Origin of the sequence: Pseudomonas sp. PSKL.D1 (assembly GCF_028898945.1) — a bacterium.
GTDB lineage: Bacteria > Pseudomonadota > Gammaproteobacteria > Pseudomonadales > Pseudomonadaceae > Aquipseudomonas.
The window spans coordinates 2,724,089-2,775,931 of the sequence record NZ_CP118607.1; the positions used below are offsets into that span (position 1 = coordinate 2,724,089).

The 51,843-nt window shown below is 61.1% G+C and carries 72 protein-coding genes (2 of these 72 only partly in view); 29 read left to right on the forward strand and 43 right to left on the reverse strand.

Annotated elements, in window-relative coordinates:
• The 3 genes in view from cobN to PVV54_RS12065 are tightly spaced (at most 35 nt apart) and all read left to right on the forward strand, a layout consistent with a single transcriptional unit that may run on beyond the window.
• Positions 1–3,334 carry the 3' portion of a cobaltochelatase subunit CobN gene (gene cobN, locus PVV54_RS12055; protein ID WP_274910153.1) on the forward strand. Its footprint begins 428 nt before the window's first position, so the window shows 3,334 of its 3,762 coding nt (coding positions 429–3,762); its start codon lies off the left edge, out of view; the stop codon is at positions 3,332–3,334.
• A gap of 1 nt (position 3,335) precedes the next feature.
• Positions 3,336–4,337: an ATP-binding protein gene (locus tag PVV54_RS12060; protein WP_274910154.1), complete on the forward strand. Its 1,002-nt coding sequence runs from the start codon at positions 3,336–3,338 to the stop codon at positions 4,335–4,337.
• 35 nt (positions 4,338–4,372) lie between these two features.
• Positions 4,373–5,005: a vWA domain-containing protein gene (locus tag PVV54_RS12065; RefSeq protein WP_274910155.1), complete on the forward strand. Its 633-nt coding sequence runs from the start codon at positions 4,373–4,375 to the stop codon at positions 5,003–5,005.
• A 106-nt stretch (positions 5,006–5,111) separates the two neighbouring features.
• Here the strand turns inward: PVV54_RS12065 and PVV54_RS12070 are convergent, their stop codons facing one another.
• Together PVV54_RS12070 and PVV54_RS12075 are read right to left on the reverse strand one after the other, a co-directional pair.
• Positions 5,112–5,378: a hypothetical protein gene (locus tag PVV54_RS12070; protein ID WP_054886513.1), complete on the reverse strand. Its 267-nt coding sequence runs from the start codon at positions 5,376–5,378 to the stop codon at positions 5,112–5,114.
• 88 nt (positions 5,379–5,466) lie between these two features.
• Positions 5,467–5,727: a hypothetical protein gene (locus tag PVV54_RS12075; RefSeq protein WP_274910156.1), complete on the reverse strand. Its 261-nt coding sequence runs from the start codon at positions 5,725–5,727 to the stop codon at positions 5,467–5,469.
• Between PVV54_RS12075 and PVV54_RS12080 the strand changes: the two genes are divergently transcribed.
• Positions 5,722–7,047, forward strand: coding sequence for a sigma-54 dependent transcriptional regulator (locus tag PVV54_RS12080; protein WP_274910157.1), 1,326 nt, complete (start codon positions 5,722–5,724; stop codon positions 7,045–7,047). The two genes, PVV54_RS12075 and PVV54_RS12080, sit on opposite strands and share 6 nt — an antisense overlap.
• 33 nt (positions 7,048–7,080) lie before the next feature.
• On the opposite strand, the gene PVV54_RS12085 is transcribed toward PVV54_RS12080, so the two are convergent.
• The 10 genes from PVV54_RS12085 to PVV54_RS12130 all read right to left on the reverse strand — a co-directional run bounded on the left by PVV54_RS12085 (position 7,081) and on the right by PVV54_RS12130 (position 17,950).
• On the reverse strand, positions 7,081–9,282 hold the full coding sequence (locus PVV54_RS12085) for an LTA synthase family protein (protein ID WP_274910158.1): 2,202 nt from the start codon (positions 9,280–9,282) through the stop codon (positions 7,081–7,083).
• A gap of 135 nt (positions 9,283–9,417) precedes the next feature.
• Positions 9,418–10,695 (reverse strand): hypothetical protein, encoded by a 1,278-nt coding sequence (locus PVV54_RS12090; protein ID WP_274910159.1) that lies wholly within the window; start codon positions 10,693–10,695, stop codon positions 9,418–9,420.
• Positions 10,696–10,741: 46 nt separating this feature from the next.
• On the reverse strand, positions 10,742–11,488 hold the full coding sequence (locus PVV54_RS12095) for a hypothetical protein (protein WP_274910160.1): 747 nt from the start codon (positions 11,486–11,488) through the stop codon (positions 10,742–10,744).
• 33 nt (positions 11,489–11,521) lie between these two features.
• Positions 11,522–12,202, reverse strand: coding sequence for a C39 family peptidase (locus PVV54_RS12100; protein WP_274910161.1), 681 nt, complete (start codon positions 12,200–12,202; stop codon positions 11,522–11,524).
• A gap of 76 nt (positions 12,203–12,278) precedes the next feature.
• Entirely contained in the window at positions 12,279–13,763 is a 1,485-nt protein-coding gene (locus PVV54_RS12105) for a heme utilization protein (RefSeq protein WP_274910162.1), read from the reverse strand.
• Between the two features lie 50 nt (positions 13,764–13,813).
• Positions 13,814–14,386 carry an adhesin gene (locus tag PVV54_RS12110; protein ID WP_274910163.1) on the reverse strand — a complete coding sequence of 191 codons (573 nt, stop codon included), beginning with the start codon at positions 14,384–14,386 and terminating at the stop codon, positions 13,814–13,816.
• Between the two features lies 1 nt (position 14,387).
• Positions 14,388–14,825 (reverse strand): hypothetical protein, encoded by a 438-nt coding sequence (locus tag PVV54_RS12115; protein WP_274910164.1) that lies wholly within the window; start codon positions 14,823–14,825, stop codon positions 14,388–14,390.
• A gap of 298 nt (positions 14,826–15,123) precedes the next feature.
• Positions 15,124–15,675, reverse strand: coding sequence for an AAA family ATPase (locus PVV54_RS12120; RefSeq protein WP_274910165.1), 552 nt, complete (start codon positions 15,673–15,675; stop codon positions 15,124–15,126).
• The gene (gene pnuC / locus PVV54_RS12125; RefSeq protein WP_274910166.1) at positions 15,672–16,238 is read right to left on the reverse strand and encodes a nicotinamide riboside transporter PnuC; all 567 of its coding nucleotides are present in this window, start codon (positions 16,236–16,238) and stop codon (positions 15,672–15,674) included. Before pnuC ends, PVV54_RS12120 begins: the two co-directional genes overlap by 4 nt.
• 77 nt (positions 16,239–16,315) lie before the next feature.
• Positions 16,316–17,950 carry a methyl-accepting chemotaxis protein gene (locus PVV54_RS12130; protein ID WP_274910167.1) on the reverse strand — a complete coding sequence of 545 codons (1,635 nt, stop codon included), beginning with the start codon at positions 17,948–17,950 and terminating at the stop codon, positions 16,316–16,318.
• 297 nt (positions 17,951–18,247) lie between these two features.
• Between PVV54_RS12130 and PVV54_RS12135 the strand changes: the two genes are divergently transcribed.
• A complete protein-coding gene (locus tag PVV54_RS12135) occupies positions 18,248–19,078 on the forward strand; it encodes an undecaprenyl-diphosphate phosphatase (RefSeq protein WP_274910168.1) in 831 nt (276 codons plus the stop codon).
• A gap of 1 nt (position 19,079) precedes the next feature.
• Entirely contained in the window at positions 19,080–19,460 is a 381-nt protein-coding gene (locus tag PVV54_RS12140; RefSeq protein WP_274910169.1) for a DUF1294 domain-containing protein, read from the forward strand.
• A gap of 21 nt (positions 19,461–19,481) precedes the next feature.
• Here PVV54_RS12140 and PVV54_RS12145 read toward each other — a convergent pair whose 3' ends face one another.
• Complete coding sequence (locus PVV54_RS12145) at positions 19,482–19,841, reverse strand: MmcQ/YjbR family DNA-binding protein (RefSeq protein WP_274910170.1); 360 nt, start codon at positions 19,839–19,841, stop codon at positions 19,482–19,484.
• Positions 19,834–20,736, reverse strand: coding sequence for a LysR substrate-binding domain-containing protein (locus PVV54_RS12150; protein WP_274910171.1), 903 nt, complete (start codon positions 20,734–20,736; stop codon positions 19,834–19,836). Before PVV54_RS12150 ends, PVV54_RS12145 begins: the two co-directional genes overlap by 8 nt.
• 131 nt (positions 20,737–20,867) lie before the next feature.
• Between PVV54_RS12150 and PVV54_RS12155 the strand changes: the two genes are divergently transcribed.
• Together PVV54_RS12155 and PVV54_RS12160 are read left to right on the forward strand one after the other, a co-directional pair.
• Entirely contained in the window at positions 20,868–21,479 is a 612-nt protein-coding gene (locus PVV54_RS12155; protein WP_274910172.1) for an FMN-dependent NADH-azoreductase, read from the forward strand.
• A gap of 154 nt (positions 21,480–21,633) precedes the next feature.
• Positions 21,634–22,677, forward strand: coding sequence for an alpha/beta hydrolase family protein (locus PVV54_RS12160; protein ID WP_274910173.1), 1,044 nt, complete (start codon positions 21,634–21,636; stop codon positions 22,675–22,677).
• On the opposite strand, the gene PVV54_RS12165 is transcribed toward PVV54_RS12160, so the two are convergent.
• From PVV54_RS12165 to PVV54_RS12220, 12 genes are all read right to left on the reverse strand, one after another.
• Positions 22,639–23,832 (reverse strand): MFS transporter, encoded by a 1,194-nt coding sequence (locus tag PVV54_RS12165; RefSeq protein ID WP_274910174.1) that lies wholly within the window; start codon positions 23,830–23,832, stop codon positions 22,639–22,641. The genes PVV54_RS12160 and PVV54_RS12165 overlap by 39 nt on opposite strands.
• A gap of 202 nt (positions 23,833–24,034) precedes the next feature.
• Positions 24,035–25,621 (reverse strand): ABC-F family ATPase, encoded by a 1,587-nt coding sequence (locus tag PVV54_RS12170; protein ID WP_274910175.1) that lies wholly within the window; start codon positions 25,619–25,621, stop codon positions 24,035–24,037.
• 20 nt (positions 25,622–25,641) lie between these two features.
• The gene (locus tag PVV54_RS12175; protein WP_274910176.1) at positions 25,642–26,835 is read right to left on the reverse strand and encodes a site-specific integrase; all 1,194 of its coding nucleotides are present in this window, start codon (positions 26,833–26,835) and stop codon (positions 25,642–25,644) included.
• A 183-nt stretch (positions 26,836–27,018) separates the two neighbouring features.
• The gene (locus PVV54_RS12180) at positions 27,019–27,195 is read right to left on the reverse strand and encodes a hypothetical protein (protein ID WP_274910177.1); all 177 of its coding nucleotides are present in this window, start codon (positions 27,193–27,195) and stop codon (positions 27,019–27,021) included.
• Between the two features lie 38 nt (positions 27,196–27,233).
• Positions 27,234–27,785: a hypothetical protein gene (locus PVV54_RS12185; protein ID WP_274910178.1), complete on the reverse strand. Its 552-nt coding sequence runs from the start codon at positions 27,783–27,785 to the stop codon at positions 27,234–27,236.
• Positions 27,786–27,847: 62 nt separating this feature from the next.
• Entirely contained in the window at positions 27,848–28,255 is a 408-nt protein-coding gene (locus PVV54_RS12190; RefSeq protein WP_274910179.1) for a hypothetical protein, read from the reverse strand.
• A gap of 46 nt (positions 28,256–28,301) precedes the next feature.
• Positions 28,302–28,529, reverse strand: a complete 228-nt coding sequence (locus PVV54_RS12195) for a hypothetical protein (RefSeq protein ID WP_274910180.1) — start codon at positions 28,527–28,529, stop codon at positions 28,302–28,304.
• A complete protein-coding gene (locus PVV54_RS12200; RefSeq protein WP_274910181.1) occupies positions 28,526–28,945 on the reverse strand; it encodes a phage protein NinX family protein in 420 nt (139 codons plus the stop codon). The genes PVV54_RS12195 and PVV54_RS12200 overlap by 4 nt, the downstream gene beginning before the upstream one ends.
• On the reverse strand, positions 28,942–29,277 hold the full coding sequence (locus PVV54_RS12205; protein WP_274910182.1) for a hypothetical protein: 336 nt from the start codon (positions 29,275–29,277) through the stop codon (positions 28,942–28,944). Before PVV54_RS12205 ends, PVV54_RS12200 begins: the two co-directional genes overlap by 4 nt.
• On the reverse strand, positions 29,274–29,525 hold the full coding sequence (locus tag PVV54_RS12210; RefSeq protein ID WP_024086938.1) for a hypothetical protein: 252 nt from the start codon (positions 29,523–29,525) through the stop codon (positions 29,274–29,276). Before PVV54_RS12210 ends, PVV54_RS12205 begins: the two co-directional genes overlap by 4 nt.
• Entirely contained in the window at positions 29,522–29,962 is a 441-nt protein-coding gene (locus PVV54_RS12215; protein WP_274910183.1) for a hypothetical protein, read from the reverse strand. Before PVV54_RS12215 ends, PVV54_RS12210 begins: the two co-directional genes overlap by 4 nt.
• Complete coding sequence (locus PVV54_RS12220) at positions 29,959–30,288, reverse strand: hypothetical protein (protein ID WP_274910184.1); 330 nt, start codon at positions 30,286–30,288, stop codon at positions 29,959–29,961. The genes PVV54_RS12215 and PVV54_RS12220 overlap by 4 nt, the downstream gene beginning before the upstream one ends.
• 165 nt (positions 30,289–30,453) lie before the next feature.
• Here PVV54_RS12220 and PVV54_RS12225 point away from each other — a divergent pair, with 165 nt between their 5' ends.
• Positions 30,454–30,753, forward strand: a complete 300-nt coding sequence (locus PVV54_RS12225) for a hypothetical protein (protein ID WP_274910185.1) — start codon at positions 30,454–30,456, stop codon at positions 30,751–30,753.
• Positions 30,754–30,809: 56 nt separating this feature from the next.
• On the opposite strand, the gene PVV54_RS12230 is transcribed toward PVV54_RS12225, so the two are convergent.
• From PVV54_RS12230 to PVV54_RS12310, 17 genes are all read right to left on the reverse strand, one after another.
• On the reverse strand, positions 30,810–31,475 hold the full coding sequence (locus PVV54_RS12230) for a hypothetical protein (protein ID WP_274910186.1): 666 nt from the start codon (positions 31,473–31,475) through the stop codon (positions 30,810–30,812).
• 9 nt (positions 31,476–31,484) lie between these two features.
• Positions 31,485–32,480, reverse strand: a complete 996-nt coding sequence (locus PVV54_RS12235) for an RNA-directed DNA polymerase (RefSeq protein ID WP_274910187.1) — start codon at positions 32,478–32,480, stop codon at positions 31,485–31,487.
• Positions 32,481–32,840: 360 nt separating this feature from the next.
• Positions 32,841–33,194, reverse strand: a complete 354-nt coding sequence (locus PVV54_RS12240) for a four helix bundle protein (protein WP_274910188.1) — start codon at positions 33,192–33,194, stop codon at positions 32,841–32,843.
• 52 nt (positions 33,195–33,246) lie between these two features.
• A complete protein-coding gene (locus tag PVV54_RS12245; RefSeq protein WP_274910189.1) occupies positions 33,247–33,822 on the reverse strand; it encodes a DUF1566 domain-containing protein in 576 nt (191 codons plus the stop codon).
• A 116-nt stretch (positions 33,823–33,938) separates the two neighbouring features.
• Positions 33,939–34,415 (reverse strand): hypothetical protein, encoded by a 477-nt coding sequence (locus PVV54_RS12250; protein WP_274910190.1) that lies wholly within the window; start codon positions 34,413–34,415, stop codon positions 33,939–33,941.
• A 71-nt stretch (positions 34,416–34,486) separates the two neighbouring features.
• A complete protein-coding gene (locus PVV54_RS12255) occupies positions 34,487–34,675 on the reverse strand; it encodes a hypothetical protein (RefSeq protein ID WP_274910191.1) in 189 nt (62 codons plus the stop codon).
• Between the two features lie 75 nt (positions 34,676–34,750).
• Positions 34,751–35,269: a hypothetical protein gene (locus PVV54_RS12260; protein WP_274910192.1), complete on the reverse strand. Its 519-nt coding sequence runs from the start codon at positions 35,267–35,269 to the stop codon at positions 34,751–34,753.
• 7 nt (positions 35,270–35,276) lie between these two features.
• Positions 35,277–35,840 carry a siphovirus Gp157 family protein gene (locus PVV54_RS12265; protein WP_274910193.1) on the reverse strand — a complete coding sequence of 188 codons (564 nt, stop codon included), beginning with the start codon at positions 35,838–35,840 and terminating at the stop codon, positions 35,277–35,279.
• On the reverse strand, positions 35,837–36,568 hold the full coding sequence (locus PVV54_RS12270) for a hypothetical protein (RefSeq protein WP_274910194.1): 732 nt from the start codon (positions 36,566–36,568) through the stop codon (positions 35,837–35,839). The genes PVV54_RS12265 and PVV54_RS12270 overlap by 4 nt, the downstream gene beginning before the upstream one ends.
• 286 nt (positions 36,569–36,854) lie before the next feature.
• Entirely contained in the window at positions 36,855–37,049 is a 195-nt protein-coding gene (locus PVV54_RS12275) for a hypothetical protein (RefSeq protein WP_274910195.1), read from the reverse strand.
• Positions 37,046–37,276: a hypothetical protein gene (locus tag PVV54_RS12280; protein WP_274910196.1), complete on the reverse strand. Its 231-nt coding sequence runs from the start codon at positions 37,274–37,276 to the stop codon at positions 37,046–37,048. The genes PVV54_RS12275 and PVV54_RS12280 overlap by 4 nt, the downstream gene beginning before the upstream one ends.
• A 290-nt stretch (positions 37,277–37,566) precedes the next feature.
• Positions 37,567–38,049 carry a DUF1566 domain-containing protein gene (locus PVV54_RS12285; protein WP_274910197.1) on the reverse strand — a complete coding sequence of 161 codons (483 nt, stop codon included), beginning with the start codon at positions 38,047–38,049 and terminating at the stop codon, positions 37,567–37,569.
• A gap of 260 nt (positions 38,050–38,309) precedes the next feature.
• The gene (locus tag PVV54_RS12290; protein ID WP_274910198.1) at positions 38,310–38,795 is read right to left on the reverse strand and encodes a hypothetical protein; all 486 of its coding nucleotides are present in this window, start codon (positions 38,793–38,795) and stop codon (positions 38,310–38,312) included.
• Between the two features lie 306 nt (positions 38,796–39,101).
• On the reverse strand, positions 39,102–39,485 hold the full coding sequence (locus PVV54_RS12295) for a hypothetical protein (protein WP_274910199.1): 384 nt from the start codon (positions 39,483–39,485) through the stop codon (positions 39,102–39,104).
• Positions 39,475–39,768 carry a hypothetical protein gene (locus PVV54_RS12300; protein WP_274910200.1) on the reverse strand — a complete coding sequence of 98 codons (294 nt, stop codon included), beginning with the start codon at positions 39,766–39,768 and terminating at the stop codon, positions 39,475–39,477. Before PVV54_RS12300 ends, PVV54_RS12295 begins: the two co-directional genes overlap by 11 nt.
• A 42-nt stretch (positions 39,769–39,810) precedes the next feature.
• On the reverse strand, positions 39,811–40,050 hold the full coding sequence (locus PVV54_RS12305; RefSeq protein WP_274910201.1) for a hypothetical protein: 240 nt from the start codon (positions 40,048–40,050) through the stop codon (positions 39,811–39,813).
• A 1-nt stretch (position 40,051) separates the two neighbouring features.
• Positions 40,052–40,723: a helix-turn-helix domain-containing protein gene (locus PVV54_RS12310; RefSeq protein ID WP_274910428.1), complete on the reverse strand. Its 672-nt coding sequence runs from the start codon at positions 40,721–40,723 to the stop codon at positions 40,052–40,054.
• Positions 40,724–40,808: 85 nt separating this feature from the next.
• Between PVV54_RS12310 and PVV54_RS12315 the strand changes: the two genes are divergently transcribed.
• The 20 genes from PVV54_RS12315 to PVV54_RS12410 all read left to right on the forward strand — a co-directional run.
• Positions 40,809–41,048, forward strand: coding sequence for a hypothetical protein (locus PVV54_RS12315; RefSeq protein WP_274910202.1), 240 nt, complete (start codon positions 40,809–40,811; stop codon positions 41,046–41,048).
• Between the two features lie 25 nt (positions 41,049–41,073).
• Complete coding sequence (locus tag PVV54_RS12320) at positions 41,074–41,268, forward strand: hypothetical protein (RefSeq protein ID WP_274910203.1); 195 nt, start codon at positions 41,074–41,076, stop codon at positions 41,266–41,268.
• Positions 41,269–41,585: 317 nt separating this feature from the next.
• Positions 41,586–42,446 carry a replication protein gene (locus tag PVV54_RS12325; RefSeq protein WP_274910204.1) on the forward strand — a complete coding sequence of 287 codons (861 nt, stop codon included), beginning with the start codon at positions 41,586–41,588 and terminating at the stop codon, positions 42,444–42,446.
• Positions 42,436–43,230, forward strand: a complete 795-nt coding sequence (locus PVV54_RS12330; protein ID WP_274910205.1) for an ATP-binding protein — start codon at positions 42,436–42,438, stop codon at positions 43,228–43,230. The genes PVV54_RS12325 and PVV54_RS12330 overlap by 11 nt, the downstream gene beginning before the upstream one ends.
• Complete coding sequence (locus tag PVV54_RS12335; RefSeq protein ID WP_274910206.1) at positions 43,230–43,361, forward strand: hypothetical protein; 132 nt, start codon at positions 43,230–43,232, stop codon at positions 43,359–43,361. The genes PVV54_RS12330 and PVV54_RS12335 overlap by 1 nt, the downstream gene beginning before the upstream one ends.
• Positions 43,362–43,527: 166 nt before the next feature.
• A complete protein-coding gene (locus tag PVV54_RS12340) occupies positions 43,528–43,932 on the forward strand; it encodes a recombination protein NinB (RefSeq protein WP_274910207.1) in 405 nt (134 codons plus the stop codon).
• Positions 43,929–44,525: a recombination protein NinG gene (locus tag PVV54_RS12345; RefSeq protein WP_274910208.1), complete on the forward strand. Its 597-nt coding sequence runs from the start codon at positions 43,929–43,931 to the stop codon at positions 44,523–44,525. The genes PVV54_RS12340 and PVV54_RS12345 overlap by 4 nt, the downstream gene beginning before the upstream one ends.
• Positions 44,522–44,668, forward strand: a complete 147-nt coding sequence (locus PVV54_RS12350; RefSeq protein ID WP_274910209.1) for a hypothetical protein — start codon at positions 44,522–44,524, stop codon at positions 44,666–44,668. The genes PVV54_RS12345 and PVV54_RS12350 overlap by 4 nt, the downstream gene beginning before the upstream one ends.
• On the forward strand, positions 44,665–45,336 hold the full coding sequence (locus PVV54_RS12355; protein ID WP_274910210.1) for a hypothetical protein: 672 nt from the start codon (positions 44,665–44,667) through the stop codon (positions 45,334–45,336). Before PVV54_RS12350 ends, PVV54_RS12355 begins: the two co-directional genes overlap by 4 nt.
• A gap of 96 nt (positions 45,337–45,432) precedes the next feature.
• Complete coding sequence (locus PVV54_RS12360; RefSeq protein ID WP_274910211.1) at positions 45,433–45,702, forward strand: hypothetical protein; 270 nt, start codon at positions 45,433–45,435, stop codon at positions 45,700–45,702.
• Positions 45,703–45,711: 9 nt separating this feature from the next.
• Positions 45,712–46,104, forward strand: coding sequence for a putative holin (locus PVV54_RS12365; RefSeq protein WP_274910212.1), 393 nt, complete (start codon positions 45,712–45,714; stop codon positions 46,102–46,104).
• A complete protein-coding gene (locus PVV54_RS12370; protein ID WP_274910213.1) occupies positions 46,101–46,397 on the forward strand; it encodes a phage holin family protein in 297 nt (98 codons plus the stop codon). The genes PVV54_RS12365 and PVV54_RS12370 overlap by 4 nt, the downstream gene beginning before the upstream one ends.
• A 5-nt stretch (positions 46,398–46,402) precedes the next feature.
• On the forward strand, positions 46,403–46,891 hold the full coding sequence (locus PVV54_RS12375) for a hypothetical protein (protein WP_274910214.1): 489 nt from the start codon (positions 46,403–46,405) through the stop codon (positions 46,889–46,891).
• Between the two features lie 41 nt (positions 46,892–46,932).
• Complete coding sequence (locus tag PVV54_RS12380) at positions 46,933–47,340, forward strand: terminase (RefSeq protein ID WP_274910215.1); 408 nt, start codon at positions 46,933–46,935, stop codon at positions 47,338–47,340.
• Positions 47,321–48,793 carry a terminase gene (locus tag PVV54_RS12385; RefSeq protein WP_274910216.1) on the forward strand — a complete coding sequence of 491 codons (1,473 nt, stop codon included), beginning with the start codon at positions 47,321–47,323 and terminating at the stop codon, positions 48,791–48,793. The genes PVV54_RS12380 and PVV54_RS12385 overlap by 20 nt, the downstream gene beginning before the upstream one ends.
• Positions 48,794–48,803: 10 nt before the next feature.
• Complete coding sequence (locus tag PVV54_RS12390) at positions 48,804–49,100, forward strand: hypothetical protein (protein ID WP_274910217.1); 297 nt, start codon at positions 48,804–48,806, stop codon at positions 49,098–49,100.
• Between the two features lie 2 nt (positions 49,101–49,102).
• A complete protein-coding gene (locus PVV54_RS12395) occupies positions 49,103–50,791 on the forward strand; it encodes a portal protein (RefSeq protein WP_274910218.1) in 1,689 nt (562 codons plus the stop codon).
• Positions 50,792–51,097, forward strand: a complete 306-nt coding sequence (locus tag PVV54_RS12400) for a Bbp19 family protein (RefSeq protein WP_274910219.1) — start codon at positions 50,792–50,794, stop codon at positions 51,095–51,097.
• Positions 51,094–51,813: a hypothetical protein gene (locus PVV54_RS12405; protein ID WP_274910220.1), complete on the forward strand. Its 720-nt coding sequence runs from the start codon at positions 51,094–51,096 to the stop codon at positions 51,811–51,813. Before PVV54_RS12400 ends, PVV54_RS12405 begins: the two co-directional genes overlap by 4 nt.
• A gap of 12 nt (positions 51,814–51,825) precedes the next feature.
• Positions 51,826–51,843, forward strand: the beginning of a protein-coding gene (locus tag PVV54_RS12410) for a major capsid protein (protein ID WP_274910221.1). It continues 987 nt past the right edge of the window; 18 of the gene's 1,005 nt are visible here — the first part of the coding sequence; it begins with the start codon at positions 51,826–51,828; its stop codon lies beyond the right edge, outside the window.

A 51,843-nucleotide genomic window follows, 5' to 3' on the forward strand; every position in this document is an offset into this window, starting at 1 on the left:
GGGCGGCAAGGCTAACGCTGTCAGCCTGTTCCATTGCCTGGCCAGCCAGTGGCTTGGCCGTGACTACACCTGGGACGAGCCGCAACCGCTGCCACGCACCACCGTGTATCACCCGGCCAAACCCAGCGCAGTGCTGGAAGATTGGTACGGGCAGTGGCACCCGCAACAGCCGGTGGCGCCGCTGCTGTTTTACCGTTCGCACCTGCAGGCAGCCAACACCGCCTTTATTGACGTGTTCTGCGAGCGTTTGCAGGCGGCCGGGCTGAACCCGCTGCCCATTGCCGTGGCCAGCCTGAAGGAAAGCGCCTGCCTGGAGCAAGTCGAACACTGGCTGGACGAGGTAGGTGCCGAGGTGCTGATCAACACCACCGGCTTTGCCCTGTCGAGCCCGGAGCGCCCCAACTTGCGCCCGTTCCGGCGGGACATTGCGGTGCTGCAGGCCATCTGCGCGCAGGACAACCAGCCCGGCTGGGAAGCCAGCGAGCAGGGCCTGGGCGCGCGGGACCTGGCCATGCACATTGCCCTGCCGGAACTCGACGGCCGCATCATCACCCGGCCGGTGAGCTTCAAGGACATGGCGTGGCGCAGCGAGCGCAGCCAGTCCGATGTGGTCTGCTACCGCGCCCACTCCGAGCGCATGGACTTTGTCGCCGAACTGGCCCGGCGCTGGGTGGAGCTCGCCCGCTTGCCCAACGAGCAAAAACGCGTGGCGCTGGTACTGGCCAACTACCCGACGCGTGATGGCCGCATCGGCAACGGGGTAGGGCTGGACACCCCGGCCGCTGCGCTCAACATCCTCATGGCATTGCGGGACGATGGCTATCCGTTGGGCGACCTGCCCGCCACCGGCACCGCGCTTATCCACCAGCTGCTGGGCGGTGTGACCAACGACCTCGATCACCTCGACCAGCGCCCCTGCGCCCAGAGCCTGAGCCTCGCCGATTACCAGGCGGCCTTTAACCAGTTGCCGGCGGCCAATCGCCAGGCGGTGCTGGAGCGTTGGGGGCCACCCGAGCAAGACCCGATGCACCGCAACGGCCGGCTGATGGTAGCGGGGCTGCGCTATGGCCTGACCTTCGTCGGCATCCAGCCGGCACGCGGCTATCAGGTCGACCCCAGCGCGGTGTACCACGACCCCGACCTGGTACCGCCCCACGGCTACCTGGCCTTCCATTTCTGGCTGCGTCACGCCTTTGCCGCCGATGCGGTGATCCATGTGGGCAAACACGGCAACCTCGAATGGCTGCCCGGCAAAGGGGTGGGCCTGTCGAATGAATGCTGGCCGGACGCCTTGCTGGGCCCGTTGCCGAACATCTACCCGTTCATCGTCAATGATCCGGGCGAGGGAGCCCAGGCCAAGCGTCGCACTCAGGCCGTGATCATCGACCACCTGATGCCGCCGCTGACCCGCGCCGAAACCTACGGCCCCTTGCGCCATCTGGAGCAGTTGGCCGACGAGTTCTACGAGGCGCAGATGCTCGACCCGCGCCGCGCCCGCGAGTTGCAGCGCGACATTCTGGAGTTGGTCAAGGCCAACCACATCGACCGCGAACTGCAACTGGAAGGCCAGCTGGACGACGCGGCCATCTGGCTGCCGCGTCTGGACACCTACCTGTGCGACCTCAAGGAGTCGCAGATTCGCGATGGCCTGCATGTGTTTGGCCAGGCCCCGCAAGGGCGCCTGCGCATCGACACGTTGCTGGCCTTGCTGCGGGTGGACCGTGCGGACGGCAAGGGCGGCAACGCCAGCCTGCTGCGGGCACTGGCCAAGGCATTGACGCCCGGGTTCGACCCGCTTGACTGCGACCTCGGCCAGCCATGGCCTGGCCCGCGCCCAGCCAGGTTGCAGGCAGTGAATGACGCACCGTGGCGCACGTGCGGCGACACCCGTGAGCGTTTGGAACTGCTCGCGCTGCAGGTGATCGAGCAGGCACTGGAAGGCGTCCTGCAGTTGCCCGCCGAGGTTCAATGGCAGCCGGTGCAGGCCGTGGTCGACGCGCTGCTTGAGCATGTGGCGCCGAACCTCGACGCGTGTGGCGCAGCCGAAATGAACGGCCTGTTGGCGGCGTTGGGCGGGCGCTTCGTGCCCGCCGGCCCCAGCGGCGCCCCCAGCCGTGGCCGGCTCGATGTGCTGCCCACAGGCCGCAATTTTTACACGGTCGATGTGCGTAATTTGCCCACCACTACGGCCTGGCGGCTGGGTTTTGCTTCGGCAAACCTGATTCTGGAGCGGCATCTGCAGGACCATGGCGACCACCTGCGCCAGCTTGGCCTGTCGGTGTGGGGCACGGCCACCATGCGTACCGGCGGCGATGACATTGCCCAGGCGATGGCCTTGATGGGCGTGCGGCCTGTCTGGGCAACTGGCAGCCAGCGTGTTGACGATTTCGAGATCTTGCCGTTGAGCCTGCTGGACCGCCCGCGGGTCGACGTGACCCTGCGCGTGTCGGGCTTTTTCCGCGACGCCTTTGGCAACCTGATCCGGCTGTTTGACGCCGCCGTGCAGGCCGTGGCGGCACTGGACGAGCCGGACGATCTCAACCCGCTGGCTGCCCGCGTGCGCAGCGAACGTGCCACATTGCTGGCACAGGGCGTGGCCAGTGACCAGGCGGCGCGCCAGGCAGGCTGGCGGGTGTTCGGCGCCAAACCGGGCGCCTATGGCGCCGGCGTGCAGAACGCCATCGATGGCCGCCTGTGGCACAACCGCGACGACCTGGCCGAGGTGTACCTGAACCACGGCGGCTACGCCTACGGTGCCAGCGATGAAGGCACCCCGGCACGTGCCCAGTTTGCCCGGCGCCTGAGCCAGGTGCAGGCCGTGCTGCAGAACCAGGACAATCACGAGCACGACCTGCTTGACTCCAACGATTACTACCAGTTTCAGGGCGGCATGCTGGCGGCGTCGGAAACCTTGGCCGGCACAGCGGTGGCCAGTTACCACGGCGACCACAGCCAGGCCGACCGGCCACGTATCCGCACCCTGAAGGAAGAGCTTAACCGCGTGATCCGGGCCCGAGCGCTGAACCCCAAATGGATCGACGGGGCGAAACGCCATGGCTACAAAGGTGCGTTCGAACTGGCGGCGACCGTCGACAACCTGTTCGCCTTCGACGCCACCACGCACCTGATCGACGACCATCATTACCAGTCGCTGGCCGACGCTTACGTGCTCGACCCGGCGACCCGCGATTTCATGCGCGAGCACAACCCCGAGGCCCTGCGCGACCTCACCGAGCGCTTGCTGGAGGCCCAGCAGCGCGGGCTGTGGGAAGCGCCTGGCGATTATCGCCAGGCCCTGGAGGAGCAACTGCTCGACGGCGAGGAACAGGCTTGAGATGAGTGAACCCGTGCAATTTCCACTGGCGGCCGTGGTGGGCGCCGACGAGCTCAAGCTCGCCCTGTGCCTGACGGCCATCGACCCGAAAATTGGCGGCGTGCTGATCGAAGGCCCCCGTGGCATGGCCAAAAGTACCTTGGCGCGGGGCTTGGCCGACCTGCTGGGCGAAGGGCCTTTCGTGACGCTGCCGCTTGGCGCCAGTGAAGAGCGCCTGATAGGCACGCTCGACCTTGACGCCGCGCTCGGGCAAGGCAAGGCACAGTTTTCGCCCGGCGTGTTGGCCCAGGCCGATGGCGGCGTACTGTATGTCGACGAGGTCAATCTGTTGCCCGACGCGCTGGTTGACCTGCTGCTGGACGTGGCTGCCAGCGGCACCAACCGCATCGAGCGTGACGGGATTTCACACCGCCACAGCGCCCGTTTCGTGCTGATCGGTACCATGAACCCCGAAGAAGGCGAACTGCGCCCGCAACTGCTCGACCGTTTTGGCCTGAACGTTGTACTTGAAGGTTTGCCAGCACCCGAAGCGCGCCAGCAGATCATTCGCCGGCGGCTGGCGTTCGACACCGACCCGCAGGCCTTTTGCGAACAGTGGGCTGCGGCCCAGGCTGAGCTGCGTGAACGCTGCCAGGCTGGCCGGCAAAGGCTGGCCGGTATCGCGCTGGACGACCAGGCTCTGGCCTGGATCACCGAGCGCTGCTTTGCCGCGGGCGTCGATGGGCTGCGTGCCGACCTGGTCTGGCTGCGCGCAGCCAGGGCACATTGCGCCTGGCGCGGCGGGCAGGCGATTGAGCAGGGCGATGTCGAGGCGGTGGCTGAGTTTGCCTTGCGCCACCGGCGTCGCGTACCGCCAGCTGCCGACACACCGCAGGCACCGCCGCCCGCTACAGCCGGTGGCGCACAGGATCAGGGCGGGCAGGGGAACTGGGGCGAAATGCCAGCGCAACCCACAGGCAGCGGCGCCCGGCGCGAGGTGCCGAACTGGGCAAAAAAGCCCTGAGCATCCCCCCGCAAGGCCAGCGCGGGGAGGGTGCCATGCCCCGTGCTGGCAAGCTGACCGGAAACCGCTCTGGGCGCACGCGCAAGGCCGCTTCGGGTAAGGTCGCCTGGCTGCCGACCTTACTCAAAGGGCGGCCGAAAGGGCGTGAGGACCTGCGTTGGCAGCAGCGGCAGGGGCAGCCCCCAGCATTGTGGCTGGTGATCGTGGATGCGTCGGCATCAACCCGGCGCCATCAGGCGTTGGCTGAAACCAAAGGCCTGCTCGGCGAACTGTTTGACTTGGCGTACCGCCAGCGGGCAAGGCTTGCCTTGATGACCGCCAGCGGTGCGGCGCCACGCTGGCAACGGCATGGTTTGAAGGCCTCGGCGGCGCTTCAGCCCTGGCTGCACGCCTTGGGGGCTGGCGGCGGTACACCCTTGCTGGCGGGCATCGAGCAGGCCCGGTGCTGGCTGCAGGCGCGTCAGAAAGCGCACCCTCAAGAGCCACAACGGTGCCTGGTGTTTACCGATGGCCGCTTGCAGCGCTGGAATGCGGTTGCACCCCTGCCGTGCGCCACGCTGTTGGTCGACATGGAATTGGCGCCGGTTCGAATCGGCCGGGCGCGGCAATTGGCTGAACAATTAGGCGCCGAGTATCAGCACCTGCAACAGTTCAAGCTAAAACAATAAGCGCAGGGTGCGCGACAGTATGTCGCATTAAGAAAGTTGCCTGGCATGGCACTTTGAAGTTGCAGCAGTGCGTGCAGGGCACGCACTTGCAGCGTGAATACAGGCGTTACTTCGGCATGCTCCACGGTTGCAGGTCATAGCCTTTCTGCGACAATTCGGCGCGCACTTCTTCAATCAGGCTGGCCCATTGCGCCGGGTCGGAATAGATGCGCGAAGACACTTGCTTGCTGCCAATGCGGGTGCTGGTGCGGTCGATTACGGCCAGGCTCAGTTCACCCGTACCGTTAGGGGCATCCCAAGCCACACACTGGAAAGGTTCGAACGCGTGGTCGGCAATCAGCAGAGCTTCGTTGACACGCAGCGGGGCATTCATGGTTCGGTCTCTCTATGGTCCCAAACAGCAAAATAAAGTCCGCGTTACTGCAACGTCGCGTCAGGTTAGTGCGAACTGCAGTGCGGGGTTAATCGTACTGATGCTCCGAGTAATGGGTGGAGTCACACAGCGGTTGTAAATATTTTTTGCTGGGCAAACGTTTTCGTGATGCCGCGGCGCGTGTGACGCCGTTTTTTTTGAAAAATTCCCGAGTGTTATTAATACGAAACACATCGGCAGACAGACGGTCGTGGGCAGCGTCAAGTTCGTTGCTACTGTTAAGTGGGCGCCGCAACTTACTGTTTTCACGTAAAAAACCACAAATTGGCGCCAAGGAACGGTCATGCACGATACCGCCTCCCTACGCCGCTTGCTCATCGTCGACCCTTGCGACGATTGCCACCGTCTACTGCCAGGCCTGGAAAGCGCCGGCTGGGATGTTCACAGCTGTAGCCTGGACCTGGCGCTGGAGCACCGTTGCGATATCGGGCTATTGCGCCTGCACGAGTCGCACTTGCGCCACCCCGACGCGGTCAAGGACATGATCAAACGCAGCAATACCGAGTGGATTGCCGTGCTTGACCCCGAACAGCTGCGCACGCCCAATGTGGGGGATTTTGTGTGCGAGTGGTTTTTCGACTTTCACACCTTGCCGTTCGACGTTTCCCGCGTGCTGGTGACGCTGGGGCGTGCCTTCGGCATGGCGCGGTTGCGCGGTAAAGGCGTTGCGCCGGTCAATGGCCAGGAACACGAACTGTTGGGTGACAGCCGGCCGATCCTTGAGCTGCGCAAGTTGCTGGGCAAGTTGGCGCCTACCGAGTCGCCGGTGTTGATTCGCGGGGAGAGCGGTACCGGCAAGGAACTGGTTGCCCGTACGTTGCACCGCCAATCCCAGCGCCGTGAGATGCCGTTCATTGCCATCAATTGCGGGGCGATACCTGAACACCTGATCCAGTCGGAACTGTTCGGGCATGAAAAGGGCGCATTTACCGGTGCGCATCAGCGCAAGGTCGGGCGTATCGAAGCGGCGCATGGTGGCACCTTGTTTCTTGACGAAATCGGCGACCTGCCGCTGGAGCTACAAGCCAACTTGCTGCGTTTTTTGCAGGAAAAGCACATTGAGCGGGTGGGCAGCAGCCAGCCGATAGCGGTGGATGTCAGGGTTTTGGCAGCCACCCACGTGGACCTCGAAAAGGCCATCGAGCACGGCCGCTTCCGTGAAGACCTTTACTACCGGCTGAACGTGCTGCAAGTGGTGACCGCGCCATTGCGTGATCGCCATGGTGACTTGTCGATGCTGGCCAACCACTTTTCCCACTTTTATAGCCTGGAAACCGGCCGCCGGCCGCGTACGTTCAGCGACCATGCGCTGGCTGCCATGGGCCGGCATAATTGGCCCGGCAACGTGCGCGAACTGGCCAACCGGGTACGGCGCGGGCTGGTGCTGGCGGAGGGGCGCCAGATCGAGGCTCAGGACCTTGGGCTGCATGTGCTGGAGCAGGAAGAGCAGCCGCTGGGCACCCTGGAAGACTACAAGCACCGGGCCGAGCGCCAAGCGCTGTGTGATGTGCTGGACCGGCACAGCAACAACATGAGCATTGCGGCCAAGGTGCTGGGGGTGTCACGGCCCACGTTCTATCGGTTGTTACACAAGCACCAGATTCGGTAAGGGCCTTATCGCGAAGCAAGGCCCTTGAACGCATCAACTTGATTGTGCGATATGCCCGTCAGCCATTTCCTCGGTCGGCTCTTCTTCGCCCGGCAACGCTGTGATCACGCTGAAGTCACTGACTTCCACTTCACCCCCGCCATACCCCAGCAAATGGAAGGAAAACGCCTTGCGCACGGTCGGGTTGTCGAAACCGAACTCCATCTCCAGCGGCTTATCCGCCGTTACCCGCACTTCCTCGGGTAACCCCAGCGGCACATCCTGTTCCATTTCCTTGGCCTTGAGCTGAATGTAGGCCGCTTGCCGCGGGTCCAGCGCACGTACCTTGACGCGCACGCGGGTGTGCGAGCCTTGCGGCATTTCCAGGTACTGGGCGCCGATCAGGTTGTCTGCCCAGTCATCGCGAATGCGCGCCTGCAGCTGGATGGCCGACGGCCCGCCAAACTGGTAGCGCAGGTTGAGCGGGGTTTGCAGCAATGACTGATCGAGCACCCCGGCGAGCGCTGCGACTTGCGGGCCGAGGGTTGAGTCCCCCGTGCCAAGGTACTTGGCCTGGTCGGCGATGAACCCCTTGCTCTCGTACCGCCGGCAACGTTGCTGGAAGTCACATTCCGCCAGCACGCCCTGGCCGTTGTGGTAGCGCAGCATGCCATTGGTGAACGACACCATCTCGCGCCCGCTGTCGTACTCGCGGTACAGCGAGCGCCCGGCGAGTGCCACCGGGATGGGCAGGGCGAAGTAGTCGAGCAGGGAGGTGGCCAGGTCAACGTGGCCGTAGGTGCCTTGCTTGATGCGGGGCAGTTGCGCTTGCTCAGGTGCCAGCGTGAGGTTGAAGCCCCACGAGGATGCCAGCCGTACCCCGTCGATGCCATGGGATTCGTCAGAGGTCACGACTACCAGCGTGTCCTGAAGCACACCTTGGCGCTCAAGGTTGTCGAGGAATGCGCCGACGGCGTCGTCCAGATAGGCCACGGCAGCCTGTTTGGCGGTGTCGTAGCGTTCAAGGTACTCGGCAGGCGCGGAATAAGGCTGGTGGGTGCCGACGGTGAGCAGGGTGAGCATCCAGGGCTGGCCTTGCTGGCGCAGTTGGCCCACGTAGTCCAGCGCGCCCTCGAAGAACGCCCGGTCATCCTTGCCCCAGGGGAACTCCAGGTAGTTTTCGTTGCTGAACCATTCCAGGCCATGCACCGCATCAAAGCCGATGTGCGGCATGATGCGGTCCTTGGCCATGAAGCGCAGGCCGGCGCCTTGCAGGTAATGCGTGGTGAAGCCGGCCTGGCGCAACTGGGCGGGCAGGCAGGCCTGGTTGCGCTGCTGCTGGGTCAGCAGCTCCATGCCTTTTGGGGTGCCGTTGGCCAGCTTGTCATAGTCGCCGCAGAGCATGGCATACAGGCCGCGGATGGTCTGATGGGTGTGCAGCACGTAATCTGGCGTGTTCATGCCGCGTTCGGCCCAGCGGCTAAGGTTGGGCATGAGCGATTCGTCAAAACGGCTGTGCAGGGCCTGACGGTTAGGGCTCAGATAGGCGCCAGGGATGCCTTCGAGCGTGATCACCAGCAGGTTGCGGGCACTGCCGGGGGCGCCCAGCAGTTTCTGGCCATGCAAGTCAGATTGGGTCAGGCCGGCACTGGGCAGCGGGGAGACGGGCCGGGTTTGGCCGGCCCAGTCCATTGCCGTGTGCTGCAGGGTGTTCAGGCCAGCGGACAGCAGCTGGTGTTGCAGGTTGTACTGCCGCCATTGTTCCGCTTCGGAGGGCAGCCATTGCTGGGCGCCCCAGTGCAGGGCGAACAGCGCGGCGGGTAACGCCAGCACCTTGCGCGGCAGGGGGGCGGGCTTGTTGGCTCGGCCATGCCACACGCTCAACAGCCAGGCAACCAGGCCACAGGCCATCAACCCGGGCAGCCACGGGTGAGCCAGACCACCGCCGGTGGAATTTTCCATGAACTGTGGGTCGAACAGGTAACCGAGGTCGGCACTGGTCGGCAGCCGGCCAACCGCGCTCACCAGCTCGGCGGATGCCAGCCACAACGCAGCGCCGGCCAGCAACACGGGCAGGGCCAGCCACCAGCGCGCGCGGTGCAAGAGCACCAGCAACAGGCTGCCGAGTGCGAGGTCGGACAGGTAGCCGAACGGGTTGGACCACCCCAGCAGCGCACGCGCAACCAGCGGTATCAGCAAGACCAGTGTTGCCAAGGCAACGAGCCGGGCGTGTGGGTGGCCGAACAGGTTCTTCACGAAAACTTTCCTTGAATGCCATCAGAACGTCACGAAACTGTGCGCAATGATAACAGCCCAAGGTCGGTAAAACGGTTGCCTACAAGCCTGGTAACCATTTGCCGGGCCTTGTTGCAGACCCGGCACGGGGGACTATCAGAAGTAGTAGGGGAACTTGAGGCTGAAGGAGAAATCGGGCGCGTCGTCTGTGAGGCCGATCGACAGGTTGGGCACGATGGTCAGGTTGTTGCTGGCTGCGAAGGTCATGCCGATGTTGAAGTTGGCGGCGTTGTAGTCACTGTTGGAAATCGACTGCCAGTCACCGCCGTCGGGCTTGATCTTGCTCTTGCTGGCGAACTGGTCGGTGACCGAGAACGACATACTCATTTTTTCGTTCAGGGCAAAGGCGATACCGCCGCCGATTTGCCAGGAATCACCCAGTTTCACGTCACCCGGCACCTTGGTGTTGACGGTGGGGCTGATATCGCTGAACGAGTCTTCCATGTTGTAGGTGTACGACAGGCTGCCGAACAATACCGCCGGGTCGAAGGTCTTGACCAGCGAGATGCCGGGGGTAATGGCCCAGACGCCGTTGCCGCTGGGCAGGTCTTCGGGCACTGCCAGGTTGTCGTTGGTGGAGTTCTGGATCAGTTTGATGCCGTAAGGGTCCTTGCCGGTCGGGGCCTTCACGCGCAAGGTGGCGACGGCATCGGGCCAGGTTTCGTCCTCGTCGAGGAACTTGTAGGCCACCCCGAAGTTGACGTCGCCAATGATGGGGTCACGGGTGACCGTGGCGTCCGACGTGGTGTTGGCAGCGCCGCCCGCACCGCCCGAGGAATAGGTGGATTCGCGGTAAACGATCGGTACGTTGACGTCGAACTGCCAACGCTGGTCGAGGTTGTAGCGGGCGGTGAGGTCCAGGGTCCAGTTGTCGGCCTTGATGCGGTCGATGTTGATGTTGCCGAGGAAGATCGAATCCAGCGCCAGAAAACCGTTGAGCACCAGGGCGCGGGTGTCGTAGTGGGTGTAGGTCAGGCCGGTTTCGACACTGAACTTGCCGCCACCGAAGAAGCCGCTGGCCTCTTCATACAGGTTGGACACGCTCTGGGCCGGCTGGGAATCGTCCTGCAGCGACTGGCCGTAGGAACTGCCGGTGGTGCCGGGGGCGCCGGACGCCACGGTTTGTGCGCCTTTGACACCTTCGGCGGGGGATTTGGTCAGGCGCCGTGGGGCAGGGGCGGGCGGGGCTTCCTCGACTTGGCGCAGGCGCTGTTCCAGCACCATCAGCGCGTTCTGCTGCTGCTCGTAACGTTGTTTAAGCTGAATGAGTTCTTGTTTAAGCGCTTCGACTTGGGGGTCAGCGGCGTGGACCAGGGTGGCCGGAGCCAGGGTACTCAGACAAACGATAACGCGTAACCGAGAAAAACCGTGCATGGGTTAGCCGTCCCTTCTGACTACATACGATGAGACTGAGCGTAGATCAGTATCCGAGGTTGCGAAGGCCTTTGAGCTGATCCAGGTTGGTGCTCATTCCACCCGCTGTCGGGGCATTGTCCCGCAGCACGACATTGAGCGAGGTCAGGTTGCTGACCCGGTTGCTGGCGCCAAGCAGGGTGGTGTTCTGCATCAGGCCACCCTGGCCAAGGCGCTGCATGGCGCTGCCCTGATTGTTGTTGGCGATGATGTTCAGCGAAACCCCGTTGCCGGTGGAGGACACGCTCAGCGAGCCTGCGTCATTGTTGCCCGTCAGCGTGGAGCCCGCCGCCAACGCCTGGCCCTGTTGCTGTATGGCCGGGGCCTCATTGGCCTTGGTGACGTTGATGTCGACGTTGTTGTGGGCCGTGTTGTAATCACCCGCCGCGCGTACCACCTGCGTAACGCCTTCGGTGGTGCTCAGGCCGGCGCCGCCGCTGACGGTGCCGGTGCCCGCGCTTTGGGTCTGGCTGGTGCCGCTGCCTTTTTCGTCGATCATCGACACATAGAACTGCGGTTTGATGGTGGTTTGCTGCACCTGCAGCGAGGTGCGGGCGCCAATCACGTCGCCGTTGGCGTTCTGCCAGGTGCTGGACATCACGATGCCGAAGCTCACAATGCGCCCGGGCATTACGTAGCGCCCGCGCAATTGCGCCAGTTCATGGTCTTTGAGCTCGATCGGTTTCAGTGGCTCTGCCGTGGCCGGCAGGCTGGCGGCCAGGCAAATGGCGGCCAGCCAGGTGGTAGTCTTCATGGGGATGCTCCCGGAGGGTGGTGCCCATTGGTGTCAGAAGAAGTCGCTCTGAATGAAGCCGAAGTCCATCAGTTCGGCGTCCTGCACCGGTGTGAAACTGTTCACCCGGTTCTTGGCCGAGAGCGGCAGCGGCGGTTCGAGCAGCACGTTGTTCTTGTCGTAACCCTGGCCGATGACGGCGAAGATGATGCCGTTCCAGCCCTTGAGGAAATCTTCGACCTTGTAGCGCTTGTGGCCGAGTACCGGGTCGCCGACGTACACCCAGCCTTTGTCGACCCGCTGCATGACCACAAAGTGCTTGTAGCCGCGCACGTCCATCAGCACCACCACCGGAATGCGCACGCTGTTGAGCGCATCGGGGGCCACCCGGTAGCCACGGGCGCGCATGCCCAGGCTTTCGACGTAGCGCTTCATGTCGAGCATCGAGAAGCCCTGCGTACGCACCAGGTCCTGGTCGGCGTGCTCCAGCATGCCTTCGATGATCTGGTGCTCGTCCACGTCAAGCCAGTAGGCCTGGCGCAGGATGGTTGCCAGCGCCGCGGCGCCGCAACTGAAGTCGGTTTTTTGCTGCACCAGGTCAGCGAACTTGCGTTCGCGGATGCTCTGGATGGGTTTGTAGATCACGGCGCCCCCCGGCAGAACGGAAAGCGGCATCTGGGCGGCTTCGCTGACACTGGCCACACACAGCAGGAATGCCAAGGCGATAATGCGCATGTTCGACGCCCCCTGTTTCTTCTTATGGTTGGCCGGCTTGCAGAAAGAGGCCCCCGAAGGGGCCTCCCGCCTGCCGTTACATCGAGGTGTTGGAGATGGCCAGCGAGTTGCTTTGCTGGTTGCCCACACCGGCTGCCACGTTCACGCCCAGGTTGCCGCTGCCGCCATTGACCGAACCACTGAGGGTTGCGGTGTTGGTTACAGGGTTGGCCCAGCCGGTCGGGGTCAGCACTTGCCACGAGACAGTGTTGCTCATGCTGTACTCGCTAGCCTCGCTGTAGCTCTTCGAGATGCTGTCCGACGATTGCGAAGCTTTTTCGCCGGATTTCTCGAAGGCCGAGGCGTTGGCTTTTTCCCATGCCGACTCGTGTGCCTTCTCGTAGGAAGAATCGCGAGACTTGTCATAAGACGAGTCGCGAGTGCTGCTACGCGAAGAGTCATACGCCTTGTCGAAGTTCGAGCTGTAGGACTTGTCGAACGACGAGTTGCTGGCAGACTCGTGCGACGTATCGATCGATGCGTCTACCGAGGCATTCAGGTCGGCGTCGAACTCCGAGCTGCGCGAACGGGTGAAGTTGCCGAAGGTTTGCGACGAAGAAGCGCTGCCCGAAGCACTGGCGTCGAGCGATGCGTTCAGCGAAGCACTGGAGGACGAGCTGTGATCACGGCTGGACGAACCGCTGGCATCCCAGTTGTTCGAACCGCTGGCAGTCATGCTGTTGGTGGAGCTGGAGCTGCTGCTGTTCGAGCCGCTGGCGGTCATGCTGCTAGACCCGCTGGAGCTGCTGCTCTTCGACCCGCTGGCGCTGCTTTCGCTGGAACCCGCCACGCTGAAGCTCGAGCTGGAGCTCTTGTCGACGCTGGCGTCAAACGAGCCAGACTTCGACGCCGAACCGCTCTTGCTTACAGTCAGCGACAAAGTGTCGATGGTGTAGGTACGGTCAGCATAGTTGTTGACCACCAGGCCAGGGCCATTCTGGTCGGCAGAGGCGGTCGCCTTGGAGGTACCCATCGGCGCACTGTTGTTGGCAATGGCCATGGTGTTTTTCTGCTGGTTCAGGTCGCCACCGGCAATGTTGATACCGACGTTGCCGCTGCTGCCATCAGCCGAGCCACTCATCACAGCCGAGCTTTGAGTGGAGAAGTTGGTGACCTTGTTGTTGTTGCTGTACTGCTTGACGCTGGCGGTCGCTTCGGACGAACCGAAGACGAAGCTGTTGTCCAGGGCAGAGTTGTCGGACGCGGTGTTGGCAATGGCCGCTGCGTTGTCCTGTTGGTTGCCGTTACCGGCCGCGACGTTGACACCGACGTTGCCGCTGGCGCCGGTGGCGGAGCTGCTCATTTCAGCTTCGTTGACGGTGCCTTCGTTGTAGATGCGGTTACCGGTGCTTCTTTGCGAGTCGGTAGCCTTCGCGGTGGCGCTGGTGTAGATCTGTTTTGGAGGAGGGTTGTGGTGGCCATTATGGCCTCCACGCCGATCGTTCTGATCCGCTTGTGCAGCAACAGCCATGACCGCAGCAATTGCGAAAACCAGAGGCTTGAGTGCCATCGAGGGTTTCATGGTGTTTCTCCGTCTTTTTTAGGTTAAGTGTTGTTCTTACCTGTTGCGGGTCAGTTCGCGACCCTTACGCTCAGGGTGTTAGCCGTCTGGTTCCCCACCCCGGCGCTCTGATTCAACTGGATCACCCCACGGCTACCGGTGAATGCCTGGTCACCCGTGGTGACCTGGCGATGGCCGGGTATGGAGCCAGTTGGATCGGAGCTGTTGATCAGCGCCACGTTCTGCTGCATGAGGACGCTGTCATCAATACTTTGTGGTTCTGTGCTCAGGCCGATGCGCAGGGCATTGGCTTGCTGGTTGCTGGTGCCGGCACTCTGGTTCACGCCCAGTGCGCCGCTGCCATGGCTGAAGGAACTGCCCTGGATGTTGGCCTGGGCATCGATGGCCGGGTCCACCACGCTGAACCGGCGCTGGCGGATATCGGTGGTGGCCTGGGCACCGGGGCCGGTGGCGAAGGCGCGGGCGTTGGCTTGTTGCTGCAGGTCGCCGGCTGCCTGGTTGAGGGAGAAGTTGCCCTGGTAGAGGGCGCCGGAATTGTCGATGGTGGCGTTGTCGATCACCGGGCCTTGGGCCAGGGCGGTGGTACTGCACAACGCGGCGAGGATGAGCAGGGTGTGCCTCATCTCACTTGCCTCCGGTCAGGATCTGCAGCGGCGCCAGGCCACGCTGCACGCTGGAGTTGACCATGTTGCTGATGCCGTTGCCGCCGCCTGCGGCGCGGCCGCTGGCCATATTGGGCAATTGCGTCTGGTTGCCAATGTTGCCGCCCAGGTTGTTGGTCTGCTGGGTGACCATGTTGCTGATGCCGGCCCCGCTGGTAATGCCCGCGAAGTCGCCGTCGCTCAGCTCGTTGGTTTGCTTGAGGATGTGGGCGGAGGGGTTGGCATTGGCGGTGGTCGGGTAGGGGTCAGGTGCGAGGGGGGCGCGGTAGGCGATGCGCGGTTGCACGTCGCGGGTGATGACGATGATCCCGTTGTCGGCCTGGGCCGACAGACTCAAGGTGGACCCCAGGGCGCAACTGAGCAGTAGCAGGCGATGGATGCCTTTGTCGAATTTCCCCACGATGGCAATTCCTTCTTCAGATCGCTGGGCCTGTCGGGCGTTGCGAGTGAGAGAGCAGAAGCCGTGCCGGTTTTGGGTTTTCCAAGCCATTCAATGACTTGCGAAAACTGATCGTGGTTGTCGGTTTTTTGTTGTAATACGCCTGAGACAGTTTTTGCGCCAAACGCCTGCAAGCCCGTTTGCAGGCCTGCCAAAAGGCCATTTTGCCACTGTGTTTCACCGATTTGACACTTCCCCCGAATGGGGGGCAACAGCGCGCATTTACGGGGAATTGCGCCCACACGGGTGTTTCAATGGGTTAACACTCGGTTGCGCAGTCGGGCTGTTTTCCGTCCAGAAGGCGCTGAACAGCGCTCAGCGCTGCAGCACTGCGCGCTGGCCAGTCACCGTCAATAATCTGCAGCGGCTGGCGGTGTTTTTGCAACCAGTTCAGGCTGTCGTCAAAGAACGCCTGGCGGTCGCGCAGGTCGGGCTGGCTGCGCTGGCCATCGGCAACCCACCCAACGCCTTGCGGGCTGAGCAGCAGGTGCAGGTCGTAATGGCGTGCCAGCAGCGCCTGCTCCAGCCAGGCAGGGCAGCCCTGGAACAGGGCGTGGCTCCAGAGCATGTTGCTGAGCAGGTGGGTGTCAAGAATCAGCAACTCGGGCGCCTGCTGGCGCGCCTGGTCTTCCCAGGCCAGTTGCCCGCGGGCGATGGGGCCGATGTCGGCGTAGCAGGTGTCGCGGCACTCCTGGTCAATGAAATGGCGCACGTACTCGGCTACCACCACACCACCGAAGTGCTGCTGGATTTCCCCGCTGAGCCAGCTCTTGCCACTGGACTCCGGGCCGCACAGCACCAGCACCTTCATGGCTGCACCAGCGCCGGATCACGGCGCCATTCCAGCCAGCCGCGCACGGCAATTACGGTGAGCACGGCGAAGAAGCCGGCAGTGAAGTACAGCTGCTGGTGCAGGTACTGGCCTACGTAGACCACGTCCACCACTACCCACAACGGCCAGCACTGCAGGCGCTTTTGCGCCATCCACAGTTGAGCCACAAGGCTGAAGCCGGTCAGCGTGGCGTCCAGCCAGGGCAGTGCTGCGTCAGTCCACTGGGCCATGGCGGCGCCCAAGGCCAAGCTGACCAGCACACCGCCGGCCAGGCCGGTGAGCAAAGCCTGGTGGGATAAGCGGGACACCACACGCGCATCGGCGCTGCGGCCTGGGCGCTTCCACTGCCACCAGCCATATACCTGCAGCACCGCATAGGCCAGTTGCAGCAGCATGCCCGAATACAGCTTCACCTCGTAGAACAGCCAGCCGTAGATGAGCACCATCACCAGGCCAATTGGCCAGCACCAGGCGTTTTGCTTGACGGTAAGCCAGACGGCAGTGACGCCGAGTACGGCGGCGAAGAGTTCGAGGCCGGACATCGGCGATCCTTGGAATACGGGAGGGCCGCGATTGTAGCCTGCCCGTGCAGGCAGGAGTAGCCGTCAGCGCATGTCGATCAAACCCTGAACTGACGCAGCACGTGCTCCAATTGCTCGCTCAGGCGCCCCAGCTCCACACCGGCGTCACTCGACTGGCGTGCCGCATCGGCGGTTTGTTGCGACAGCCCGGCGGTGTCCAGCACATTGCGGTTTATTTCCTCGACCACATGGGCCTGCTGCAGGGTTGCGCTGGCAATCGAGGCATTGAGCGCGGTGAGGCTGTGCAGGGCCTGGCTGATGGCGTCCAGGCTCGAGCCGGCCACACGTGCCTGCTCGACGGTTTGGCGCGACGCTTCGCTGCTGGTATCGATGGCCTTTACCGCAGCGTCCGACTGGCCCTGCAGGTGCTCGATCATGGTGTGGATTTCGGCGGTCGACTGGGCGGTGCGCTGGGCCAGCAGGCGCACTTCGTCGGCGACTACGGCAAAGCCCCGGCCTTGTTCGCCAGCGCGGGCGGCTTCGATGGCCGCGTTCAGGGCGAGCAGGTTGGTCTGTTCGGCGATAGAGCGGATCACGTCCAGTACGCCGCCGATTTTGGTGCTGTGCCCTGCCAGTTCGCGGATGACCTGCACGGCCTGGTCGATGGTCATCGATAATCGATCAATCTGCTGCAGGCTGCCGTGAATGGCCTGCTGGCCGTGCTCTACCTGCTGCTGGGCCGCGCGCATTTCCCCTGCGGCCTGCTCGGCAGTTTTGGCCACGTCCTGCACGGCATAGGTGACTTCGTTGACGGCAGTGGCCACCTGGTCCATTTGCAGCGACTGTTGCGCACTGTGCTGCTGGGCAGCGCAAGCATTGTCGCCCACTTGGCCGGCGGACTGCGCCAGCGCATGGGCCGCGCCCTGCAGTTGGCCGACCACGCCCTGCAACTTGCCGTTGAACCGGTTGAAATGTTCGCCCAGGTGGGTGATTTCATCGCGGCCATGGGTGTCCAGCCGGCGGCTCAGGTCGCTTTCGCCGCTGGCAATGTTACCCATGGCCTGCACGGCTTCCTGCAAGGGCTTGGCAATGCTGCGGGTAATCAGCAGCACCACCAGGGCCAGCAACAAGGCGATGCCCAGGCCGACCAGCCCCGCGTCACGCAGCTGGCGGGCAAATTCAGCCTGTACGTCATCCACGTAAACCCCGGAACCGATGATCCAGCCCCACGGTTTGAACAATTGAATGTAGGACGTCTTGGCCACCGGCTCGGTGGCGCCGGGCTTGGGCCAGCGGTAGTCGACCGGGCCGGCACCCTGGCTGCGGGCGAGGGCCACCATTTCGTTGAACACGGCAAAACCGTCCGGATCGCGGATGGCCGACAGGTCCTGGCCATCGAGCTTGGGGTTGGCCGGGTGCATGATCATCTTCGGGCCAAGGTCGTTGATCCAGAAGTAATCGTTCTGGTCGTACCGCAACGCCCGCACCACTTGCAGTGCCTGTTGCTGGGCAGCTTCGCGGCTGAGTGTGCCAGCAGCCTCCAGGCCCTGGTAATAGGCCAGCACACCCGCGGCCGTTTGTACCACATGGCGCGTTTTCTCGGCTTTGGCCTGGTAAAGGTCGCCATGAATCTGGCGCAGCATCAACAGCCCCAGCACCACCAGCATGCCCACCGCAACCACCAGAATCAGCCACAGACGGCGGCTGATCGACATCGACCTCAAGGTTTTCATCCAGGGCACTCCGCATTGTTCTTTTTATTCATGCGCATCCAAGCACGCTTTGCCGCAGCCCCCCACCCGACCAATGGCTAAGTGCCAGTTCTGGCCTAGTCTGCAACCTGTGGTGCAAGCCTTTGCAAAGCGCCTTTGATAGGATCTCGGCCGCACAAGATGAAACCTTTAGGCCGGTGAACTTTTCCGCTGGCGTTGCACCCAACGGTCGCTGTAAAACGGCCGCGCCGTGAGTGGCAATTACACGTAAATCAAGAACAAGGGGCCTGCAAGCAGCAGCGCTTCAACGGGGGAATGATGGATTTGTGGACTGCCTTGCAGGCAATCATCTTAGGCGTGGTCGAAGGGCTGACGGAGTTCTTGCCCATTTCGAGTACCGGGCACCAGATCATCGTCGCCGACCTGATCGACTTTGGGGGCGAACGTGCCATTGCGTTCAACATCATCATTCAGCTGGCGGCGATCCTGGCGGTGGTGTGGGAGTTTCGGCGCAAGATTTTCGACGTGGTGTTCGGCCTGACCAGCCAACCGGCGGCACGGCGCTTTACCGGTAACCTGCTGCTGGCATTCATGCCGGCCGTGGTGCTGGGTGTGCTGTTTGCCGACTTGATCCACGAGTACCTGTTCAACCCGATCACGGTGGCCGCTGCGCTGGTAGTGGGTGGGGTGATCATGCTCTGGGCCGAGCGCCGCACGCACCGCGTTGATGTCGACCATGTAGATGACATGCGCTGGTCCCATGCACTGAAGATCGGCTTCATACAGTGCCTGGCCATGATTCCGGGCACTTCGCGCTCCGGCTCGACCATCATTGGCGGCTTGTTGTTTGGCCTGTCGCGCAAGGCGGCCACCGAGTTTTCGTTCTTCCTGGCGATGCCGACCATGGTGGGGGCTGCAGTGTATTCGGGTTACAAGTACCGCGACCTGTTCCAGCCGAGTGACCTGCCGGTGTTTGCCATCGGCTTCGTGACCTCGTTCATTTTTGCGATGATCGCGGTACGGGGCTTGCTCAAGTTCATTGCCAACCATAGCTATGCGGTGTTCGCCTGGTATCGCATTGCCTTCGGATTGCTGATTCTGGCGACCTGGCAGTTTGGTTGGGTCAACTGGTCGACGGCGCACGGTTGAAATGGCACGTGAAACCGAAATGCGCCTGAAGTTGCTTGCGCTGGCCATGTTATGCCTATTGCCGGTTATTGGCGCTGTGCGGATGGCGTTGAACGGCCAGTGGCTGCCGTTGGGTTTGTACCCCGCGGCCAGCCTGGTGTGCCTGCTGCTGTACTGGCAGGACAAGCGCCAGGCACGCGAACAGGCGTGGCGCACGCCGGAGAAGGTGCTGCATGCCAGTGAGCTGCTGGGCGGCTGGCCTGGCGCACTGGTTGCCCAGCAGGTGTTCCGGCACAAGACGCGCAAGGTGTCCTATCAGCTCGTGTGCTGGGGGATTGTGGGGTTGCACCAGGTGTTTTGGGTGGATTATCTGTTTCTGGGCGGGCGCTTTTTACCCGGCTGAAGCCGGTTGTGGGCGGGTAAACTAGATCACCAAGCCCAGCTGTACCCGCTTCGGCAGCTTGCGTACCACCAGTTGGTGCGACCGTTGCAGCAGGTCACACAGCTCCTCGCGCCCCATGGGGTAGGGCGGCGCCATGATCACCCACTTGGCTCGCGCCAGATAAGGCGCGGGCCGCACGCCTGGCCTGTCGCAATAGCCGAGAAACAGCTCATCGGCCACCTTGAACGCCAGGCCGTCACCGTTAAGCCCGATCAGCGCGAACATCTTGTTGCCCGCCACCGAAAACACCCGGATGCCGCCCCATTTGTAGTCTTCCTGCGCACCGGGCAGGTTCAGGCAGAAGGCTGCCACTTGGGCTTCTGTCATGTGTTTTTCAGACATAACGCTCTCCACACGCTTCAAATGACGCTGCCAAATGGTCTATCCATGCCCGTACGGCCGGCAGCAGCCCGCGCCGATGCGGGTATACCGCCTGCAAGTAGCCACCGGGCAATGACCAGTCTGGCAACAACCGCACCAGTTCGCCGCGCTCAAGTTCTTCTTCGCAAAACATGCTGGGCAATGCGGTAAAGCCAAGGCCTGCCCTGACGGCGGCATTGCGCACCACGAAGTCATCGATGGCCAGCCTGGGTTCCAGGGCGATCTCCTGCTGCCGGCCATTGGGCCCCAGCAAACGAAAATGCACCAGCCGGTCAGCCTCGGCAGCGCCCAACACCGGCAACGTGGCCAGTTCGGACGGATCACGCACATGGTCGGCAAAGCCCGGCGCGGCCACCAGCTGCATTTGTGCCTGGCGCAGGCGGCGGGTGACCAACGCCGGGTCTTCGTCACCCAGGTCACGCACACGCAAGGCCACGTCGATGCCCTCGGAAATCAGATCGACCCGGCGGTTGAGCAGCACCATGTCCAGTTGCACCTGCGGGTACTGTTCCAGAAACCGGCTGATCACGCCCGGCAAAAAGGCATGGGCGAGGGCTACCGGGCAGGAAACCCGTAGCCGCCCGCGCGGCTCACTGCTCATGCTGGCCACGACTTCATCGGCCGCTTCTGCCTCCAGCAGCATGGCCTGGCAATGGTGCAGGTAGCGTTCGCCCACGGCCGTGAGCTTCAACTGGCGGGTGGTGCGCTGCAACAGCCGGGTACCGAGGCGCTCTTCCAGCTCGGCGATGCGCCGCGACAGGCGTGACTTGGGGATGCCCAACTGGCGGCCCGCCGCAGCGAAACCGCCGGCTTCGACCACCTGGGCGAAGTAGAAAAGGTCGTTGAGGTCTTGCATGGTCGTCTCACTGTTCCACACATAGGACAAACTAACGCATTTTCACCCTCTTTTCAGTCATTCGCCACCCCGGTAGCATCCTCCCCATCGTGATCGCCCAACGCCGCGGTCTTCATTCACAGGAGAGTCCCATGAAACTGTTGCACATCGATTCGAGCATCCTGGGCGACAATTCCGCCTCCCGCCAGCTGAGCCAGGAAGTGGTTCAGGCCTGGAAAGCCGCCGACCCGAGCATTGAAGTGGTCTACCGTGACCTGGCTGCCGATGCCATCGCCCACTTCTCGTCCGCTACCCTGGTGGCGGCCGGCACTCCGGAAGAGGCCCGTGACGCAGCACAGGCCTTCGAAGCCAAGCTGAGCGCCGAAACGCTGGAAGAATTCCTGGCCGCCGACGCCGTGGTGATCGGGGCGCCGATGTACAACTTCAGCGTGCCGACCCAGCTCAAGGCCTGGATCGACCGCGTGGCGGTAGCTGGCAAGACTTTCCGTTACACCGAAGCCGGGCCTGAAGGCCTGTGCGGTGACAAGAAAGTCGTGCTGGTGTCCACTGCTGGTGGGCTGCACGCCGGCCAGCCAACCGGCGTTGGCCACGAAGACTTCCTCAAGGTGTTCCTGGGCTTCATCGGCATCACTGATGTGGAAGTGGTGCGCGCCCACGGCCTGGCCTACGGCCCAGAGCACCGTAGCAAGGCCATCGATGCCGCCCAGGCACAGATTGCCGGTGAGCTGTTTGCTGTAGCCTGACGTGCCCTCGCGGCAAGCCCGAACCCTGGCAGGGGCGGGCTTGCCGCGTAATGGCCCTCACATGTATTGCATTTCATCCAGTTTTCATCTGCCCCCCGCCCAAACACTCCTATCCTGACGCTATCCCTTCGCCCCCGTGCGGAATCGTCGGTCGATGAACACCCCCCGCTGTTTACTGGCCCTGCTGCTCGGCTGCCTGTTGGGCAATGCCGAGGCTGCCCCGTGGGTGACCGGCCTGCACCACATGACGTTCGCCGACCCCGTTGATGCCCGCCCGATGCAGGCACTGGCCTTCTACCCGGCGCAAGGCACGCCCCGCAGCATCCGTATTGACGGCTATCCCCTCGACGTTGCCGAAGAAGCCCCGGCCGCACTCGGGCAGTTCCCGCTGTTGGTGCTGTCTCATGGCAACACCGGCAGCCCGCTGGCCTTGCACTACCTGGCCACCGCGCTGGCGAGGCGGGGGTTTGTGGTGGTGGCGGTGGTGCACCCCGGCGACAATGCACGGGACCATAGCCGCCTGGGCACGTTGAGCAACCTGTATGGGCGCCCGTTGCAACTGAGTGCCGCCATCACGGCCGCCCGTGCCGACAAGCTGCTGGGTCCGTACTTGAACGCGGGCAAGGTGGGGGTGATTGGTTATTCTGCAGGCGGCGAGACAGCGTTGATCCTGACGGGCGCCCAACCGGACTTGGACCGCCTGCGCCAGTACTGCCTTGAACGCCCCAACGATGCCGATGCCTGCAAGACCCATGGTGTACTGATCGCCGACCGCAGCGAGCTGACACCCAAGGCGGACCCCCGTGTAGGCGCGGTGATGTTGATGGCGCCGCTGAGCCTGATGTTTGGCCGCCACGCCCTGGCCAGCGTGCAGGTGCCGGCGCTGATCTACAGCGGAGACAGCGACCAGTTGCTGGCCCTGGACCGCAATGCCGAAGCGCTGGCGCGCAAGCTGCCGGTCACCCCGGACTACCGCTTGCTGGCAGGCGCGGGGCATTTTGTGTTCATGGCGCGTTGTGACGAAGAGCAATGGGCGCGGATGCCGGCCTTGTGCAAGGATGCCGAGGGTGTGGACCGCCGTCACATCCACCACTCGCTGCAGCGCGACACCGCCACGTTCTTCAGCCAGGCACTGGGCGCGCCTGAGCCTGCCGAGCGTTCAGCCGCGACCGCTGCGCCGCGCCAACAGCAACGTTAGCCCCACGCCAGCCAGGGCCAGCAAGGCCGCCACACAGAAGATCGAGGCATAACCCAGGTGTACCGCTACGGCGCCCATTATCGGGCCGGCGATGGCCAGCGCCATGTCGAAGAACACGGCGTACGCGCCCAACCCGGCGCCCCGGCTGCTGCTCGGCACCTGCCTGATTGCCTCTACACCCAACGCTGGGTACACCAGCGACAAACCAAAGCCGGTGAGGCCTGCACCCACCAACGCCCACGCCGGTGAAGGGGCGAGCCACAGCAGGCTCAAGCCGACCACCTCGGTGGCCATGCAGGTGATGGCCACGTTGTAGCCGCCAAAGCGGTTGACTGCGTTGACGAACAGCAGGCGCGAAATGATGAAGCACACGCCGAATGCGCTGAGGCACAAGGCGGCGCCGGCCCAGCCGCGTTCCAGGTAATACAGCGTGACGAACGTGGTCAAGGTGCCATAGCCGATGGACGCCAGCGTCAGGCCCAGGCCGCAAGGGGCGACGCGGCCGAAGGCGGACCAGAATGGCAGGCGCTCACCCCGGACCACTACGACGTCCGGCCGCTTGCGCAACACCAGCATGGCGACCAGCGCCAACACCAGCAGAACAGGCCCAAGCACGCTGAAACCCACGGCATCGACCGCCAGCACACCCACAGGAGCACCGATGGCAATGGCACCGTAGGAAGCGATACCGTTCCAGGAAATGACCCGGGCAGTATGCTCCGGCCCCACTTGGTTGATGCCCCAGCTCAACGTGGCAACGCCGATCAAGCCTTGTGCAAGGCCGAGCAGCAAACGGCCCGCCAGCAACAGCGCCAGGCTGAGCAGGGGGGCGGTCAGCGTCCAGGCCGAAAGCAGTGTCAACACTCCGCAGGCAGCGATACCCAGCAGGCCGTAGCCGATCGCCTTTTTGCCGCCCAGCGTGTCGGCCACCCGCCCGGCAAAGGGGCGGCTGAGCAAGGTGGCGAGGTATTGCACGCCGATGGTCACCCCGGCTATCACGGCGCCATAACCCAGCTGGTCGTGCACATGGCTGGGCAACACCGCAATTGGCAGGCCGATGCAGAGGAAGGCAATGAACGTGTAGAAGACGATCGAGAGGATTTGCAGGGTTACGTTGAAGGTGCTGCTGGCGGGGGCGGGCTGTTGCGCGGTCATGGGCTCGTTCGCGGGTGGGCGGTTGGGCGTGACCTAATCATGGACGGTGTGGCAGGGAAATGAAAGCTGGCTAACGAATTATTCATCCGGGGAGCGTCAGCCTGCGTGATGGTGGTGGGGCTATCGCGGATAAATCCGCTCCTACAGGGATCGCGCGCCCATGTAGGAGCGGATTTATCCGCGATGAAGCAGCTCAGCTATTTCAGACCAGTACGCCCTGGCTACGCAGGTAATCGTCGTAGGTACCGCTGAAGTCCACCACGCCATCAGGCGTCAGCTCGATGATGCGGGTAGCCAGCGACGACACGAACTCACGGTCATGGCTCACGAACAGCAGGGTGCCCGGGTAGTTTTCCAGCGCGAGGTTCAGCGCTTCGATCGATTCCATGTCCAGGTGGTTGGTCGGTTCGTCCATCACCAGTACGTTCGGCTTTTGCAGGATCAGCTTGCCGAACAGCATGCGGCCCTGTTCACCACCGGAAATCACCTTGACCGACTTGAGGATCTCGTCGTTCGAGAACAGCATGCGGCCCAGGGTGCCACGGATTACCTGCTCGCCGGAGGTCCACTGGCCCATCCAGTCGAACAGGGTCACGTCGTCTTCGAAGTCGTGCGCATGGTCCTGGGCGTAGTAACCCACTTCAGCGCTGTCGGTCCATTTGACTTCGCCCTTGTCCGGCGCCGTTTCACCCACCAGGGTGCGCAGCAAGGTGGTTTTACCGATGCCGTTGGGGCCGATGATGGCAACGCGCTCGCCGGCTTCGATGGTAAAGCTGAAGTCCTTGAACAGCACCTTGTCGTCGAAGGCCTTGGCCATTTTCTCGACCACTACGGCTTGACGGTGCAGCTTCTTGGTTTGCTCAAAGCGGATGAACGGGCTGACACGGCTGGACGGCTTGACCTCGGCCAGCTGGATCTTGTCGATCTGCTTGGCCCGCGAGGTGGCCTGCTTGGCCTTGGAGGCGTTGGCCGAGAAGCGGCTGACGAAGGTTTGCAGCTCGGCGATCTGGGCCTTTTTCTTGGCGTTGTCCGAGAGCAACTGCTCGCGCGACTGGGTGGCCGCGGTCATGTACTCGTCGTAGTTGCCCGGGAACAGGCGCAGCTCACCGTAGTCCAGGTCGGCCATGTGGGTGCAGACGCTGTTCAGGAAGTGCCGGTCGTGGGAAATGATCACCATGGTGCTGTTGCGCGCGGTGAGGATGGTTTCCAGCCAGCGGATGGTGTTGATGTCCAGGTGGTTGGTTGGCTCGTCGAGCAGCAGCACGTCCGGGTCCGAGAACAGGGCCTGGGCCAGCAGCACACGCAGCTTCCAGCCCGGCGCCACTTCGCTCATGGGGCCGAAGTGCTGTTCCAGGGGGATGCCCAGGCCCAGCAGCAGTTCACCGGCACGCGATTCGGCGGTGTAGCCGTCCATTTCGGCGAATTCGGTTTCCAGCTCGGCGACGGCCATGCCGTCTTCTTCGGTCATTTCCGGCAGCGAGTAGATGCGATCGCGCTCGGCCTTGACCTTCCACAGCTGGCCGTGGCCCATGATCACGGTGTCGATCACGGTGAATTCTTCGTAGGCGAACTGGTCTTGGCGCAGTTTGCCCAGGCGGGTGTTCGGCTCGAGCATGACCTGGCCACCGGACGGCTCCAGGTCGCCGCCGAGGATTTTCATGAAGGTCGACTTGCCGCAACCGTTGGCGCCGATCAGGCCGTAGCGGTTGCCGTTGTTGAATTTGACCGAGACGTTTTCGAACAGGGGCTTGGAGCCGAACTGCATCGTGATATTAGCGGTGGAGATCAAGGAGCTTACCTATCAATAACTTACGTGACTTCTTCGCAGCTACGGACCAATTTCGGACCAATCTGGAGCTTTTCCAGCTCCTGCCAGTCGTTGGACGAGTTAATCCAGCGCGCATAAGTCGATAAGAGCATCTGCACGCTATGCCCGAGCTGTTGGGCGATAAATGCGGGGTTGAGACCAGACATTAAGCATATTGTCGCATAGGTGTGGCGGCAGTTATACGGGGGACGGTACCTGATCCCCAAACCTTTGAGGATCGGGCGCCACTGGTGGTGCACATCCGAAGTCTGTTTAACGTACTCTCCATTCTTCCCGGGCGGGAAGACGAACGGCGATTCGGTGAATTGCCCTTTGCCCTGCCTGCGGCGCTCTGCATACTGCTTGGCGAACTCCAGGGCGTGAAGCGCCCTGTCGTTGAGCAGTACAAACCTATCCCTCCCAGTCTTTGTCCTTTCCTCAACCACTCCAAGCGCGATAGTCCGACGGACGTGAATAGTCTTTTTGACCATGTCGACCGTATCCCAGCGCAGAGCCAGGCCTTCCGACAGCCGCAGACCAGTGAAGAACATGAACTCAAAGAAGGCAGCGTAAATCTGGCTTGGCCAATGCTTGTGCTTGTAGAGCTCGGCAATGATCGCGTTGGCTTCTTCCAGCGTGAGCGGGTCGACTTCCTTCTTGGACCTGGCTGGGAGCTGGATAACCTCTGCTGGGTTTCGAGTGATCAGCCCATCCAGAACCGCCGAGCGCAAGATTGTCGACAGCTTGACCATTGCGTTGCGCTTTACCGATGGAGATGTCCATTCGGTCGAGGCGACGATCCGCCGAAGCAGGGTGGAGGTGATCAGATCGATGCGCACCAGCGCTAGGCTTGGCACCCAATACAGGTTGAGTGTGCCCTTGTAGTTAAGCCTGGTACCGGCGGCGATTTCCCGGCTGTCCAGCCATAGCTGGGCGTATTCGCCGAATGCTGGAACACCGCCCAAGACAGCGGAGGAGCTTGGGAACAGCTCCGCGTATTTGTCGTGATCGAGCAGGTTGAGCTTGATCAGGCTATTTACTTTATCGCGAAGCTGGGATGCAGCTTTGATGCCTTTTTGTGTCGGGGGATAGGGAAGGGTTTCACTTCGGCGAGTACCTTCCCACATGAACCTGAGGCGGAGCGAGCCGTAGTGGACGTCGATCCCTGGGGGTAAATCCATTGGCTTTCCAGCCATTCGTCGTACCTCTTTTTACTGTAAATGATCCGGCCGCCGTGCTTCATCCAGACGCCTTCGGGGATTGCACCGCGCAGACGCCTTCCCTCCAAGGCCCTTTTTGTGCAGCCGAGAAGGTCGGCCATACGCTGCTCGGTGACCTTGTCGATGTCTTCTGAAGCTTCAGTTTCCATAATTCTGCCCTCAGGCGGTGAAGTGGTACCCGACCGTAGCCGCTCTGGCTGCTTCCTCGGTGCGGAACATGAGCTGAGTTTTGCTGATCCGGCCATAGGACTCATATTCCGCATCGACCCACCAGGCACCGAACTTTCGGTACGGCTCGCCGAGGATCTTCGTGACGTAGCAGTCGATCAGGTTCATGGATGGTCTCCACGCCGCCGGTGGCGGCAGGTTGGTGGTCAGGCCAGCAGCACGTCGCGCACGACTTCCCAGAGTCGGGCGGCAGGCCATTGGTAGCGGTTGAAGTCCGTGTCCGGCTGTATGCCGTGGCGGCAAGTGGAGTGGGCGCCGCGCGGGTATTCGTCGCGCTTCTGCATGATGGTGGCGACTCTTCCGTCACCGCCTGGCTCGGTGCGGTGATAGTCATACGCGGCAGTCCGGTACTCGCCGCCCGCGTAAATCAGGTCGGTGCCCTGGTGGACCATGTCGGCTCGCCCATCTGGCGTCCATGGTCGCCCGCCGCCCCGCTGGCGCTCACCTTCGTGCAGATACATCACGAACTCGCCTTCGGCATGACGCAGAGGTTCGTAGCGGTGGTTGATCTGTTCGCCTACAAGAACGCGAGACACAAAGCTGAAGCGGTGGTCGTGGATGGCGGAGTGTTCGAAGCAGGTGCGCCGGGGCAATTCGGGGTGCCAAACATGCAGGCGCTGCTCGCCCTGCAGCTGGACCTGAACGAAGCCCAGGCCGTGGAGCGTAATTTTGTCCGTCATCACGTCGTCGATGATCATGGCAATAGCTCTCCATACCCGCGCGTGTGGGCGGGCTTGAGTAGTAGGGGTAGGGATAGGGGTTAGGCTGCTGGCGCGACTGACTCTTGCCACTCAGTGATGTCGGCGCCAAAGTCCTTGCTGGTGAACGTGATGTTTCCGAAAGGCCAGCGATAGATGAACGGCCCGGTGCGCTCGCAGCTGGCCAGGACACTGCCGCAGGACAGCCGGATGTCGATCCGGTCTAGCGCTGGATCTTCGTCTGGATCTGGCGGGCACCAATTGCCTACGGCCTTGCGGACCCGCTCGACAACGTCATCGATCTCGAACCCGCCGCGAGATGAGCCTACAAGTGATGCGACCCGCCACATCCCGGTTTGCCAGCGGTCTTTCCTGACCAGTGCTCCGTCTTCGCGGAATTCGTAATCTTCAACCTTGGCGTCGCGGAATTCAGGTCGGCGGAAATCCAGTTCGGTTACTTCACGGCTCATCGCGGCCCCCTGTATACCAGGTAGGCCATGTACATCAGGGGCAGGATCATGGGCGCACCTCCGTGCCATTGTCCCGGTCTTTCACGCAGAACAGCTGGTAGCCTTTCGGCGTGTTCTCTGGCGCCCGGGCAGCCTCAACTACTGCATTGATGTCGTCCGTGCCCAGGTCGTTCGAATTGACGAAGAATGTGCGCCGGCCGGTCCTGGGGTTTGGGTGCATGGCCATGGCCGGGGAAAAGCCGATCACTCGGTACTCCATGATGAACACGGTCATGACATGAGCTCCTTCGGCACCTGGACGGTATCGCCGAGCTTGGCCTGCGCTACAGCCCGGCAAGCGGCAGTTAACGCGTTAGGTCCGCCGCCGCTTGGGAGCTCCTGCTGACCGCTTGGCTTGCACACATACGCGCACCAGTACTCGCCGGTTGGGCTGCGACTGAAGCCGCTTCCATTGAAGCTGGTTTGAACGTGATGCTTGTCAATCAGCGGCCCGCCCAGCGCCCAGTCTTCCCAAGGGTTGTAGCGCTTGGTGTACTCCAAGACGGCGCCCATCTTCCGAGAGAAAACGCGCCACCCTGTGCCGTACTGCGGCTCTACTAGGTAAAGTTCAAGGCCTTCCGCCTTGCCAACGGCCCACCCCAGCGCCTCGCCGGCCAGATCTGCCGTCTTCACTTCGATCAGGTCGGTCATGGCATCAGGCTCCCAATCGCGGCGGCTGCGCGCACGATCGCCCTATGCGGCGACGGGTCAGAAATCGATCCTGATGCCAGCCCCTTGTTGTAGTAGGCGATGGCGCCACCAGCTGTGAAATTCACCATCATGTTGAGGCTCATCGCCAGGCTGAACGCATCCCCGTCGTCAATCAGCGGGCGCCAGTAGAGCCACTTCGATGCAGGTGATTGAGGCTCCGGGATGACTTTTCGCAGAAACGATCCTTGGAATACATCCTCATCGGTCCAGCGCACCTCAAACCCTGCAGCCTTGGCCGCAAGGCGCAAAAGTTCTTGATCCTGCTCAGTCACAGCTGATACCTCTCATCAATCCAGCGCCCAGGCGCCAGAGCGGGTGTAGGTTCGGGTTGGGTTTCGTGCGGGGAGAGCTGGCGCTCGTTGCCTGCCTGCAGCTGGCTGTCGGGGATGCAGCTGATGCCGACCCCATTCAGCAGGTAGCAAGTGACGCCGCGCTGGCTGTCGTGCTGAACGTCGATGACGTTCTCGGTTGCGCTGGCGCCGGTGGCCAGCAGCAGGAGGCAGAGGGCGAGGCGGGTCATTGGCTCACCTGCTGGATGTTGGAATCGACCCAGTTGCGCATGCGCTGCCATCGCCTTTCGGGCGTGTCCGGCACCAGCTTCCAGCGACCGGCGGCATCCTGCACAAACTCGCCCGGGTTATCGTCGTTCTCATAGACGATCTCGGCAGCCAGCGCCTCAGCAATGCCGAAGGCCTGAGCCACGCTCTCACGGTCATGAGGGTCAATCTTGCTCATGTCAAGGCCGCGCTTGGCGCCGATAGCGCCGAGTGTGCAGAACTCGCCGTCGGCCTCTAGCTTGTCGGTCACCAAGCGCTTGTCGGGCATAGCATCCAGCGCGTCGCGCAACTCAGCCAAGAAGGCTTGGCCACGCTTGCCCCTGATGGCTGATGCGACGGCGCCCCGCCAGCAGATGAGACCCCAGCCACCACAGTCGTCGCTGTATCCGCTGCGGCTCATGGCTTCACCTTGTGGCGAACCCAAACGCAGATCGGACCGTCCTCGGTGTCGTGGATTGAGAAGGTGAACCAGCCATCACCGGCCGGCTTGCTGGGCTGCCAAGGCGTGCAGTCATAGTCGCCGCCGGCGTCGAGCCATTCCGCGTTCAGCTCTTCAGGACCGTCGTTTTCCATCTCGACCACGCAGTACTCCAGGCCGTGCTCGCCGAACCAGCTGAACGGCAGTGCGCATTCGTCGCCATCGTCTGGCCAGGCCGGGTGGGTCCAGAAGCCGTATTCGTCGCGCTCCACCTGCAGCGGCTGGATCAGTTGCTTTTCTTCAGGCATGACTTCGTCCTTGGCCGCCATATCGCGGCAGTTAATAGATGGGAGAGGGAATTGCCGATTGTCCGATTCGGCTCACAGATCGGCTCGGCGGATTTGCGGAAAATCGGGCGTTCGCTATGGTGGCAATTAACCACCTAACTACAACTAAAGTCGTAGGAGAACGGCATGCGAATTAGAGGTGATGTCTTTTGGGCCTGGGCTGACCCGTCGCTTCATCACCGCACTCACGACGAGACGCTCAACGACGGGACATACATTGATGTTCAGGTGCGACTGTCGCGGACAGGCAGCACGCAGATGTTCATCGGCGTGTACGCGCCGAGTGGCATGGCCATCCATGAGGAGGCCTTTGATTCTCGACCTGGCGAGTCGATGACCAGGGCTCTTGCTTGGGGCGTGGGCCGTGCCCGCCGAGTTGCCACCGAAGGTCTGCCTGCTTCCGACCTGCTCTCTGCCTCGAAATAGATGGGGCAGGGGTTACAGTTGGGTGGAGTACAAATGTGCTCCATACGTCAGGCTGGCTATCGGGTGGTGTTCGGCTGAATCGCGAGACCCCTGACGGCTTCGCTGTAGATGTACTTGATCTTGTCCCAAGGGATGATGTGGCGCTGGCCGTACTCACCCTCGCCATCGCATATCTCGCAGCCTTCTACCGCCTCATCCAGTTCGCGGCATTCCGGGCATTCCTGGGTGACTTCCAGCTTGAACTCACCTAGCAGCAGTGCCTTGGCGCCGTTCTCGGCTGTGAGCCGCTTGGGCATTAGGCAGTATCCGTCAGGGATGGATACCAAGGGTCCAACAGGGACAACCGGCAGCCCAGTCTCGGCCGCATCCCGCTCTGCCTCTTCTTTGTTCCACCAGAAGGCAGTACCAACCATCCAGGCTATAGGCTCGGGGTTGGGCTGCGGGGCTGGCTGAGTGAATTCAAGGAATTCCGGCTTGAAGCCGGCGCGCTGCTTGATGGCCATGAGCAGCGAGGCAACCGAGACACCTGCGCCGAAGGTGGTGGCTGGCGGCAGCTTCACGGCGCACGGGGTTACTTGCGGCACCTCGGCAGCTTCGACGGCTTTGTTGATCTCCGCCCAGGCTGCAGGGCCAAGGCTCATTTCAGCTTTGATGCGGTCTATGACCCACATCGGCAGGATGGCCAGTTTTTCGGTATTGGTGGATCGGGCTTCTTTGGCCATGTTGAGTCCTCAGCGTTTCGGATAGGTTTGTGTCAACGTTCCGTTGACCGAGTGACCTCGTCGCAGAACAAGATTGGCCAGTGCGGCGCGGTCTTTCTGACTATGACTGGCCTGACCAAGTAGGCCGAAATAGCTGTTGGCCGTCTCTCGTAGGCTCTCTGCTGATGCTGCTGCGGTTCGCTTCAAGGCCTGAGCAACCGACTTTTTGCGAGTGGTTCGGCGCCAGGGCTTAATCACATGCCCGACGAAGTCCACGCCACGGTCAATTGGCTGCAGGATGGTCTTCGAAGGATTTAGCCTTACGCCCAGGCTGGGCAGGAAGTCTTCGATCTGCCGGAGCCAGTCATTCAACTGTTGTGGCGACTCATGCAGCAGCACGAAGTCGTCGACGTAGCGGATGTAGTGCTTGGCCTTGAGAGTGTGCTTGCAGAACTTGTCCAGGGCGTCGAGGTAGACGTTGGCGAAGAATTGCGAAGATAGGTTGCCGATGGGTAGGCCGAGGTATGCAGGCTGTGCCGTGAGGCGCTTGTGCTGCGGCACCCGGTTGAATAGGTGCGCAGGGCTGCGCTCGGTGTAGCTCTCGCGCGGGTCGTGCATAAGCACCTGCAGGGCCAGTTGCCTGAACCATGGGTCGTCGATGCGGCTTGACAGTTGCCGGGCCAGCACGCGCTTATCGATAGACACGAAGAAGTTGGCCAGATCGCACTTGAGGTAGAAGCCAGGCCTCGACCAGTTCTGCGTCTGGCTACGAATCTTCGCCTCCATTCGCTTACCGGCGTACAGCGTGCCGCGTCCTGGGATACAGGCGCAGCTGTCCGCTATGAAGCTGCGTTCGATGGCGGGGCCGATACGGTTGTACAGCAGGTGGTGCACGATACGGTCGCGGAAGTCGGCGGCCCACACCTCGCGGGCCTTTGGCCGGGTGACCACAAAGCAGATTGAGCGACCCGGTCGGTATGTTCCGGCCTGGAGATCGTCGAATAGGTCGAGGAGATTGATCTCCATGTCTACCTCGAAGCGTCGGGCACTCGCGGTGTTCCGCTTGTGTCGTCGGCAGTCGTAGTAGGCCTGGGCCAATTCCTCGAAGGTGAAGCTCGCAACGGGCGAATCTGCGGACGGGGCGGACGAGACGCTCGACGTCCTTGTCGTTGTTGTTGAGCCAGCCATCCTCAAAGTCCATGTTGTAGGCGTTGTTGGCGGAGAACTGCGACCTATCGTGCTATCTACGTCGCCAGGACGATTGCTCAGCCTGGAAACTGCGCCGGACCTACCGGAATCTGCTGGTGGTATCCGTGGTGCGCATGGCGGTGATCACAGATCAGCGGCACGACCAGATTCAGCGCACAGGCAGGAGGGCCGTAACCCTCAAGCAGCGGGCGCGGTTGCGGATTTTTTCCAGGCATTTGCCTGTCGGCCTACGGAGGCCGTGAGCTTCATTGCCTTGGCGTGCTGACCCTTGCTTATCAGGCCCTTGTTGGTGAGGGCGCGCAGCAGGTAGTTCAGCATCCATACGCTTTCGAGCAGAAGGTTCAGGTGCGGGAGCTTGTCCCGTGCCATGTTGGCGCGACCAATCAGCACCAGAGCTTGCAGGCATTCGTCCCGGATCTTCGAGCCGACGACCTGCTTGATGTCGCGCGGGATGTTTCGAACCAGGTCGAGTGAAAGGCCAAGCAGTTCCTCGGCCACCTTGTGTATTTCGAGCTCTGTGTGCAGGGCCATCCTGGCCTCCTAAAAGCGAGGGCGCCGAGGCGCCCAGGAATGAAGAATTGGATTACGAAATAAATCTGCGGACGGGGCGGACGAGACGCTCGACGCCCTTGGCGTCGTGGCTGCCGAGCCAGCCACCCTCAAAGCCCATGAGGTAGGCGCTGTGGGCGGAGAACTGCGAAGACGACCAGTGATAGGCCTTTTCGAAAAGTTCTGGCACGTTCGCCTCGGCCACCTGCAACTCACGGCGGGCGGGCAGATAGAAGTCGTTGTGCCCGTCGGCAGTGAATTCGCTAGCCAACTTGGCAGCCGGGTGAGAATTGCTATCGGCCAGCAGCGCCCGGGTATTGGAAAGGCCGTCACTCATGCTGGAGGCGCCTTCGCATTCCTCGCCGCGACCACCCCATTCGGCGCGAACCTGCTCGGTCAGCAAAGGAACGATCAGGTAGTAGTCCGGCGCACCATTCTCTCCGCGCACCAGGCCAGCGTTGTAACCACCTTGCCCGGGCCAGTACGAGCCCAGGGCAGGCACATCGGAAGGCGCTGCATCAAGCGCCGCATAGTTGAGCAGGCGGTCGAATTCGCGCTGGATAATTCGGGACGCCACATTGGCGTCAATGCTGATGTTGACTTGCTCCATGGGGTGCTCCTGATGGAAATAGGTGCAGGCGGCCGGCGCTTCCCGGCGCGCTTCTGGTCTGAACGTCGTCCTGACGAACCCGGAATCACCTGCGAAGAAAGGAATGAAGGAGTGAATTACTGAAGGATGAGGCTGCGGACGGGGCGGACGAGACGCTCGACGTCCTTGCCGATGCTGGTGAGCCAGCCAGCCTCAAAGCCCAAGCAGTAGGCGAGGTTGGCGGAGAACTGCGAACTCAGCCAGTGGAAGCGATCTTCGCGCAAGGTCACTAGGCCCTCAGCCTTGGCTGCCATCAGCAACTGACCTTCCAGGCAAGACGGGATGAACGCGCCCAGTTCCAGCGCCTTGGTGGCGATCAAGCTGCCGGCTTCGGCCATGGCGTGGGTATTGGCCTCGCCGTCGCTGTAGCTGCTAGCGCCCTTGATCTCGACGCCGTACTCGCCCCAGGCGCCTTCGAACTCTTCAGGCATCAGCACCAGGGCGCGCTCTTGGTCGTTCAGCCAGTAGCGGGTAACGAAGATGCCACCAGCCAGCATCTGACCGCGTTCAGGCAGGTCAGCGGCGGCAATGGATTGCAGTACAGATTGGGTCATGACTTTCTCCAGGGTGTAAGCCGCCCTCCATGGCTGGTGGCGGTGACTTGATAATTCGTGGGGTGGGCCAGTTACTTCAGGATGGCTCTTGCGCATGCCTGGATCTCAATCCAGAGCGACGACGAGGGCCGCGCTTCGTACTTGACGAGCGCACCGGCGATCCGCATAGCCAGATCTTCTTTGCTACCGGTTGGCAGCGATGGCGGCTGATGGGCAAGCTGGATCGGCAAATCGTATTGCCCGGGCAGGTCGATTCGCATCGCTGGCTCCTTCGTGCAATCCGCTTGGCGGAAGGTGGAATTGTTCTTGTCTTCGGCGCTGGCGGACCTGGAACTTCAGATTGGACCGTCGCATCGCTTGCCCTCAGCTTTGGGGTAATCGACGCCGAACAGATCAATGATCCGACAGAATTTGCGGTCGGATATACCAAGCTTGATCTTCGCCTGGGTGCGGTTCAGGCCCGCATCGCGCAACTCGACGACCTGCGCAGCCAGGACTTTGTCAGCTTCAGGGTCTGCATAAACCCTATTCTTCTCGCCTCGACCTCGGTTTGGGTCGGGCCTGAAGCAGAAGCATCCCTCCATAGCTGCACGGTACAGCGTGGTCTGAGCCAGGCCGGTGTGCCTCATGGCCTCGGCGTAAGTCATGGTCTTGGCGAGCTTGCGCAACTCGGCCAGTTGTTCCTGGCGCTTCTGCGCCTTCAGCCCTAGTGGCTTCGGCTGTATGGCGCGCACCTGCTCGATGTCGCGATGCGGACGGTGCGGCACGTACTGGAAGCCTTCGAGCACGATGATGCTGCCTCCAGAGGCAAGGAAGGCCGCTTGTGCGGCCTCTAGGTCGATGGATTGGTTCATGCCTGCCTCACTTGATGCGGATCGAGCTCTCGCCGCGCTCAAGATGCGCCCAGGCTGGCTCGGGGATGAGTTCGTCTTCGCAGTCCTCGCCGGCGGCCATGCGCTTTCGTACGTCCTCGTTGTGCTCGCGGTCAGCCTTGAGCTTGGCGGCGATAGCGCTCTTGTCCGGTGTGATCTTGGTAGTCACCGAAGTAAGGTCGTCTGGTACCGCATCCTCGTTGTCGACGATCACCTTTTCTTTTCCGGCAACCAGGCTGATGGTGAACAGCGGCCGCTTGATTGACTTGATGTTGGCCGCATCCATGTTGCGGCGCAGGTAGTCGGTTATGGCGGTAACGCTGTTGGCCTTGATGCGCTTCAGCTCGTTGAGGCGGTTTATCTCAGCGTCAATGGCGCCGATGTCACCCTCGATGTTCCGGCGCAGCATCACGATGTTGTCGGCCTTCACTTCGAATTCGCCCTGAATACCGGCCATGGTGTCCTGAATGGCCTGCTTCAGGCCTTCGTCATCGGTGTCGCACATAGCGGCCAGTTCGGCCATCTGGCCGGTGAGTGCGTAGAGCTGGGTCATACTGCAGCCTCCTGCGGTTTGCCGGTTTCGAGGTTTTTCAGTTCAAGGGAGATGCGCGCGGCGCCTTTCTCATCCTTACGGCCAATGAGCTTACGCACTGCATGGTCGTGGATTTTCTTGCGCTCGTGCGGCGTTGCGGCGCTTTGCATCAGGCCAATGGTCTCCTTGATGTAGTCAAGGCGCTCTTGCTGCTGTCGCTCAATCTCTGCCTGCTTGTCTTCGGCTTGCTCGATAGCCTGCTCGGCTTGCAGCTGCTGGACGTAGTTCTGATCATCGAACATGCCCAGGAACACATCGGCACTGAAGCCCAACATGGAAAGGGCTTTCTTGATGGCGTCGGTCAGCGATTTCTTTGGCGCCTCGCCATCTGTGGTCATGCCGTAGTTGGTCTTGTACTGATACCGTGTGCACCCGTACTGCTCGATCTCACCGCGCTGGCCGTCCTGTACGAACCACAGGCAGATCTTGACGGTGTGGCCGATCTCGCGGCCAATGCAGGTGCGCTTGTCACCTTCTCCGGCGTAGATCTCGTGGCCGTCATCGAAGCGCTCTTCGATAATCTTCCAGCCCCAACCGATGCCAACTGGCCCAAACAACTCGGTGGCCTTCATGACCATAGCGGTGCCGTTCAGGCTGGTGATCTGCTGGCCGCCGACCTTGGCGTCCTTGGTGTATCGGGTGTCGGTCGTCTGGACCTTCTCCCAGATGCTCATGTTGGTGGTGGACATTGGAAAACCTCGCGCCAGGCCGGCGCCGTCAGTTGGAATAGGGAATGCCAGGTCACCCAGACACGGAGGAAAGTTCCAGGCCCTGGCTGCGGTGGATGGTTGCGCGCTCTCGCCGCTTACGCTCCCGAAGGGGTACGGTTATCCCCGATGGGGCCCGCCGTGCTCGGGTGCGTGAATCAGGAAGTGATGCTGCCGGCCCAGGCGCTCGCAAGCATCCAGGCGGTGCAGATGAGGAGGGCGGCGAATCTGCCGCGCCAGAATGCCCAGCGCCTCTCTTGCTTACGGTTCATGGCCTCACACGGATGGCGATGCGGCGACCTTTCATGGTGACGCCAAGGCTACGCGTCAGGCTCTGCACCATCGTATTGCGGGGCAGGCCTACGGCCTCGCTGAACGAAAGACCGAAGCTGATCACTGCCAGGCTGCGCTCGATCTGCTCAAGCTGTTCGTCAATCAAGGACTTCACAGGCGCAGTACTCATGCGACTCTCCCTTTTGTGGTCATCCATTGCTGGTGGTCAGCGATAACAAATCGGTTAAGCCGTTCCTTGTAGTGACGCTGTTCTGGCAGGTCTATCGCTCCTACAAGTCCGGCCAGGTCGATGGCGGTGTCTAGCTCGGCGCGAAGCACATCCGTGAACCGTTCCCTTGCCCATTCAAACCGCGACTCAATGAAGTCGACTACGTCCTGCCTGGTTTTCTTGTTCATGCTGCCTCCGGCTCATCTTGCGCAGCCTTCACCGGGCAGCGCTTCAGGTGTTGCATCAAGGCGAACTGATTGCATGGCTGAACCCCACACCAGGGGCATTCGAGCGAGTCGTCGTCCGGTTCAAGCCTGTGGTTGCCAAGGTATGGGCAGGCCATGAAGCCTCCTTTGCTGACGACCGCATTGATCAGGCGCCGAGCGCCAGTGACCAAGCTGGGCGTGAAAAGCCAGCTCGGCGCCTGTCAATGCGGTCGAAGAAAGAGCCCCGCAGAGCGGGGCATTGAAGGAATGAATTACTGAAGGAATCTGCGGACGGGGCGGACGAGACGCTCGACGCCCTTGCCGAGGCCGTAGAGCCAGCCACCCTCAAAGTGCATGAAGTAGGCGCTGTAGGCGGAGAACTGCGAAGATGACCAGTAGTACCAGTCGATTGCGAACGACTCCGGCAAAAACTGCCAGGCGTGGTGCAGTTCGCCAATCGAAGGCAGGTAGAAGTCGGCGTGGCCGTCGGCGGTGTAGCCAGCTGCAGCGATAGCAGCGGGGTGCTTGCCTTCACGGCCAACCAGCACCTCAGTGTTGGCCCGGCCATCAGTCCGGCTCACAGCCTCAACCTTTACGCCGTAGTCGCCGTAAGCGTGGCGACCCGGCACATCTTCAACAGCAAAGATGATGTGACAGAGACCTTCAGGGTACTGGCGGATACCGCCGTAGATGCCGCCTTGGACTGGCCAGATTTCGCCGATGGCCGGCGGGGTCAGCTTCTGTTCTGCGTTCATGGGGTGTTCCTGTGTCGGGTGGGGTAGGGTGCATCGGGGTGTGATCTGCGCGGAAGGCAAGCCCCGCTTGGCGCCTGAGAGTGCGCCCCCTCAAGCCACGCTCCGGTGATTACTCACTGCCTGGTCGTGGTCTCGCTTTCTTCCCGAGGTTGCGAACCCTCGTGTCTCGGCTAGGTGCCAGCGCCTTAATGTCTGCTGGCGGTTTCAGATCACACTCCGATGCAGCCTGCGATGGGGAGCAGGGTATCGGGCAGTTAACGTCAGGCTGACGTGGCGGATTCTTCTTTATGCGCCCGGTGGTAGCCCGACTCGAAGAAAGCTTGCTGCTCCTCGTCTCGGCCATCCCTTTTCCACTCTTCAGTGGAGCGGTGGATAATCTCTCCGTTATGGGCTGTGCGGCGATCCTTTGGGCTGTCGTGATAGGCCCGATAACCGTCGATCCAAGCCTTCGCGTCTTTTCGGCGAGGAACGTCCGCAAACCCGCTTTTGGTGTTGTTGCCGCTGTAGTGACCGCCAACGACGCGCTTACCTTCCGCGTCGAGGATGTGCCAGGAGGCGATCCAGTTGTGATGCGCGCACGAACCCCACAAGCACAGGCGCCAAACATAAGCGCGCTCGTTGCTGATCTTGAAGCCCTTGTATTCCATCGCGTTGCCTCTAGGGCGGTTGATTTCCCGTCTGGCCCTGTCGCCAAGGCCAGCCAGTGAAATCTTTTCCCACATTACCGCCAGGGTGGCGGGGCGCATTGCATGCCCGGGTCGTTCTCTCAGTTCAGGCGTTTCACCTTCGTCAGCCGTACAGGGTGATCCCTGTCGTGGGCAGCCTTTCGGGGCTGTCTGGCGCCGGTCGCCGGTAGAGGCAATGCGGTCTGTTGGTTGTTGCGCTGGCTTTTAAAGAGCGGTGGCTGCTTTCGCTGCCGGCCGGGTGGTGTGCGCCGGCTGTGAGGCAAATATGTACCACCGGTTCACGGTAGTCAAGTACCAAAAGTACACATTTTTTGTTCGGGCACAAAAAAGCCCGCGCTAGGCGGGCTTCGTGTTCGGCGTTTAGGGCTACTGGCCCAGGGTTTTCATAATGGGGGAGAGGTACTGCTGCGCAAGCCACCAAAGACCGCCAAGGACTGAGCCAGTCACCGCGGTAAGACCAATGAGCGCCCAAACAGCGAGCTGGCCTTTTGTGACCATATGGCTAGTGATGTTCGCGAGGGTGACCTCAGCAGATTTTGCGGAGACCTTTAGCTCGGAAACATCGGAGCCGATCATCTTGGCTTCAGCCTTCAGATCAGCGATGTCCCTACGCATGTACTCGATATGGCTTTCGAGCTTTGCTACGCGAGCTTCCAATTCTGATCCTCCGCCGCCTCCGCCAGTACCATCATAGCCGTTGTCGCCGGCGTGTCGGCGTGGGAACTGGCTAATATTTGACTTATTCGTCATCTTGATCCTTGGTCTTGATCCATGTCCACACCCGAGATGCAGAAATCATCCTAGCGTGACCGCAACAGTTGCAGTTAAGCCAGAAAAACCAATTTTCCAGATCCTCATCTCTCGGGTCTGGAATTGCCAGTAGATTTGGCTGATTGTCCGGATTTAAAACTAGATCGTGCTCGCCATCTGCGCAGTCGCAGGCCATAGGCACTCGGAATGCCTCTAGAAAATCTCGAACCTGATGCTCAGTAATAGCTAGAGTTTCGTCGACGATGTTTTCAGGGTCTTGCATCAAGCTCTCCGCGCTTGGCACGCTTTGAATTATCAACGGTGGTTATCTAGGCCTGTGAAGCCTGTTAAGGAACCAATCCTTCACGGCCGACAGCCCGAATACCGCGAAGAAAGACGCCACATAGAGGGCGAAGTAGGCAAGCTCTGCCCAGCTACCGTGCTGTCGATGGAGCCATCCGTCCAGCCACCAGACAAGAACAGCAAGGGCGGCGAAAACCAGAAACGCCAGCGTCCATGCGTGCTTTTCATGTGCGTCGTAAACCTTCTTCTCTGCTGGGGTCATTTCACTTTTCCTTGCTCTCCAGGCCGGCTCCATGAACCTTCTCACTTCTACGCTTCTGGACAAGCGTGGTTATTGCCTGGATCTCTTCAGGGTCCATCGCCTGGTAGACGGCAGCCTCCAGCACAGAATCCAACAGTATTAGGATCTCTGTTGCGTGCTTCTGGCATCCAACCACCTGCCGCGCAATTGACTCAGCCTCTTCCTTGTCCATAGCGGAAAGAGCTGTCAGTACTCGGTGAATCCTGGCAAACATCGGCACGCCGGCGATCACTTTTTCTAGAAATTCAGCGTCTTTATTGGACTCGACAAACAGATCTACCCCGGCCCTCGGCCCGGCGGCCGGAATGGCCGACCCATCCGCAGCGCTGACCGCGGCAAAAACTGGGCCTACAGCAGCTCCGATCATAAATGGCAGCGCACCTGCGCCATCCCGCATTGGTCCACGCCCGTACTCCAGCCACTCAGCCCGAACCTTGAGAGCATCGGCCAGAGCAAGCATTTTTGCGCCACCGGGCATTGCTTCACCGTTTAGCCATTTACTGCTCGCCTTTGGTGTCACCCCGGCAATTTTCGCCAAACGAGCACCAGCTCCCCACGACTGGATGTCGTTGGCTGCAAGAGCTTCACGTAGGCGAGCCGCGAAAGACTCGCGGACTTCTTCTATTTGAACCATAGGTTCAATGTCGCACGCGCTTGCATGTACTTTCAGTTCCGACATAATATGTACTTGCAGTTCATATTCTCTGTTGGAGGCCCAAATGCAGGCACTCAAGAAGGCAATCGATGACGCGGGCGGGGTATCCGCCGTAGCGCTCGCTTGCGGGAAAACGCCGCGCGCCGTCTACAAGTGGCTCGCAGCTGGATGTCTCCCGCGCACCGAATACACCGGTGAAACCAAGTACGCCGCAAAAATCGCTTCTTTGGCCAAGGCCAATGGCAAGGCGTTCAAACCTGCGCGACTGCTTGCCGACGCCGCGCCCACAAAAACCGCAGCTTAACCACCTACCAGGAGCAGTACCCGCAATGAGCGACCTGACACGCCCCAGCAAAAAGAACATCAATCAGATGAAGGTCCTTCTGGACGACGAGTTTGATGGACTTCTGGAGTGCGCCGCACAGATCCACGGAACCAAGAAGGCCGTACTGGCTCGCGAAGTCCTGAAGTCCTGGCTGCTTGATGTTGTTGGAAATTCTATCCGCGACGACCGTGCGGCCTGAAGCGAATCCGTAGGGACCCAGTAAGGACCCGACAGGGACCGGAGGCGATATGCCAGAAGAACGAGGCATGGAGCTTGGCGAGCTGCTTGACCCAGGTGAGTTGGAGTTGCTGGAAGCCGAAGCGGCGAAGCGGGGGATGACCCCAAGCGATCTAGCCAAGCTCGGGATTCAGCAGGAACTGACCAGGCGAACAAGGCCAAGAGCAATGAGCGGAACGATTCAAGCGTTTCGCAGGCGGTAGGAAGCCCGGTAAGCGGGCATGAAAAAGCCGACGTACGAGGTCGGCTCATTCGATACAGCAGTTGATGGAGTAGATCATGACAAACATCGTTCCACTACGCAACACCGGGGGGTTTACCCGGATGGACAATCAGCTGATGGATGCACTGGCGGCGGTTCACCTGTCGCCATCTGAGTTCAAGACCCTGCACGCGATCACCCGACTGACCATTGGCTTCAACCAGGCTGACCGTCGCATCACTGCAGACGAAATCGCCAAGCGCACCAACATCCGTCCGCAGCACGTGTCGACTGCCATCAGCAACCTGTTGGCCCGTCGTGTGCTGTACCGGGTTGGCGGCAGCCGAGGCCAGATCGGTATATGCGATCCGTCGGAATGGGTATTCGAAGAGCCGAAGAAGGAGATGTTGAGTGAACGGAAATCCGTTGACTCAACGGAAAACGGTTCAACCAACAACGTAACGAAACTCCCGATTTCCGTTGGTTGCCATCTTTATAGTAAAGACAAACCCCAAGTAACTCTTCCTTCGGAAGAGATTACTTCCCCCCCAACGGTTGATCCGGCTCCCAGGGCTGAGCGTAAAACTCCGTTTGGGCTGAACAACCTGCTGGCCGACAACCCCCACCAGGTTCCCGAGCAGCTGCTGACCGACTGGCTGGCCCAGCGCAAGGCGAAGAAGGCCGCAGTGACTGCCACCGTCTGGTCAACCGTGAACGCCGAACTGGCCAAGTGTGCCGAGGCCGGCGTCAGCGCAGAAGCAGCGATCACGGAGGCCCTGTCTGCCGGATGGCAAGGGTTCAAGGCCTCCTGGGTGATGAGCCGCCTGAAGGACTCCGTGCCGCCAGCCGCTCGGGCGCGCAGTAACCACCACGGCTTTGCTGAGCGCGATTACCACGCTGGGCTGATTGAGCGGGAGGATGGTTCGTATGGGTTCTGAAAAGGTCGTTCGCCTGCCAAGCGTTACTGCACCACAGCAAACCAGCATTGCGGTCTGTGAGGAGCACGGCGAGTACCGCTGCACCGTAACCCGCGTCCTGAGTCGTACGTTCAGTTCGCCATGCCCGGCCTGCAAGGCTGCTCAGCTTGCCAAAGAGCGCGCTGAAGCCGTCGAGCGCCAACGGCATGAGCTGGCTTGGAAGATGGGTGATGCCCTGATTCCGAAGCGATTCAAGGGCAAGACGTTCGAAACCTATCGCGGTGTCAACCAAGGCCAAGCAAAGGCGCTGGCGCGCTGCCAGCTGTACGTCGAACAGTTCCAGCAAAACCTCCAGGCTGGTCGCTGCGTGATCATGGTTGGAAACCCGGGCACCGGGAAGACACACCTTGGCGTCTCGATTGCCCAGGCAGTCATGGCTACCACCGAGTACACCGCTGCTTACCGAACCCTCGGAGGCATTCTGCAATCCATTCGAGCGACCTTCGACGGTAGTTCTGGCCAGAGCGAGGGAAGCATCATCGACGCCTTGGTACGCCCAACGCTGCTGGTGCTGGATGAAGTCGGTGCCAGCAAAGAGGCGCCCAGCGAGTTCGAACTGTCGCGCCTGTTCTCGATCATCAACGGCCGGTACGAGCGCATGTTGCCGACCATTGTGATTTCCAATCTGGATACCAGTGAGCTGGCGACGGCCATGGGTGAGCGTTCCGCTGACCGCCTGCGCGAGGGCGGGGTAATCGTCCTCCCGTTCACTTGGGAGTCGCATCGCGGCAAGGAGAATACCTGATGAAGCGCGTATGGACCGTAATAGTCGGCACCAAGTCTTTCCAGATGGTGCTGATGGAAGGCGCCTTGGATTGCGCCGGTGCGCGCCGTGAGGCTGAGCTGATCTGGCCAGGCTGTGAGGTGGCGGAATGATCATGCGATTCCATTGCAGAACCTGCCTTGAGCGGTTCATCCCCTCTCAATTTAACCATGCAACAAGCCAGTGCCTGAAGTGCCGAAGGGATCAGCGCATAGCTGATGCCATGAAGGTCGTCTTTGAAGAAGAGATAAAAAATAAAGCTGCTGAGGAGATGGTCAGATGAGCCTCCCATCATTTCCACTCCGCACCGAGCAAGACCGTGCCCGGGCAATCCTGATCCTGCAGAAGGTCGATCTGACCAAGGGTATCACTTGGACCATGCGCGAAGAGGTCCGCAGCGACGCTCAGAACCGCCGCATGTGGGCGATGCTCCGCGACATCAGCCGCCAGGTTGAATGGTACGGCCAGAAGCTGAGCGACGAGGACTGGAAGCACATCTTCAGCGCCTCGGTCGAGAAACAGCGTGCCGTGCCGGGCCTGGATGGCGGCTTCGTGGTTCTGGGCGTATCCACCCGCCGCAAGTCCAAGAAGTGGTTCAACGACATGTTCCTGGTGATGGAGGCGTTCGCCGCCGAGCGTGGAGTGAAATTCACCACTGCTGACCACTGGGGGATTGCCGCATGATCAAGGCGAAGCCGAAGAAGTGCAGGGCGCCCGGCTGCGACAACCGGTTTACGCCAACCATGACCACTCAGAAGGTGTGCAGCATCGCCTGTGCCAAGGCCATGGCCAAAGACCCGAAGCTACAGAAGATCGCGGCCAAGGCCATCACCAAGCAGGCCCGGCAGGAGCTGCAGGAGCGCCGAGAGAAGCTGAAGACCCGCCGCGAGCACATGGCCGAGACGCAGGCAGCGTTCAACGCCTACATCCGTGAACGCGACGCCGGCCTGCCGTGCATCAGCTGCGACTCGTGCCCGAGCGATCACGACCTCATCACCGGCAGCCGCTGGGACGCCGGGCATTACCGGTCGGTGGGCGCCTGTCCGGAGCTGCGCTTTGAGCCGCTGAACGTCCACCGCCAGTGCGTGAAGTGCAACCGCAACCTTTCTGGCAACGCCATCGAGTACCGCATCCGCCTGGTGAAGCGAATCGGCGCCGATGCCGTGGAGTGGCTGGAAGGCCCGCACGCTGCCTGCAAATACACCATCGAAGACTTGAAGGCCATCAAGGTCCTTTACCTGGCCAAGACCAAAGGTTTGAGGAAGGAGGCAGCATGACGCCCGGAATCGGAATGCTGGCCCTGGCCGTGCTGTTTGCTGTGTCGGGCGCTGCTGCATCTTGGGCTGGCACGCTGCGCCGGAAACGCTTTAGCGAAGAACTGCTGTTGAAGAACAAACGAATCCAGGGGGAACAACCATGAAACTGATCAGTGCACGCCAGGCCTGGCACGATGCATTGCATGAAAGTCGCGCCTCCGTCATGGCTGTGGCAGCCGAGCAAGCAAGGCTTGGCAAGAAGTCAGGCGGCGGCGACGAAAAGGTGATCGTGTTCCTTGAGAATGAGAATGGACGGGAGGTGGCCAAGTCCTATTCGGTGCGCCGCGAAGGCATTCAAGAGAGCAGGCCTGGTAATCGTCTAACCGAATCCCGGTGCGCGCACATGCTCGTTGCTGGCCTGATCATGCAGGCAATTGACAGCCTGCCGAAGTCAGTTCGTCACTTGGGGCACTTCCTGTATTCGCCACTTGCTACCGGGATGGACCTCTCAATCGCCCATGGTCTGGTGTGGCTGGCATCTGGCCTTGACTCGTTGCCGGAGCGCAAGCGCGAGCGCGCTTACTGGATGGCCATGGCGGCGCTTCAGTCGCACAAGCGAGCAGTGCAGGGGCGAGATGGATTTGGCCCGGGCGAGGTGTGCATTTTCGTTGAAGAGCGCACTGGCGTGCGTATGGACCCTCACAACTGGGTTCGGGATTGGTCTTCAATCTGGGAGCAGCTTGCCAACAAAGTGGATGGATTTGATGCTGATGCATTGAGCCCTGTAGCCGCTGTGGTGAACGACCTGAAGGCGCGCGAACAGGCTGCTTGACTGTTTGAGTAGTGTTTGGCACTATTTTGCCATCTTGCGGTTTTACCGCTTCCGACAAGCCCAGCCATCGCGCTGGGCTTTTTTGTTGGTGCCTACATGACTCGATCCACCAGCTGGAGCTGCCTTGCGCTGTCCCTGGCCCTGATCAGCTACGTCATGCACCGCGACATCAGCGCCAACATCTTCTTGGCCACCTTCTTCATCATCCAGGGCCTGCAAGGCGGGCAGCTCAGTGCGGACAACCGGGATCGAATCAGCTTCATGCTACTGATCCTCTCCGCCGGTATCGCCGTGTTCGCTACCTGGTGCCTTCTGAATGGAATCGATCTGGGGAAGCCCCAGGCATTCGGATCAAGACCTAAATAGGACATAAGCATGGCAGACGCTTTGACCACGCCAGCCGCATGCATGACGGTGGGCGCGAGTGGTGTTGCCCTGGCGAGTTGCCTGCCAAGCATCGACCTCAACGCGGTGGTGTGTGCCTTTGGTGGCGCATTCCTATTCATCCTGTGGGCGAAAGACATCAGCATCTGGCAGCGCTTGGGGTATCTGGTTGTGGGCTGGATCGGGGGTTACTACGGTGCCGCCGAGATTCTGGCTCAGGCCTGGACGCGCACCAGTGGCATATCCGCATTCGCCTGCGGCCTTCTGACGGTGCTGGTCTCCATCAGCATCCTTGAATCGGCTCAGACCGGCGAACTGCCAAAGTGGACCAAGGCCATCCCCGGCCTGTTCGGACGGCTGTTCTCCAAGCGAGATGCCCCATGACCACGCTCGTGTCCATTGCGCAGGCCATCTTCTGTGGCGGCCTGTGCTTCGTGATCGCGTTCCTCTACAAGCGCGGTGACTCGCGCTACAAGTTCATGCCCAGCCTGTGCGCCTTCGGCCTTGCATCATTGTTCGGCCAGCAGTGGCTGAGCCTCATTGCCCGAGCGCTGTACACCGGAGCATGGCCTGAGGTCTCGCCGTACAACACCATGATCTTCGGCATCCTGTTCCTGCTGGTCGTTCGGGCTCGTGGGAATGTGGCCAGGATCTTTGAGCTGAGAAAGAAGGGCTGAGCCAAATGGCGTTCATGGTCGCAGATGACATCTCTGAGCTGATCAAGGCTGGCTTGATATGGCGCGCAGAGCATTCATGGAGCATGGCCGCTGACGCCACTCTTCATTTCGGCTTCATAACTAGTCAGCGCGACATGATTGCCCTGGCTCGTGAGTACTTCACGTTCAGCACTGGTATTCGCGTTGAGCTGTTCGCGGCCACCTTCACTGGTGGTTCGGCGGCCAAGACCATCAACCGCAAGCTCGCCCTGAAAGACTCGGCACCGCCTGTTCAGTTCATACAGGGCGTAACGCCTAGCGCTCTCGGCACCCCGATCACAGGATTTGAACTGCAAAGCACGTCTTCGAACAGGGTGCAGAAGAACGGAGAGAACGAGGCTCTGATCCATCCGCCACAGACCTCCTACGTCATCCGCGTGACAAACACCGGCACTGGCAACCAACTATTCACTTTCTCGGTCGACTACCGAGAAAAGATTCACGGCGAGTATTGAGAATGGCAGCTGGGCGCCCGACAAAGTACAAGGCCGAGTACGTGAAAACGGCCAAGGCACTGGCAAAGCTGGGCGCCACCAATCCGGAAATGGCCGAAGCATTCGGCGTATCTTTATCCACACTAAAGTTGTGGGTTGTACAGCACGCTGAATTTTCGGCCGCCATAAAACTAGGCAAGGATGTTGCTGACGAGCGAGTGGTAGATGCCTTGTACAACCGCGCAATGGGCTACTCCCACGAAGACACTGATGTCCGAGTTGTGGATGGCGCCGTGGTTCTAACGCCACTTATGAAGCACTACCCGCCGGATACAGGTGCTGCCATCTTCTGGCTCAAAAACCGGCGCCCTGATGAGTGGCGCGACAAACAAGAGATCGAGCACAGCGGCAACATCGCGCTGACCGACCGTATCCTGGCTGCCAGAAAGCGTGCAAAACCAGAAGACTGACCCGGAAGCGCTGCTTGCCGAGGACATGGGGCGGTTCTTCTACGATCCGCTTGGCTGGGTTATGTACGCTTTCGACTGGGGGCAAGGCGAGCTTGAGGGTTTCGATGGCCCTGATGAGTGGCAGCGGGACTTCCTGAGTGACTGGGGCGCCGCGATCCGTATCAATAACTTCGACGGCATGAAGCCGGTTGAGGCTTACCGGGCTGCAACCAGTTCGGGGCACGGTATCGGCAAGTCTGCGCTGTCGTCATGGATCATCCTGTACATCATGAGCACCAGGCCCCAGTCCAAGGGTGTGGTCACTGCGAATACCGGCGAGCAGTTGCGCACCAAGACTTGGGGTGAGCTTGGGAAGTGGAAGAAGCGCTGCATTACCGGTCACTGGTTCGAGTACAACAACGGCAAGGGAAACATGAACATCTACCATCCTGCGTATGGCGAGAGCTGGCGCGTGGATGGACAGACCTGCCGCGAAGAGAACAGTGAGTCATTTGCCGGCCTGCACGCGGCAACATCGTCGCCCTGGTATCTGTTCGACGAGGCGTCTGCGGTCCCGGACAAGATATGGGAGGTTGCCGAAGGCGGCCTTACTGATGGCGAGCCTTTCTGGTTCGTGTTCGGCAACCCTACTCGAAACACCGGTCGTTTCCGTGAGTGCTGGCGGAAGTTCAGGCATCGCTGGAAGACCCGGCAGATCGATAGCCGGCAGGCCAAGATGACCAACAAGGAGCTCATCAAGCAATGGGCTTCTGACTACGGTGAGGACTCGGACTTCTTCAAGGTACGTGTTCGCGGGCTTTTCCCTTCCTCATCCGACCTTCAGTTCATCGGCACAGGTCTGGTGGACGCGGCAATGGGCCGGGTTGTCACTGAGTCCATGGTGAGCCATGCGCCGGTAGTGATTGGGGTTGACCCGTCATGGTCGGGCGAAGACGAATTCGCCATCTACCTGCGGCAGGGCCTCCACAGCAAGCTGATTGCCACATATCAGAAGTCTGACGATGACGTGCTAATGGCTCAGCGTATCGCTCAGCTTGAGGATCAGTACAAGGCCGATGCGGTGTTTGTCGACTTCGGCTACGGCACTGGCATCGTCAGCGCAGGTCGAGCCATGGGTCGCAACTGGACGCTTGTGCAGTTCGGAAGCGCTTCCAGCGATCCAGGCATGCTCAACAAGCGCGGCGAGATCTGGAACGCCATGAAAGAGTGGTTGAAAGCAGGTGGCGAGCTCAACGACCAGCAGACCGCTGACGAGATCTCAGCCCCCGAATACCGAGTGAAGCTCGACGGAAAGATCGTTCTTGAAGACAAGGCGGAGCTCAAAAAGCGCGCCGGTATAAGCCCAAACCGTGCAGACGCACTTGCGCTCACGTTCTCCTTCCCCGTGGTCAAGAAATCCTTCTACGCCGGGAATGGCGGACATACATCCCATTACGACCCATTCAACAGTTGAGGTAACGGCCATGTGTGGTGGCGGCGGACTTGGAAAACTTGTTGGCCAAGGCATCAATGCGATGTTCTTGGGCACCACTGATGCAGCTGGTCTGACCGGCGAAGGATCGATGTTTGATCCGGATCAGGGTCTTGAAATGTCATACCAGTCGGAAACAGCACAATCGACTAACGTCGCCAGCGATGTGCAGGCCGCCCGCGACGACGAGAAGCGCCGCCGAGCGGCTGCTGCTGGCCTTTCCAGCACCATCCTTGGCGGCTCGATGGCTGGCACCCAGACCGCAACCAAGACTCTTCTCGGACAGTGACCATGGAAGACACCCCGCGCCGCCGCGCTGAAAAGCGCCTATCGATGCTCAAGAATGAGCGCACGTCGTGGGAAGCCAACTGGAGAGAGCTTTCCGACTTCATCCAGCCCATGAGGTCGCGCCTGCTGTGCGATCAGCAGGCCAACAAGGGTGATCGACGTAACAACAAGATCATCAACAACGAGGCCACGGAGGATGCACTGGCGCTTGCTGCTGGCATGATGAGCGGACTTACCTCGCGCTCTCGCCCATGGTTCAACCTCGAGATCAAGTCTCACGAGGATATGGAGTTCGGACCGGTCAAGGACTGGCTCTACGAGGCGACAGAGCGTGTCCGCGCTGCATTCCTGCGCTCGAACTTCTACAACTGCATGCACGTTTCCTATCTCGAAATGGGCGTGTTCGGCACCGGTGCAGTGTGGATTGACCAAGATCCGGACAAAGTAATCGCTTGCGAGGCGTTCACCGCTGGCGAGTACTACGTAGCCAATGGTTCGGACGGCAAGGCGAACACCTTCTACCGCGAGTTCAAGCTGACCGCCGCGCAGATGGCCGAGCGGTTCGGCGAGGCAAGCTTGAGCGACCAAGCCAAGAACGCGCTCAGGGAGAGCAGACAGGACCAGTGGTTTGACTGCGTGCAGATGGTCGAGACGAACCCTGACTATGTGCCTAGCTCCCAGATCAGTAAACGGCTCGCGTTCATCGGGCTTGTTTGGGAGAAGACTTCACCATCTGACAAGGTGCTTGAGCACAAGGGCTACCACGAATTCCCTGTTGCGGTAATGCGCTGGGACGCCCTGCCAGGCGACTGCTACGGCACTGGCCCGGGGCGCAACTGCATGGGCGATGTGAAAGCGCTACAGCTCTATGAGCGCGCATCAGCCCGTATGGCCGAGACTGGCGCTAATCCAGCCGTTCAGGCTCCTGCTGCTCTTCGCGGTCAGCCGTCTTCAATGCTCCCGGGCGGCGTTACCTACGTTGACCAGGTTGGGTCTCAGAACTCAATCCTACCCATCTACCAGCCCAACTATGGATGGATGCAGGCGCTGGAAGCCAAGATTCAGCAGATCACCGCACGCATTCGCAGGTCGTTCTTCACTGACCTGTTCCTGATGATCAGCCAGATGGACGATGTCAGGACCGCAACAGAGATCGTTGCGCGCAAGGAAGAGAAGATGTCCATGCTTGGGCCTGTGGTCGAGCGCATCGACTTCGAAGGCCTGGATGTGATCGTGGATCGCACCGTTGGGATCATGATCCGTCAATCCGTTCCAATCTGGGCTGGGATCATTGACGCGGAGCCTTGGCTTCCTGAGCCTCCCGAAGAGCTTGGTGATTCCGAGATCGAGGCCGACTATGTGTCGATCCTTGCTCAGGCCCAGAAAGCTCAAGCTGTGGTTGGCCTTGAGCGATTCGCAAGCACCATCGGTAATCTCAGTGGCGTATTCCCCGAAGCGCGGGACAAATTCAACGCTGACCAGTGGATCGACGAGTACGCCGAGGCCGCAGGTGTTGTGCCGACCGTGGTGCGTGGCGACGAAGAAGTCGACGCGATTCGCCAGCAGCGCGCCCAGCAGCAACAAGCCCAAGCCCTTCAGGAGCAGATCAACCAGGGCATTCAGGGGGCCAAGCTCCTTTCCGAAACCCAGATCACCCCGGACAACGTTCTGGGCCGAATGACTGGAGCCTAAATGACAGATGACGAACTGATCCTGCAACAGCTGCAGGAGGAAGCGGCGCGCCTGTCGCAAAGGCAGGCAGACGATGACCTGAAGTGGCTCATGGGCACGCCGGTCGGCCGCCGGATCACCTGGCGATTGCTGGAGAGGGCGCGTGTATTTGCCTCCACCTTTGACCAGCACGCCGGCGTCATGAGCTTCAACGAAGGGCTCCGCAGTCATGGCCTGCAACTGCTTTCCGAAATCAACCGCCTGTGCCCCCACCAGTACTCGGTGATGGCTCAGGAAAACATCCAGAAACCTGAGGAACAACCATGAACCCATTCGTGCATTTGCGCCTGGGCCATTTCTTGATGAGCGAAGCCGGTGCCGATGGCGCAGCTGCTGGTGCTTCCGCAGAGCCAGCCGCAGTTACGACTGAGCCTGATGCCACTTCTCAGCCAGCAGCAGCGAGGCACGAATCCCTTCTGACCGACCCTGCCGCGCAGTCCGGCGCGGAGCCTGCGGCGGACAAACCAAATGTCGATGGCGAGCAACAGCAGCAAACGCAGGTACCAGAAAAGTACGAGTTCACCAACTTGCCCGAGGGCTACACCCTCGACGAGGCAGCGGCAGGCGAGTGGTCGGAAACGTTCAAGGACTTGGGCCTTACCCAAGAGCAGGTCGACAAGCTGGTCGCTGCCGACGCGAAACGAAGCGCCGCGCAAGGCCAGGCCTACCAAAGCCAGATCGCAGAAGCCCACAAGCAGCAGGTTGGCCAGTGGATTGGTCAGCTGAGGGCAGACCCTGAGTTCGGCGGCGCGAAGTTCGCCGAGAACGTTGGTGTTGCTCAGCAGGCCCTCGCTGCCTACGGCTCCCCAGAACTCAACCAGTTCCTCAAGGAAACAGGTCTCGGATCGCATCCGGCCTTGATCAAAGCATTCCATAAGGCCGGCCTGGAGCTGGGCGAAGGAAGGTTGCACCGCACCACCACTGAAGTCCCCGCCGAGCGCTCGCTGGCGGATCGGATGTACCCCAACTACGCCAAAAACTAAGGAGCGCCCACTATGGCCACCATTGGCAAC

Bases quoted from the DNA above. Each gene is read 5' to 3' on its own strand.
- PVV54_RS12160 (WP_274910173.1), top strand. From the start codon at position 21,634: ATGAACACCCCCCGCTGTTTACTGGCCCTGCTGCTCGGCTGCCTGTTG.
- PVV54_RS12185 (WP_274910178.1), bottom strand. From the start codon at position 27,785: ATGATCATCGACGACGTGATGACGGACAAAATTACGCTCCACGGCCTG.
- PVV54_RS12300 (WP_274910200.1), bottom strand. From the start codon at position 39,768: ATGCAAGACCCTGAAAACATCGTCGACGAAACTCTAGCTATTACTGAG.
- PVV54_RS12070 (WP_054886513.1), bottom strand. From the start codon at position 5,378: ATGAATGCCCCGCTGCGTGTCAACGAAGCTCTGCTGATTGCCGACCAC.
- PVV54_RS12140 (WP_274910169.1), top strand. From the start codon at position 19,080: ATGGCACGTGAAACCGAAATGCGCCTGAAGTTGCTTGCGCTGGCCATG.
- PVV54_RS12245 (WP_274910189.1), bottom strand. From the start codon at position 33,822: ATGGAGCAAGTCAACATCAGCATTGACGCCAATGTGGCGTCCCGAATT.
- PVV54_RS12335 (WP_274910206.1), top strand. From the start codon at position 43,230: ATGAAGCGCGTATGGACCGTAATAGTCGGCACCAAGTCTTTCCAGATG.
- PVV54_RS12375 (WP_274910214.1), top strand. From the start codon at position 46,403: ATGGCGTTCATGGTCGCAGATGACATCTCTGAGCTGATCAAGGCTGGC.
- PVV54_RS12270 (WP_274910194.1), bottom strand. From the start codon at position 36,568: ATGTCCACCACCAACATGAGCATCTGGGAGAAGGTCCAGACGACCGAC.
- PVV54_RS12240 (WP_274910188.1), bottom strand. From the start codon at position 33,194: ATGGCCCTGCACACAGAGCTCGAAATACACAAGGTGGCCGAGGAACTG.
- PVV54_RS12230 (WP_274910186.1), bottom strand. From the start codon at position 31,475: ATGGCCAAAGAAGCCCGATCCACCAATACCGAAAAACTGGCCATCCTG.
- PVV54_RS12195 (WP_274910180.1), bottom strand. From the start codon at position 28,529: ATGACCGTGTTCATCATGGAGTACCGAGTGATCGGCTTTTCCCCGGCC.
- PVV54_RS12060 (WP_274910154.1), top strand. From the start codon at position 3,336: ATGAGTGAACCCGTGCAATTTCCACTGGCGGCCGTGGTGGGCGCCGAC.
- PVV54_RS12150 (WP_274910171.1), bottom strand. From the start codon at position 20,736: ATGCAAGACCTCAACGACCTTTTCTACTTCGCCCAGGTGGTCGAAGCC.
- PVV54_RS12285 (WP_274910197.1), bottom strand. From the start codon at position 38,049: ATGAACGCAGAACAGAAGCTGACCCCGCCGGCCATCGGCGAAATCTGG.
- PVV54_RS12355 (WP_274910210.1), top strand. From the start codon at position 44,665: ATGAAACTGATCAGTGCACGCCAGGCCTGGCACGATGCATTGCATGAA.
- PVV54_RS12225 (WP_274910185.1), top strand. From the start codon at position 30,454: ATGCGAATTAGAGGTGATGTCTTTTGGGCCTGGGCTGACCCGTCGCTT.
- PVV54_RS12400 (WP_274910219.1), top strand. From the start codon at position 50,792: ATGACAGATGACGAACTGATCCTGCAACAGCTGCAGGAGGAAGCGGCG.
- PVV54_RS12250 (WP_274910190.1), bottom strand. From the start codon at position 34,415: ATGACCCAATCTGTACTGCAATCCATTGCCGCCGCTGACCTGCCTGAA.
- PVV54_RS12315 (WP_274910202.1), top strand. From the start codon at position 40,809: ATGCAGGCACTCAAGAAGGCAATCGATGACGCGGGCGGGGTATCCGCC.
- PVV54_RS12105 (WP_274910162.1), bottom strand. From the start codon at position 13,763: ATGAAACCCTCGATGGCACTCAAGCCTCTGGTTTTCGCAATTGCTGCG.
- pnuC (WP_274910166.1), bottom strand. From the start codon at position 16,238: ATGTCCGGCCTCGAACTCTTCGCCGCCGTACTCGGCGTCACTGCCGTC.
- PVV54_RS12320 (WP_274910203.1), top strand. From the start codon at position 41,074: ATGAGCGACCTGACACGCCCCAGCAAAAAGAACATCAATCAGATGAAG.
- PVV54_RS12405 (WP_274910220.1), top strand. From the start codon at position 51,094: ATGAACCCATTCGTGCATTTGCGCCTGGGCCATTTCTTGATGAGCGAA.
- PVV54_RS12095 (WP_274910160.1), bottom strand. From the start codon at position 11,488: ATGAAGACTACCACCTGGCTGGCCGCCATTTGCCTGGCCGCCAGCCTG.
- PVV54_RS12175 (WP_274910176.1), bottom strand. From the start codon at position 26,835: ATGGCTGGAAAGCCAATGGATTTACCCCCAGGGATCGACGTCCACTAC.
- PVV54_RS12395 (WP_274910218.1), top strand. From the start codon at position 49,103: ATGGAAGACACCCCGCGCCGCCGCGCTGAAAAGCGCCTATCGATGCTC.
- PVV54_RS12110 (WP_274910163.1), bottom strand. From the start codon at position 14,386: ATGAGGCACACCCTGCTCATCCTCGCCGCGTTGTGCAGTACCACCGCC.
- PVV54_RS12090 (WP_274910159.1), bottom strand. From the start codon at position 10,695: ATGCACGGTTTTTCTCGGTTACGCGTTATCGTTTGTCTGAGTACCCTG.
- PVV54_RS12190 (WP_274910179.1), bottom strand. From the start codon at position 28,255: ATGAGCCGTGAAGTAACCGAACTGGATTTCCGCCGACCTGAATTCCGC.
- PVV54_RS12120 (WP_274910165.1), bottom strand. From the start codon at position 15,675: ATGAAGGTGCTGGTGCTGTGCGGCCCGGAGTCCAGTGGCAAGAGCTGG.
- PVV54_RS12155 (WP_274910172.1), top strand. From the start codon at position 20,868: ATGAAACTGTTGCACATCGATTCGAGCATCCTGGGCGACAATTCCGCC.
- PVV54_RS12235 (WP_274910187.1), bottom strand. From the start codon at position 32,480: ATGGAGATCAATCTCCTCGACCTATTCGACGATCTCCAGGCCGGAACA.
- PVV54_RS12100 (WP_274910161.1), bottom strand. From the start codon at position 12,202: ATGCGCATTATCGCCTTGGCATTCCTGCTGTGTGTGGCCAGTGTCAGC.
- PVV54_RS12290 (WP_274910198.1), bottom strand. From the start codon at position 38,795: ATGCGCCCCGCCACCCTGGCGGTAATGTGGGAAAAGATTTCACTGGCT.
- PVV54_RS12265 (WP_274910193.1), bottom strand. From the start codon at position 35,840: ATGACCCAGCTCTACGCACTCACCGGCCAGATGGCCGAACTGGCCGCT.
- PVV54_RS12370 (WP_274910213.1), top strand. From the start codon at position 46,101: ATGACCACGCTCGTGTCCATTGCGCAGGCCATCTTCTGTGGCGGCCTG.
- PVV54_RS12310 (WP_274910428.1), bottom strand. From the start codon at position 40,723: ATGGTTCAAATAGAAGAAGTCCGCGAGTCTTTCGCGGCTCGCCTACGT.
- PVV54_RS12255 (WP_274910191.1), bottom strand. From the start codon at position 34,675: ATGCGAATCGACCTGCCCGGGCAATACGATTTGCCGATCCAGCTTGCC.
- PVV54_RS12145 (WP_274910170.1), bottom strand. From the start codon at position 19,841: ATGTCTGAAAAACACATGACAGAAGCCCAAGTGGCAGCCTTCTGCCTG.
- PVV54_RS12165 (WP_274910174.1), bottom strand. From the start codon at position 23,832: ATGACCGCGCAACAGCCCGCCCCCGCCAGCAGCACCTTCAACGTAACC.
- PVV54_RS12295 (WP_274910199.1), bottom strand. From the start codon at position 39,485: ATGACGAATAAGTCAAATATTAGCCAGTTCCCACGCCGACACGCCGGC.
- PVV54_RS12210 (WP_024086938.1), bottom strand. From the start codon at position 29,525: ATGACCCGCCTCGCCCTCTGCCTCCTGCTGCTGGCCACCGGCGCCAGC.
- PVV54_RS12215 (WP_274910183.1), bottom strand. From the start codon at position 29,962: ATGAGCCGCAGCGGATACAGCGACGACTGTGGTGGCTGGGGTCTCATC.
- PVV54_RS12135 (WP_274910168.1), top strand. From the start codon at position 18,248: ATGGATTTGTGGACTGCCTTGCAGGCAATCATCTTAGGCGTGGTCGAA.
- PVV54_RS12180 (WP_274910177.1), bottom strand. From the start codon at position 27,195: ATGAACCTGATCGACTGCTACGTCACGAAGATCCTCGGCGAGCCGTAC.
- PVV54_RS12390 (WP_274910217.1), top strand. From the start codon at position 48,804: ATGTGTGGTGGCGGCGGACTTGGAAAACTTGTTGGCCAAGGCATCAAT.
- PVV54_RS12065 (WP_274910155.1), top strand. From the start codon at position 4,373: ATGCCCCGTGCTGGCAAGCTGACCGGAAACCGCTCTGGGCGCACGCGC.
- PVV54_RS12340 (WP_274910207.1), top strand. From the start codon at position 43,528: ATGAGCCTCCCATCATTTCCACTCCGCACCGAGCAAGACCGTGCCCGG.
- PVV54_RS12260 (WP_274910192.1), bottom strand. From the start codon at position 35,269: ATGAACCAATCCATCGACCTAGAGGCCGCACAAGCGGCCTTCCTTGCC.
- PVV54_RS12080 (WP_274910157.1), top strand. From the start codon at position 5,722: ATGCACGATACCGCCTCCCTACGCCGCTTGCTCATCGTCGACCCTTGC.
- PVV54_RS12325 (WP_274910204.1), top strand. From the start codon at position 41,586: ATGACAAACATCGTTCCACTACGCAACACCGGGGGGTTTACCCGGATG.
- PVV54_RS12200 (WP_274910181.1), bottom strand. From the start codon at position 28,945: ATGACCGACCTGATCGAAGTGAAGACGGCAGATCTGGCCGGCGAGGCG.
- PVV54_RS12280 (WP_274910196.1), bottom strand. From the start codon at position 37,276: ATGAACAAGAAAACCAGGCAGGACGTAGTCGACTTCATTGAGTCGCGG.
- PVV54_RS12220 (WP_274910184.1), bottom strand. From the start codon at position 30,288: ATGCCTGAAGAAAAGCAACTGATCCAGCCGCTGCAGGTGGAGCGCGAC.
- PVV54_RS12345 (WP_274910208.1), top strand. From the start codon at position 43,929: ATGATCAAGGCGAAGCCGAAGAAGTGCAGGGCGCCCGGCTGCGACAAC.
- PVV54_RS12365 (WP_274910212.1), top strand. From the start codon at position 45,712: ATGGCAGACGCTTTGACCACGCCAGCCGCATGCATGACGGTGGGCGCG.
- PVV54_RS12330 (WP_274910205.1), top strand. From the start codon at position 42,436: ATGGGTTCTGAAAAGGTCGTTCGCCTGCCAAGCGTTACTGCACCACAG.
- PVV54_RS12360 (WP_274910211.1), top strand. From the start codon at position 45,433: ATGACTCGATCCACCAGCTGGAGCTGCCTTGCGCTGTCCCTGGCCCTG.
- PVV54_RS12350 (WP_274910209.1), top strand. From the start codon at position 44,522: ATGACGCCCGGAATCGGAATGCTGGCCCTGGCCGTGCTGTTTGCTGTG.
- PVV54_RS12275 (WP_274910195.1), bottom strand. From the start codon at position 37,049: ATGAGTACTGCGCCTGTGAAGTCCTTGATTGACGAACAGCTTGAGCAG.
- PVV54_RS12305 (WP_274910201.1), bottom strand. From the start codon at position 40,050: ATGACCCCAGCAGAGAAGAAGGTTTACGACGCACATGAAAAGCACGCA.
- PVV54_RS12130 (WP_274910167.1), bottom strand. From the start codon at position 17,950: ATGAAAACCTTGAGGTCGATGTCGATCAGCCGCCGTCTGTGGCTGATT.